Origin of the sequence: Sphaerospermopsis kisseleviana CS-549, assembly GCF_028329225.1 — a bacterium.
Classification (GTDB): Bacteria; Cyanobacteriota; Cyanobacteriia; order Cyanobacteriales; family Nostocaceae; genus Sphaerospermopsis; species Sphaerospermopsis kisseleviana.
The window spans coordinates 115,343-173,013 of the sequence record NZ_JAQMTI010000108.1 but is presented as its reverse complement, the minus strand read 5'-3'; the positions used below and the strand labels follow the sequence as shown (position 1 = coordinate 173,013).

Genomic DNA, 57,671 nt, shown 5'->3' with positions numbered 1-57,671 from the left:
GGGTGGCATTGGTAAAACTGTGATAGCAGCTAAAGTTGCCAAAAAAGTACAGCCAAAATTTGATTATTTGATTTGGCGATCGCTTCGTAATGCACCACCATTAGAGGAAATTCTTAACCAACTTTTACGATTTTTACCTCACGATGCTCAAGATTACTTAACAGTGAGTGAAAATAATAAAATTCTTCTACTAATTGATACTCTCAGAAAACATAGATGCCTAGTTATTTTAGATAATGTGGAATCAGTGCTACGTAGTGGTGAGGGTAAAACTCAAGAATGGGCTGGTGAATATGAAATTGGATATGAAAACTATGGCTACTTGTTTAAAAAAGTTGCAGAAGCATCACATAATAGTTGTTTATTACTCACCAGCCGAGAAAAACCCAAAGAAGTGGCTGCACTAGAAGGTAAAAATCTACCAGTGAAAGTTTTACAATTATCCAGCCTCAATGTAGATGAAGCTAGGGAAATTCTGCGGGATAAAGGATGTGAATTTACTCCTCAACAGTTACAAGAATTAGTCACTAGATATTCTGGCAACCCCTTAGCATTAAAAATAGTTGCCACTACAGTTTATGACTTATTCAGCAATAACATTACAGAATTTTTAACAGAAATTGAAGAAGCCAGTGCTGCTTATGGAGATATTCGCACCCTGCTAGATACCCAGTTTAAACGTTTGTCAGATTTAGAAAAAAAAGTTATGTATTGGCTGGCAATTCATCGGGAATATGTTTCCTTGATAAATTTAAAAAGTGATTTAAGTACCACAGATGCCAGGTCAAACATACTAGAAGTTATAGAATCATTGTTACGGCGATCGCTACTTGAAAAAGAAACAAACACTAGCAGATTTCGCCAGCAGTCTGTAGTAATGGAATATGTGACAGAAAACTATATAGAAGCAGTAACTGATGAAATTTACCAAGGACAAAAACTAGAATTTATTAATGCCTACCCCTTAATTCAAGCGCGATCGCTTGATCATATCCGACTCATACAAGAAAGATTGATCCTAGAATCTGTAAAACAAAAGCTGATCACAGCCTTTGGGACAACAAAAAAACTAGAAACTCATCTGCAACAACTGCTTATAAATTTACAACAGGAATCACCCCCAACTAAAGGTTATGCAGCAGGAAACTTAATCAATTTACTGCGACAACTCCAGATCGATAAATCCCAGCACAATGACCAAATTGATTTAAGTAGATGGGATTTTTCTAATTTGACTATTTGGCAAGCCTACCTGAAAAATGTCAACCTACAAAACACTAGCTTTGCTAATTCCGATTTAACAGGTTCAGTGTTTACAGAAACAATGTCTAGTCTTGTATCTGTGAGATTTAGTCCCGATGGTAAATTCTTTGCCACAGGTTTAATGTCAGGAGAAATAAGATTATGGCGCACTGCTGATACTAAACAAATTCGCATTTATAAAAGTCATACTGCTTGGGTTTGGGCTTTGACCTTTAGCCCAGATAGTAAAATTTTAGCTAGTGGTAGTGCAGACTATAGAGTTAAACTGTGGAATGTGGAAACAGGGGAATGTCTGCACACACTCAAAGAACATACTAATAAAGTTTATTCAGTAGCTTTTAATCCTGATGGTTCTTTATTAGCTAGTGCCAGTGAAGACCAAACTATTAAAATTTGGGATATTGCTACAGGAGTTTGTCAGCAAACCCTTTCTGGTCATCAAGGCTGGGTGTTATCTGTCACCTTCCAACCGTCTAAAAGTACCAACATTCAGCCTTTACTTGCTAGTGGCAGTGCAGACCAGAAAATTAAACTCTGGGATATCAACACAGGTCAATGTGTGAAAACCATCAATGGCCATAATGGTGAAGTTAACTCTGTAGTCTTTAGTCCTGATGGGGAAACACTAGCTAGTGGTAGCGCAGACCGCACTCTCAGACTATGGGATGTAAATACAGGTCAATGTCAGCAAGTATGGAAGGGACACAGTAAAAAGATTTATTCAGTTCGTTTTAGTCCTGATATGAAAACCCTAGCTAGTACTGGTGAAGACAGAACTATCAAACTCTGGGATATTGCACGGGGTGAATGTCTCAAAACCTTAGAAGGTCACTATAGCCAAGTTTGGGCGATCGCCTTTAGTCCTGATGGCAACACTCTCATCAGTTGCAGTGACGACCAAACAGCTAGACTATGGGATGTAAAGACCGGAAATTCCTTGAATGTCTTGGAAGGATATACCCGTGATGTGTATTCTGTACAATTCAGCCCCGATAGTCAAATCTTAGCCAGTGGTCGGGATGACCACAATATTGGGTTATGGAACTTACAAACCAAAGAATGCCACGTTTTTAATCAACATGAAGGCAGGATTCGTTCTGTCGCTTTTCATCCCAATGAAAAAATACTGGCTAGTGGTAGTGCAGACAATACCATTAAACTTTGGGACATCACAGATAGTCGTCACAGCAGATGTATTAACACCCTCAAAGGACATGATAACTGGGTATGGACAGTTGCTTTTAGTCCGGACGGAAATACCTTAGTTAGTAGTAGCGAAGACCACAGCATTCGCATCTGGGAAACTTCTAACGGTGAGTGTGTGCAAAAAATCAAAGCCCATAGCCATTGGGTGTGGACAGTAGCATTTCATCCTCATGGGGAGATTCTGGCCAGTGGTAGCGCAGACAGTCACATTAAACTCTGGGATGTTAGTACAGGTGAATGTTTGCAAACTCTCACAGGCCATCAAGACATGATTTGGTCAGTCGCATTTAGTTCTGATGGGCAATTTTTAGCTAGTGGTAGCGAAGACCAAACTGTAAAGTTGTGGAATGTTAGCACAGGTGAGTGTGTCCAAACCTTGAGAGGGCATAATAAACCAGTCTACTCAGTGGCATTTAGTCCCAAGAAACAGATTTTAGCTAGTGCTGGCGCTGATACCACTGTGAGACTATGGCAAGTGAGTACAGGTGAGTGTATGGAAATTCTCAAGCGGGGACATACAGCCGCAATTCGTTCTTTAGCTTTTAGTAGTGATGGTAAGCTATTAGCTAGTGGCAGCGAAGACGAAAATATTCAATTGTGGGATATGCAAACTTGTAGTAGATTACAGCCACTTAAATCAGACCGCATTTATGAACGTCTGGATATTAGTGGGATTACAGGTTTAACCGATGCTGAAAAAGCTTCTTTAAAAATGTTGGGTGCTGTTGATTAAGGTCTCAGAATTGAATCAGAAACAGTATCCTCAAATGAATACCTGAACAAGCCAATTTGGCTTGTTATCTCATTCGCAGGATACATATAATAAATACATAAATTTGTTTTTCTGTTCATTACCCATCAAAAAACAATTTTAGTTGCTTACCATAATGATAATTCAAAACAATACTGAAAATTTAATTAATTATCAAATATCATGTTATAACAATTCTATCAAAATCGTATTGATTGGCGAATTTATTAAACATCGAAGTTTCAACGGAGCTAATAAAGCATTACCCGTTTTAGCTTCTAGTTTAGTTAATGCTGGATTTAGTCAAGTTATACAACTAGATTTAGAACGTCCTGATTTAAGCATTGATGATGTTTTAAAAGAAATCAGAAATGCTGACTTAATTATCTTTGCTGGTTGTCTAACAAATCAATGGTCAGAAATTGACGAACATAGTAGAAAAATATTTGCAGAATTACAAAAACATAAACGGGAAAATGTGCCGATTTTAGTTGGCGGTTATGCAACTAAAAGTGTTGAAGACATTGCCAGGATTACACCTTGGATTACGGCATTTTGTGATGGTGAAGGTGAAGAATCAATTGTCAAAATTGCTCATGCAGTTGCCAGAGGAACTTTCTATCAAGAAATGAAAGATTTACCCGGCTTATGTTTTATCAATGATGATGGTAAATTTTACCGTACCATTGCCCCAAGAGTGAATAAATTTGATGATATTGATCAAAACTTTGGTTTAATTCATTTACCCCAAGTCCATGATATGGATATTTTTAAATCCTCAGATGGTAGACAATTAAAAACAGCCCAAATTTTTACCCAGAGAGGATGTCCTTGGGGGTGTGGTTTCTGTAATAAAAGTAGTGAAAGTAATAATGTAGTGAGATTGGGTGAAGAATCTTTTCGTCGGCAATTACAGCAATTAAAACAGCGTGGCTATGAAGCAATTTATTTAGATGTTGATACTTTTACAGTTCATGATCAAGCTGCCAAACGAGAAGCTGAAATATTAAAAGCAGAAGGATTTGTTTGGGGTTCAAATACGAGAATTGATAAAATTAACTATGAGCAGATGCGTTATTTGGTAGAAAATAATTGTGTGTATATGTTTTTTGGGGTTGAGCATACCTTACCAGAAGTATCATTAGCAAATCATAAATTTAATGGTTCTATTGCTAGTCAAATTAGGCAAGCATGGGATTATCCATCTAAGATTGAGCAAGTTTTTCAAGATATGAATAAGGCTGGTTTACCCAGTAGTTATTTTTTAATTTTAGGACTACCAAAGGCCAAATTAAATGATCAAAAAACTGATATTATAGGTTACGAACCAACGACTTTTGCGGATGATATTGAAGCAATTAGTTTTGGTATTGAAAGGTGTAAACCCGATTTTTTAAATTTTAATATTCTGCGATTTATGCCTGGGAGTATGGCAGCTGATACAATTGGTGATTGTAGTTACTCCTGTGTGCGTCCTTCAGGAAAACAACCAATTACTGCTGGATACTTTTTACGGCGTGCTGTTAAGCATTATGGCTATCCCCAGTCCCAAGAACACGGTGTTTACCGACTGTGTGAATCAGTTAGCAGATATCAACCTATTACAACGGCTATGAATCCCCAACGGGTTTATGATACCATCTGCTATGCTATGGAGTTGATTAATAGTAAGATTGATCAAGGTGGTAAAGCGACAAAGTTGTTTATTGATAGGGATTTAATAGCTTTAGGTTTAGTGAGTCAAGATGAACAGGGAAAATATGCGATCGCTCCTTTGGAATACTTTTTAAATCTTTGAACATAACAGGATGATATTGGTATCATTACACAGGCACTGGGGCAATTCAACGAGTTTATGAATGATTTAAAACCCACATTCCGCACCCCCCAGTGTCACAATCGGTAATTTCGGATTTTTGAATACCTTTGATGATAATTTTGATACAAAATAGTCTAAATCTTAGGTGGCGATCGCCAATCTCAAATCCCCAAACGACCATTTTTCGTTGTGTGACAGTTTAGGGTGCGGAAGGTGGGTTCATATACAATTCTCGATATCACAACTGATATCGCCATGAATAACAAAACCCCACCCAGCCAAATGATCCGCGTGCCTACTGTACTAATTCCTGTAGTACGTAACCTGTCAAAAATTCACCGTGATGGTCACACAACGGCGTTACTGCAAGGGTTACAGGAATTGATTTCACAGTTTGATATCAACACTAAACTGGAAGCAACCACCGAGTTACAGGAGGTGGAGGAAAAGTTGGGGCAACTGGAAACACACCTTTGCCAGCAAGACGAACAGCTGGCTGTTAAACTAGAAACTATTGCCAAGCACTTGGAAAAGATTGAACGGGCGATAGCTTCGCTCGCCGCAGGCAACGCTTCTGGTAGATACAGTAACTCTAGACCACGGCGTTCAGCGTATCCATACCAGTATCAACAACCAGTAGAAATCAACTCCTTTCCCAACGAAAATTTAGCGCAGAGATTGGGAGTGACAGCGCAGAGTTTAATTAATGAACGGGAAAACAAAACTGAGCAGGAATTCATCAGCTGGTCTAGGAATCGAGATCCAAGTGGGTTAGGCTGGAAATTTCAGGCAGAAGATGGGTTGTATTATCCAGTTCGGCAGTAGGGGGCTTCGCGGAAGTCAAAAGTCAAAAGTAATATAGAGTCTGCTTTTGAAAGATTTCCAATGGTTCATTAACTTATGCCGTGATGTCCTAGTATTTTCCTAACAAAAGCTAACAATAATTATTCACAGCTTATTAATCCTCTGTTATATCTATTTTTACTAATTCCAATAAACCCTGTCTAATCACCTGTTCAACTAACTCACTTCTGGTGATACCTAATTTTTCGGATACCCTATCAAGTTCTGTGGAAGCAGTCTCAGTTAGCATAATCTGATACCTCTGCTTTGGCTCACCATATTTGTCTTTCTCAGCTTTTCTTGGTCTTACCACGGGCTATACACACATCAACACCTCCACACTTTACAAATTTATGGGAGATGCTATATACACACTTACACATCTACATATAAAATAAAAATAAGGCGACACCTACGCTGCACTTCGTGAACCTTGGCAGGTAGGCAAATCGCCTTAACCCTTACAGGTAAATTAATCATGACACAAATTCAAAATTTTCTCGCCGGTGCTAATGACACCACAGTAGTCAAAGAACCCAGTAACAGAGAACCATTAAAGCATTTATTAATTGGCTCAAGGAGAACTGTTATCAGTACAATTCATCATTTACAGGTAATTGGTTATGCAGATGTTGGAGATTGGAGTGAACCTATACCCACTGGTAATGTTGGGGAGTTCATGAGTATTTTAATCAGACAAATCCTGATTAAATAACAAGAAATAACCAGTGATGCCAACTAATTAAGAATTATTTTGACAGGAGGAAGTTAAACCCTTCTGTCAAGAAAATTTTAGGGATTTGTTTCTAGTTTAACTATTTTTGATGCAGATAAATACAGACAAATAATTGTGTATTTTCTTTTTCCATTTCTCCTCAAGAAAATATCTACATTTCCAATGAATAAAATCTAAAATTTTGACAGATCAAATAGAGATAATTGACCAACAGAAACATTACCCTTTCCACCGCGATGATAATTAAGGTGGCATCCACTGCAAAGACAAATTAGGTTCTCTAATCTGTTATCAGATGGGTCTCTATTCCAGTGATGAACCTGGAGATTATAGGCACGGGGGTTAATAATATCATTAGGTTTTTCACCAGGACGTAAGCAAACGCGACCGCATTTTTGACAACGCCAATTAGCTTTTTCTTTAATGTTTTTAGCCAATTCTTTCCAGTGCTTTGGGTACTCCATGATAACTGTTAACACCAAACTTTAGGATTGTGATAATATTATAAAATAAACATGATATTATTATATAACAAAAAACAACATTTTTGGTGATTATAATGTAACTGTAAACATTCAGCAATCAAGGTTCAGTCAAAAGCTGAAAAACTGAAGATTAGACGTAAATTCCTCATCAAAGAAAGAGAATTCAAGATTCAGGAGTCAGAATATCTCATCTTTGTAGTGAATTTTGAGCTTAAAATGAAAATCACAGCCTAGATGCAAGGAAAACTCACCATGACAGTTACTACTGCTAAATGGAGTTTAGACGACTATCATCGCATGATTGAAATTGGCCTTTTAGCTGGTCGCAAGGTTGAACTACTAAATGGAGAAATTATCAACATGGCACCGGAAGGACCAGAACACGCACAAATTAATACTGACTCTGCTGAATACCTGCGGGAATTACTTGGTTCAAAAGCATTGGTAAGAGATGCAAAACCTATTACTATTCCTGAAAGTAATTCAGAACCAGAACCAGATTTAGCAATAGTTGAACCACAGCGTGCTATTTATCGCAGTCACCATCCTTATCCTGAAAATATATTTTGGTTAATCGAATATTCTAAAACGACCCTGAATAAAGATTTAGATATAAAACGCAAAACATACTCTGCTGCATCAATTCCTGAATATTGGGTAGTAGATTTAAATAATCAACAAGTAAAAGTGTTTAGAGAACCAATAAATGGTGATTATTCCCAAGAATTAACTTTGACTTTAGGTGAAATATCTCCGTTAGCATTTCCAGAAATTAAAATTTCTATTCAACGTTTGCTACAAGGGTTTTAAGGAGGCAGGGGGCAGGGGGCAGGGGGATAACGGGAGAACTTTCCCCTCCGCTCCCCGCTCCCTGCCCCTCTGCTTCTTCTGTGAAGCAGAAGCAGCAGAAACTCAAACTTGGCTTACTTTTGCTGTGAAATGTGGTTATTTAGAAGTTGATACAGGTAGAGAACTTTATAGAACCTACAACCAAGTATTAGGCATTCTCGTAACTATAATCAACAATCCATCTCCCTGGCTCATAAAACGCTAATTTCCCATCCCCCTGCTCCCTGCTCCCTGCCCCCTGCTCCCTTTCCTCTTTGTGACCCATTGGATCACATTTTCCTCAAAACCTGGGCAACACCGTACCAGTCCCAGCATCCCTTTTGGGACGAACATAGGTCTTAGTCGTATCACTCTTAGTATGACCCAACTGGTCTTGCACCTCAAACAGCGTTTTTCTATCCACCGCCCTTGATGCGTGAGAATGACGCAACCAGTGACAAGAAAACTTCACCCCTGCCACCTCAGATATATCCTGAATCAATTTTTTAATCGCTCGGTCACTCAATGGCAAACCCCGTTTCTTTGGATCAGGTGAGACATTAGGAAACACAGGCATCTTCTCACCTGCCATCCCCCGGTACTTCTTAAACATCAGCGAAGTTTCATGGTCTAAACCAATTTCCCGGTACTTCCCCCCCTTGCCCCGAAACTTAATCGTGTAATATCCCCGGTGTTTATCTCCGGGTATCGGCTCTGGTTGCCATTTAAAGTTGTGCCAATACAAACCCGGATAATCTTCCTGGGGTTGACCCGGTTCCTGACCAGGAATAGTTACCCGACCTACTTCACCTACCCGCATCCCACTATAAAAAAGCAAACAGAACACCAACCAGTGTTTCTCCCCCAACATCTGGGCAGCATGAGCCAATTGTTCCAACTCCCAATCTTCCAGATAACGCTCTGCTTTCGGTAAATCAGTGAAATTATCGTAACTTATCGTACTAGCAATATTCCGTAAAAAGTAGCCCACATTCTCACTGCTGCCATAACTCCAGAGAGATCGCAACATCAAAACCTGGTTAGATTTAGTATAAGGGGAAACCTCACCCCAAGAAGCGACAAATTCTAGTAACTTTGGTTGCTGAACCAAGCGTAAATCCTCTATCCCCTGCTTCCGTACCCACTCCAGTAATTTTTGACCAAAGCGATAGTATTTTCGCTTAGTCTGTTCCCGATTTTGTGACCCTGCCCAAGCCAAAATCAACTCCTCATCATTTGATACGGCAGGTGTGCGGTAATAATATTGACGAATTACCTCCTCAACTAATTCGGCGGTAACAGGTTGAGAAGTATCACGAGATACAACCTGACTGGGAGCGGGGAGAACTTCTACAGGACTGACCTCAATGTTGTTCACATCCATGAGAGAAATAAGCATCACGTAGTAGACGACATCTAGCTTCCTGGAAGGGCTGTTTCAGGAAGCTTTTTTTATATTCTATCCTCCCGTGAATGTGCAGGGAACTTCAAGTTAACTTGATTTCACGTAATGCGCTTTCCGCTTGATTCAATATTTTCTCTATTCTTGAGCTATCCTGATGCAATCGCTAAATCTTACTCTCATACTTGTCAGGTAAAATGTGTATACTAAAGTAAGGATTCCTTACATTTTCTGGCAAAAGCTAGGAGGATTGTCATGCTGGCCAAGTTAACCTCTAAGAATCAACTCACACTGCCTAAAAGTATTACCCGTGAAATCGGAGAAGTTGAGTATTTTGAAATACAGGTTCAGGATGGGCAAATTATTTTGACTCCAGTAAAGATTCAACGGGCTGATGCAGTTAGAGCTAAACTAGCGGATTTAGGGTTGAGTGAACAGGATGTAGCTGATGCAGTAGCTTGGGCGCGTCAGTCGTGATGGTTAGTCCACGAGTGGTAATTGATACTAATATCGTAGTCTCTGCGTTGATATTTAGGGGTAGAGTATCTAGGCTTCGTTTGGCATGGCAAGACGATCGCTTTACTCCCCTAGTTTCTCAAGCAACGATCACAGAGTTAATCCGAGTGCTTGGTTATCCAAAGTTCAAGCTCACGCCAATAGAGCAAGAATATTTACTATCGGATTACATACTGTTTTGTGAAACTATAGCGATGCCCGATAACTTGCCTGTAATTCCTGAATGTCGTGACCCTTTTGATGTGCCTTTTTTACTTCTAGCTGTGGTTAGCAAGGCAGATTATCTTGTGACAGGCGATTGCGATTTACTCAGTCTACAAGATAATTTTTCTTGCCCGATTATTACTGCTGAAGATTTTCTGAATGTTATTGATGTTCAGTCATCCTGATTTTTCCGGTGACAACATCGTTAAATCAGGGTTTTGCGGAAACACAAATTAAAACATCTTTAATATTCACAAAAAATACTTTATGTCAAGGTCCCGGAGGGAACTAGCGCTCCGTAGGAATCGCTAACGATAGCTTTATTAAACTTTTAAAGTAACAGTGCCTATTGCACTACGATAGGTCTATTCAAAATGCTCATGACCTCATTTGGGTTAGGGCTTGGTAGCAGAGGACTCCAATCTCCAACTTCTGCATAGCCAATCAATGGATGGGGGGTATAAGTAGTTGCAAGTAGTCGTGCAAAATAAATTATTTAGGGCTTGATGAATAAAGATAAAACCGTTTATTAATAGGGGTTTTGCGGATTGTTATCACAAGAAAGTGCAAGGTTTTGACTGATAGTGTCTCAAAACAGGTGCATTTTTCCTGGACGAATCTGGGAAACTGAGGATATGCAGATGGCTGAAACTATTCCCTGTTCCCTATTCCCTGCCCATGACTTGCGTCACGCTGCGCTATCACAGATAACTTTTATGGCTTACGCTTGGCGTTAGCTATCAGCAAACCCTATTTAGGAGGTGGAGCGATCGCTTGGTAGATAAAATATAATCCCATCGAAAGAACTTGGGCTGTCTTAGAAAATAAAAGGAAATAAATTGATATGGTTCAAACAATACAGGCTAAAGACATCACATTGCTGGAACTAGAAACAGAATTTCGCCTTCAATTGGTTGAAGATGAGCAATTTTTTACAGAGTTGTTTGTTGAATTGCCAGAAATTACACAATTAGAAAAACAACAACTTGACAGAGTTAAAGCCAGCTATGCCAATTTGCTTAAGTACCCACCTCTACTTGAAAATACTGTGAAGATGGTGGTGTTGTCTCCCCTGTTAGATTTAGCAGACTTTTACCTATCTCCATTTCATGTTAAATCAGACAAATCTGTAGAAATTACTGCTGAAGATGCTGGTGTAACGGTTAAAGGACAGATGGATGTCTTAGTTTTGTTTGAACAGCTAGTAGTAGTAGTCATTGAATCCAAACAAGCAGCTTTTTCTGTGGAAGTAGGTAAAGCCCAGATTCTTGCTTATATGTTGGCAATTTCTAAACCCGACAAAGCAATATATGGACTAATTACCAATGGTGGTAGTTTTATCTTCGTCAAGTTGATTAATGAAAATATACCAAAGTATGGGTTTTCTCGCTTGTTTTATATTTTCAATCCGGGGAATGAGTTGTATACAGTTTTATCAGTGTTGAAAAGCTTAGGTCAACTAGCAAGAAATATTCATAATACAAAAGTATGATAAAATTTAGCCCTGAATCCGGACCGACGATTCCTTAATGGTACAAGCCCCCGGATTTATCTGTAGAATCAATCCAAAATCTAAAATCTAAAATTTCCAAGCCCCCTGATTTATTCGTGGGGTCAATCCAAAATCCAAAATCTAAAATCCAAAATTGTCTGACAATTCTTCTTTGCCAATCAGCAACTCATGGCAAAAATCTGTTCAGCTGTTAGGGTAATGTTGGGAAACAATCTCGAATCAATTCGATTATTTCCTTGAAACACCTTTGGGGGTAAATACTCACCATCTTCAAGTTGGTAAATTGTAATAGTTGGTTGTTTGGGAGAGCCAATGAAGCGAATGCCACCAAAAGCGGCATAGTCTACGATGATGTACTCTAAAACGCCTAAATCCTCTCTTCGAGACGCTACGCTAACATATTCAGCAAGTTTTGTTAGGTAGTCATCCTTCCAATTGTTACTAACAACCTCAATAATTCCCGGTGGGGGAATATATGCAGCAGCAGAACTAGAGAGAGTTTTCATCCGCTGCCATTCTTCCCTAGCAAATATGACAATATCAGCTTTTCGGCTTTTTTCTTTTTCTCCTGGTGCTGTTTTTATCCTGCTCTGCTTTGACTGGCGCGACACATACGGCAGGTCATTTTCTTGGCAGTGATTTTCAAGGTAGGCACACAGCCTCTGGATTAAATCTTCGTGATTGGCATTTGGTTCTGATAATGGCACAGGAATCCCATCCAATAACTCAAACTCTCTACCTGAACCATCGTCCCAGGCAAGAAACTCTTCAAAAGTCAGTAGTTGTGTGACGGTTGCGTACATCGCACTCGCTCCATAGCTGACGGGTAATTAACTCAATGCTACCAAGATGTACAGCGGGAGCAACGCAATATTGTTCGGTTAAGGAAAAAAAGGGAGTAAGAACAAGAGACTTCCAATTAAAAAAATATTCCACAACCAAGTCATAGGGGGAATTTTAAGACTTCTGTGTACACCGTAGCCTTCAGCACTGGACTCACAACTACACCTCTAGCCTGATAATATATGCTTCAGGTACTAATTGCTCTACATAATCAGAGTGCGTGTCCGGTTGCTGTACCGAGAGTTGCGGCGATTGCGCGAAGCGCAGTGCCGGAGGCGATCGCTTGTAAAAGACTTGTTTTTCCAGCACCGTTCATACCGATGAGAACAATTATATCTCGCGCTAAACCAGTTTCTGGATCTGTGAAATCAAATAATGGGGAAGACCGGAATTTTTTAAAGTATTTTAGCTGTAGGGATTGAATTTTCATGTTTAGATTCTCCAGAAGAGGAGAAATAATAATTTTAAATTTTTAAAATATGGGGTTTCAAGTTATCAGCCAAGATTCAATAAACAATGTTCTTACTTGTTTAATACGTTGAAAATCGCTATCGGTTGAAACGATGGTAAGATTATGCTGTAGAGCAATCGCTGCAATCCACAAGTCATTTTCACCAAAACCTAAATCAGTTATTTTAGTTTTTCTCCGCTTGCTTTTTTCTTTGGGTGCAAATTGATTAAATAAATCAGCTTTGAGTTGCCCGTAAATATTAGCAGTTTCTTTTTCAATGTTATGGATATAGATACCTCTAATAAAAGTTATGATTAGTGCTAAATTACTTTGTTGTCTTTGAGAACGTACAGCCATATCTATCAATTCTCCCTGCACAATCACACAGGTTGACACTAAACTGTTTTCGACCTCAAGCAGACGATTTAGTATATTGATATTTCCTAAAATGGCAAGACTACAGTGATTTGTATCGAGTAAGTACATTATTCAAAAGGATTATTATCATCAAATTTCGCTTGACCACGACTAGCAATGACTAGCCTTAGACACTCTTCTAAATCATCGCCTTCCCAAGTACCTATAGTTTTTAAATGTTCTAGAAGTGACTTTCCGGTAGAATTAACTGTAGGTGGTGTAGTAGATTCTACTTGATTTGATTTAGGTTGTAATTGGGTTTCTTTGGTTTTTAAGAAACGCAAAAAATTAAGTGTTTCAGCTATTAGTTCATCTGGTGCTGATTCAATTTCTTGAAAAAGTTGTTCTTTGATGGTCATAGTTATACCTATTATCTAATTAATGTGTCTGAACTGCAAATCAATCCACATCTAACCATTGATGCTTCTTCTTTAATTTTACAAGAAATAATTTATCGAAAATTTGGGGTTAAACCCCCGTTGTTCAGAGAGTATCATTACTCCACTCCCATTGTATAAGCATTGTAAAACTTCGGCAAATTTGAGGATTGAAAGAATATCAAGTCCGATTGTCAATAAATTATCAATTGATGATAGAAGTCGGGGACTTGGGTATGATGGCAAGATTGTTAATAAAAGTTTTCATCTTGTTTCTGGGAATATACTGTAAAATAAAAATACAAGTTGGGGAGATTTTATAATTATGCAAATTACAATAAATGTACCAGATAATTTAACAGATAAAATCCAGGATAAATTAGGTGATTTATCCGAAAAAATTATGAATAAATTAGCTTTAGAAGCTTTTTTAGAAGGATTGATTAACTTTAATGAATTTAGACAGGTGTTAGGTTTTCAGGATGATAACGCTTTCAAGGCTTTTTTATCAGCAAATTTCCCCCTACATTCTGGGGGGTTATTAAATTTAGCGGGGAGTTGTGCGGATATAGATTTTACCCTTGATGGACAAGGTATTGCTGATGATAGGGATAATGATTTAGTTGGGTTTTGTGATGAGTAATTCTTCACTTATTTATTTACTAGATACTAATGTTTGTATAGTGTATTTAAAGAATAAGGGTTCTGCTATAAATCGCCGTTTTGACAGCATAGAAGCAGACAAGATTGCTGTTTGTTCTGTGGTGAAAGCTGAGTTATTTTATGGCTCAAATCGTAGCAATAATCCTCAAAAAAGGTTAAATATACACAAATATACAACAGTTGTTTTTATATCAATTTGTATCTTTATATTTTGATGATAATTGTGCGGAAATTTATGGACAGATTCGGGCTGATTTAGCTAAAATTGGTACTCCTATTAGTTCCAATGGTTTACAAATTGCTGCTATTGCTTTGGCGAATAATTTAATACTGGTAACTCATAATGTAAGAGAGTTTAGCAGAGTTGATGGATGATCCCCCAATACTAGAAAATTATGAATGCAAAAATTTAGGCTCTTATTGATTTTTAAAAGCCGGGAAATATGGATATATAAGTAAGTCGGCATGAAAAAACCAAAGCAAGTACAAAAATACCTCAGCTAACACCAAACACCAAACACCTAATACCTAACACCTCTCATCCAGTATTTATGTTCAGGAGCAAGATATTCAGATTAGGCGATCGCAAATTCTGTATATTGTCTCATAAGAGGTGGATGAAACCCTAAAACAATTTCCTCTCGTGTGATTCCTTTATGTAACAAATCTGTCGCCACCCCATTTTCTGTCCAATCTTCCTCAATCCAAATTTTGTTATCCTTTAAACGGATATGAATCATCACACTCTTAATCCTCTCATCTTTGTGCCAACCCATCAATAATAAAAGATACTGTTCGTGTACTTCATCAAAAGCTAAAACACTCTCGGTTTGAGAACCAGATTTTTCATTGATTTGATGATATTCTGTTAAGGTTTCTTGGATAATTTGACGATAATGCTTTAATTTATCCATTGCATTATTACCTCACTTTCAGCATCAACGATTAACAACTTAACTTGATTGCGATTAATAATCATCTGGGTTAACTGGCGTTGAAAATAACTTTTATAAGTTCCATAAGTAATCGCTAAATATAATTCAAAATCTAATTCAGTCTCTAACAAAATATCTCGATAAACTACATACTGTCCCACAGCTTGTTCTAAATCATGAATAAAAGACCGACCTAAAAAACTTTTGACTTCTACCAGAATTTTTTGACCCTGTTTTTCTGCTGCAATTGATTTTTCTGCTGCAATATCCACATATAAGCGATCGCCACCATATTCCAAAGTATAATCTTCTGTTAAAATGTTCCAACCATCCTTGACTAATGCAAATCTTACAGCGTTATGGTAAATATCTTTTGCTGGCATCTATATTTTTGAATTACATACCACATCAATGTTATCCTAAAATTGAAAGCAAACGATCATTGATATATAGCACGATGCCTTCCACGTTCTCTCGCAGGACTGAACTTTCAAAAATGCGTTTTAAACTGTAAGCGCGTTAAATTTCGGGGTATAAATCCTTTTGTCTTGGGCGTAGGTTGGGAATTTTACCCGTTTCTGCATCTTGATGGAATTGTCGCCATTTAGAAAGGCGATGGCGCGGAGCGCAGTGCCAGATACCGTTGGCGAATATAATACATCTTTGTATTTTAAAAGATTACATAAGCTCAAGCCTTCAATCTGTGGTTGCTGCTTTTAGTTGTAACACTTTTGTTTATCCGTTTGTAACACTTTCGCCAACAGTATCAGTGCCAAAGGCAATCGCGCAACAGGTCTTCTGTAATTTCTAAGATTCACCTGATCTCAAAAGGGTTGATATTGCAAAGAGAAATAAAATCCATTATCTTGCAAGGAGTCTCCCTTATCCTTCACTCCAAATAAGCGATGTGATTGCCTACGGCACTGGCGTAGCCAATCGCTGCGCTCTCTTCTGTTCGATACGCCGAAGGCATCGCTCTCCCTATTTTTACCAACCAGGCGATTGCGCTCCAGCGCAGCGCCGGAGGCGAATCGCTCGCAAACCCCCAACCCTTAATCCTTCGTTGCTGATTCTCAATAAAATGAGGTTTTTATCAATAAGGATGAGGTGCATTGTGTAAAGAGTAGGTAGATTCTTAGGTCTTGAAACCTTTGCCACATATAAGTTTTAAGATTGTTAAGAAAGATGGGAGTAACGCATAGCAATGGCAATTAAGGTAGTTTTGCCACCTAAAAACATATCAAAATAATTGAGGTGAAAATGAGTTTATCTAATGAATTGTGGACAGCGAATCATGATTTAGCCCTAGCTTGTTTAGAGCATCCTTTTGTACAAGGCATTGGGGATGGTACATTGCAATCTGAAAAATTTGGCTACTATGTAGGACAAGATGCTTTTTTCTTAGAAGCTTTTGCTCGTGCTTACAGTATTGCCGCAGCTAAAGCACCAGATTGGCAAGGTTTTACCATCTTTCATGATTTAGCTAGTGGTGTTTTGGAAGAATTAAAACTACATGAAAATTATGCTCATCAATGGGGTGTGAATCTCCATGATGTAGAACCAGGAACAGCCACCCGTCGGTATACTGATTTTTTGTTGGCCACTGCTTGGACTGGGGAAGTGGGTTTAACTGCTGCTGCAATGTCTCCCTGTATGCGTTTGTATGCTTTTTTGGGAACAAGTTTAGCGGCTGATGGTATTCCTGAACACCGATATACAAATTGGATTCAAACTTATGGTGGTGCAGAATTTCAACCATTAACACAGCAATTAGACAGTTTAGTTGATAATTATGCTGTTGATTCCTCTAAACTTCATTCAACATACCGCTATGCTATGGTCTGTGAATATGACTTTTTTGAAGCTGCTTGGATGAGATAAATTTCACCCAAGAATTTAACCTATAAATCTTAATATTCTGAATTATTGATTACTTTTATTCGCTGGTTATAGTGCTAGTTTGGGATTGTTGTCTGTTAGTAAAATAACTACAAAATACCCAAAAATGTCTGTAAATATTATAGTTGCGTATTTACATTATCTGAGTTTCATGTTGTGTTTTGGTGCTTTGACATTAGAAGCATTTACTTTAAAAAAAGAGTTGAGTTTGCATGAAGCTTGGAGAATAGTAATTGCTGATGCGGTTTATGGTATATCAGCAGTTGGTATTCTTGTTACAGGTATTTTGCGTGTTCTCTATTTTGGTAAAGGTACAGAATATTATTTAAATAATCCATTTTTTTACGTTAAAGTAACAATATTTTTGCTGGTAGGTTTATTATCTATTTATCCTACGGTTTCCTTTATTAATTGGGTAAAAGATTTACTGCAAAATCAATCGCCTAAACTAGATTCAATAAAATTAGATCGTCTGCTGTTGTTAATTAGAGTTGAACTGGTTGGTTTTATTTTGATTCCGTTGTTAGCAACAATTATGGCAAGATATTAACAATTGAGAATTGAAAATGGACAATTGACAATTACAGCAGTTTCTGAAGATATGAAGTACACCTTTGGCGGGCAAGATGCCCGCACCACAAGAGTTTGATGATTTGTTTTTTTACCTCATAACATCGGTAAGTGCTGTATATATATTTTACTAATTATCAATTGTTAATTGTCAATTATCAATTGTTTAAACTCTGCCACAAATACCAACAAGCAATAGTGCGGTAAGGTTGCCATTGTTGGGCGATTTGTTCTAATGTTTTTTTATTGGGCAAATCATCCAAATTATAAAGATTACGAATAGCAGCACGAATACCTAAGTCATCAACAGGTAAAATATCCCAACGATGTAATCTGAAAATCAGCAACATTTGTACAGTCCAGCGTCCTATTCCTTTGACTACAATTAAGGATTTAATGATTGTTTCATCGTCCATTGTTTGCAGTTCATCTATGTTTGGCAGTTCTGTAAAACGTTGTGCTAAGTCTTTGAGATATGTAATTTTAGGACGGGAAATACCCACAGAACGTAAAATATCATCGGGTGTATTGAGAATATCATTAGCTGTTAATGAATTATGATAAAGTTGTAAAAATCTCTGGTGAATAGCTGCTGCTGCTTTTCCTGAAAGTTGCTGATAAATGATAGCGCGAGATAAACAATAAAATAAATCTCCGGTTTGTTGTACCTGGTTTAGTCTGCATTCTCCTATCTGCAATATGACATCTGCTAAAATAGGGTCTTGTTTAAGTGTTTTGATGGCAACGGAGTAATTTATCATTAATTAGCTATTTCCTCAAATTTTAAATGCTGATAGTGAGAAAATTAATAATTTCATCTAAGAGTAATTGGGGTTCATCAACGCGGATCAAATGACCGCTATTTTCAAATATTTTCAAATGGGCGTTAGGAATAGCTTGGGCAATTTCTTCAGAAAATTCTGGGGGACAGATCCAGTCATGTCTTCCGGCAATTACAAGTGTTGGTGAGGTAATTTTAGGTAATTCGTTGAGAATATTATAGTTTCTTAAAAAGCCACTAAAGGCAATGTTAATGGCATCAACTGAGAGGATAGTTTGGTCTGAGTCTGGGGAATTTGTTTTCCGGTTATTGCTTTGGCAATACATTGGATTCATGATTTTAAAAAATTGCCGTAGCTGTTCTTCGTTTTCAAAATTACCTGCCCAAAGTTTTAGAGAGATCGCTTTTTGTTCTGGGTTTCCTCTTTGTGCTAAAATTTCTTGAGCGCGTTGTAAAAAACGAGAACTTGCTGTTGTGGCAATTACTATTAAATGAGAAACATTTTGTGGATATTTGATAGCATAGGAAAGAGCAACCATACCCCCATAGGAAGAACCAATTAAAATAATTTTTTCTAACCCCAAATATTGACGTAATGCTTCCATGTCGTCAACGTTATTTTCTAGGGTATAGGTTTCTTTTAGTCCACGGGCTGACCTTCCCTGACCCCGATGATCAAAATAGACCATTTGTAAATGATGACTGAGGGGAGAAAAGCAGGGTTTATAACTGGTGTGGTCTACTCCAGGTCCACCATGAATGATGAAAGCAACAGGTTTTTCACGTATTCCCTGTTCTTCAACTGCTAAACCACAACCGTCAATATCAAAATAGATTTCTGTATCTCTGATTTTTGCTTTCATTTTTAATTTACTCTTCAAAATAAACAAGATAATATTTAATCATTGTTTGGCGATCGCTAAATCTGACTAATAGGAAGTTACTGAATACCTCTGATTCCAAGATTAATTACCAAATTCTGTTAGTTGACATTTTTAGGGTAAAGTTAGCGATTCAAAATTAGCGATTCAAAATTAGCGATTCAAAATTAGCGATTCAAAATTAGCGATCGCATCGTTCACCGTAGGCATCACCCTACATCAAACTGACACTGGAACTCGCTTTTCTAAGCGATTTTTAAGTTCTAGATTCAGGTTATCACCACTGCGATGAGCTTCCCAGTTTCCAGAACCAAAGATACCTAAATCCCATGTTCCCTGCATGAAATCATCATTTTCGGATACAGTACCCTGATAATTTACTGGTGTTTGTTTGTGGAGCAAATATTTTTTAGTAAATTGCACCCGTCGGCCAATTACTTCACCACTTAACCGGGCTTCTCCCAGATAACTGTCGTCAAGGATATTACCAGTCAATGTATTACCAGATTGAATAAAAGTTGCTTCAAACCGAGTCGGGTTTCCCTCTTGCCAGTAAGTTCCCAACCACATACCACTCAAGTCTGCCATAAGTTAGGTTTTTAAACTGTTAATAAAATATAGCAATCAAACATGAACGTGCAAGCCCAAGAAACCAAAACGAAATTTAATCCATCAGGAGAAGAACACAACCTAAATCAAATCCCATCTTGCTAAACATTGCCGAAAATAGAAGTTGAAGACTCTTATCAAAATTTGAACATCAAGGGGAATTCTGATTATCTTAAACAAAGGTTACAATATATTCAGGGGATTATTCATGCCGTTATAAATTATTGTTCCAAATAATCTATCACTGTCTCCAGGTCTAACATTGCCTGATTGAATCTATTTAACATTGCTTCTGCTACTTCTGGGGGAGCATCAACTTTTGCTAGTTTTTCTCTTACTACAAAGTCCAGGGCTTCTACCCACAATGCTAAATTGGTGTGCTGGGCTGCTTTTAATAATCCCATATTTGTAAGCACTGCTAAATGAAACCCAAGCTGGTTTTGTCCACCGTATCCCATGTATCCGTTACTCAATTCTAATTTTTGGGGCGTGAATTCTACATATTGGTCAAAGGTAATTCCAGTAGGTTCTAATTTTGGTTGAGGTAATGGTGGTTGAGTCATAATGTTAAGCAGCTAGTAATTTTGACATTTGTAACATTCTATTATTCCAGTTCTCTAATTCCTTAGTAAATTGATTTTTAGTTTCTGTGTAACTCCAGGCTTCTACATTAAATAACCAACGAGTTAGAAATCTTCCTAAATTTGCTAACTCAAAAGCATGATCAAATTCTACATCAGGGGCAATCCACTCTATAAAATACATTGTCTCTTTAATCAGAGTTCTGACTACTTCATTATTATCATGATCTTCTGATAATCTCTGAATCTGTTTTAAGTGATTACTTAAATTATTTAACCTGATAGAAACATCATCCTTAATAAAACTTGCTTGGTTATAGGTTAAGTTAGTCATCCTAGAAACCCCATAATACTGCACAGAATGAAGGAAGAAATTTAATTATCCGTATTTATCTGCGGTCATCTGCGTACATCTGCGGTTAATTATTCTTGACATCTTATTCTATGCAACTTCATATTAATTTGGTATTATACTTAATCACTAAATATCCTAGTTTGGAAACAGCCGTTTTTAATACTCATCTTCTATAAGTATACAAATTGTAATTTTTGGTTGTTATATTCTCACCAAATTCATGTATGCTAAATATTAAAGTTTATCTCCATAAATGATGAGAACAAAGCTATGAAAATCCTTCATGGCACCTGGATACCTAACACAGAAACCGACTTTATTCAGTCAGGTTCATTTTATCTGTGGGTAGAAACGCCTGTACTAAAAAACAAACGCAATTCTAAACAACAGATTCATCCTGGACATCTCTCCAAAGATGAATTATTGCAATTTTTAGTTCAGGAATTAGGAATCAAAGAACCATTACCCATATTAAAAGAACGCATATCTGCTAAATATTTTGCGCTGCCAACCGCCGATAATCAACCTTTACCCTCCCCAGAATTAATCAAGTATCTAGAAATAGAAACACCGGAAGAATACACAGAATTTCAATATTGGCAAGTAGATTGTTATCAAACATTAACTTCTCTTAAAAGTAATACACCAGGTATTAATATTATTAGACTGCTTAACGATATTCATTTTTTAGCAATCAATAACCTGAGCGAAATTCAACTCGGTTCTGATTTATTATTTTGGTATCACTATACCCAATCATTCAAGCAAATCATTCTCAAACACCAATATATCCCGACTCTCAAATATCGCCAATTGGAATCCGCTCAAACCAAAAGTAAAAGTAAAACTAAAAAACCGATTCCAACTGCTTTTGAAATTTATACTGGGTGGGAAATTATTTCTGAACAGTATGAAGCTAATATTCAGAAATATATTGAATATATGCCATTGATTTGTGTAGCTGGTTCAGCCACAAAGAATGAAAATATTGATTTTTTTGATGAAGAAACCCTATTACGCCACTTTTCTGAATCTATCCTCAATAACATAGTTAATCATACACCCTCAACCATTGCTTTTGATAAACAAATTACAGATTCCTTAGTTTACTATTGTTTTTATTCGCAACAGCATAATCCCCGCACAACGAATGTAACCTTAGAAGAATACAAACAATGGCAACTTTGGAAAAGTAAAATTACTCGCTCCCAATCAGAATTACCTTTTTATCTGTGTTTTCAATTAAATTCTCCTCCTGCTGAACAAATAGACAACTGGGAAATGCAGTTTTTGGTGTCTAGTAAACAAGACCCTTCTTTAAAGTTAGCTTTGGCAGATTATTGGCCAATGAAAAAAGGGATTGGGGATTGGGGATTGGGGACTGGGAAAGATGGGGAGAATAACAGATACCCAGCAACGAATGTTCAATCTTCAATTCAGAGTCTGTTTGGTGAAAACTTTGAAACTAATTTGTTGTTAAATTTAGGATACGCAGCGCGGATGTATCCTCAATTATGGCAAGGATTAGAAACAGATACTCCTATAGGAATGCAACTTTCATTAGAATCAGCATTTGCATTTTTACAAGAAAGTGCTTGGGTGTTAGAAGATGCAGGTTTTAAAGTTACTGTTCCTGCTTGGTATACTCCTGCTGGTCGTCGTCGTGCTAAACTGCGACTCAAAGCTTCCGGTAACAGTCGTTCTGCAACTAAGGGAGAAAACAAAAGTTATTTTGGTTTAAATTCTTTGGTGCAATATGAATATGAATTAGCAATTGGTGAGGAAGTTGTTACTAAACAAGAATGGGAACAATTAATTAATGCTAAAGCTCCCTTAGTGCATTTTCGCGGTCAATGGATGGAATTAGACCGTGATAAAATGCAGCAATTGTTAGAATTTTGGCAATCTCAAGGTGAAGAAAAACCAGAGATGTCTGTCTTGGAATTTCTACAACGGAATGCGGAAGCTGGGGAAGATTGGGATATTGAACATGATGAAATTTTGTCAGATATGATGGTGAAACTACAAGATAAAAGTAGATTAGAACCAATTTCTGACCAATTAAATTTGCAAGGTAATCTGCGAGAATATCAAAAGCGTGGTGTGGCTTGGTTAGAATATTTGGAACGGTTGGGTTTAAATGGTTGTTTAGCAGATGATATGGGTTTAGGGAAGTCGGTACAGGTAATTGCTAGACTTGTTCAGGAGAGAGAGTCACTTCCTTTTGAGAGGGAGATAGGAACATCGGAAGATGAGAGAAACAAGAAGGATAAAGAAGATAGAGGAAATGGGAGAGATGGAGAGAATGTCAACCGTTCTCAAACATCTGTGTTACCAACATTATTAATTGCACCGACATCTGTAGTTGGTAACTGGCAAAAGGAAATTGCTAAATTTGCACCGCATCTTCAGAGTATGGTACATCATGGGAGCGATCGCCTACAAACTGTTCCTGAATTCAAAACCGCTTGTCAGCAGTATGATGTAATCATTACCTCTTTTACCCTAGCACGCAAAGATGAAAAACTACTGCAAAGTATAGAGTGGCAAAGAATTGTTTTAGATGAAGCACAAAATATCAAAAATCCTAAAGCTGCACAAACCAAAGCTATTCTCAAACTTGCAGCTAAACACCGACTAGCTTTAACAGGAACTCCTGTTGAAAACCGTTTGTTAGATTTATGGTCAATTTTTAATTTTTTGAATCCTGGTTACTTAGGTAAAGAAGCACAGTTTCGCAAATCTTTTGAAGTCCCTATTCAAAAAGATAACGATAGAGTCAAATCAAGCACTCTCAAAAAATTAGTTGAACCTTTAATTTTACGGCGAGTCAAAACTGATAAATCTATTATTAACGATTTACCAGATAAAGTTGAACAAAAACTCTACACCAATCTGACTAAAGAACAAGCTTCATTGTATGAAGTAGTCGTCAAAGATGTAGAAGAGAAATTACAAACAGCAGAAGGAATTCAACGCAAAGGTTTAATCCTTTCAACTTTGATGAAATTAAAGCAGATTTGTAATCATCCTGCTCAATTTTTACAAGATAACAGCGAATTTTCTACAGAACGTTCTCACAAACTCAGTCGCTTAGTAGAAATGGTAGATGAAGCTGTTTCTGAAGGTGAAAGTTTGCTAATATTTAGTCATTTTACGGAAGTTTGCGAACAAATTGAGAAACACATCAAACATAATTTACATTGTAACACTTACTATCTGCATGGTGGCACAAGTAGCCAACGTCGGGAACAGATGATTACTGAATTTCAAGACCCGGATACAGAAGCATCTGTGTTTATTCTATCACTAAAAGCAGGTGGTGTAGGTATCACTTTAACTAAAGCGAATCACATTTTTCATTTTGATAGATGGTGGAATCCAGCAGTTGAAAATCAAGCCACAGATAGAGCTTTTCGGATTGGGCAGAAAAAGAATGTGTTTGTGCATAAATTTGTGGCGATTGGTACTTTAGAAGAGAAAATAGACCAAATGATAGAAGATAAGAAAAAACTGTCTGCTGCGGTGGTTGGCAATGATGAATCTTGGTTAACGGAGTTAGATAACGAGGCATTTAAACAACTGATTGCTTTAAATAAAAGTGCAATTTTGGAGTAAAATAAGTAGTTGTAAATAAATTGTATATTTAGGAGAGGGAACAGGAAACAGATAAGAAGTACAGAGATTTTTGTTTGTTCTGAAAATGTTAAATTAATTTTATTCAGGTACTTGTTATGGTTAAATTCAGTCGGACATGGTGGGGCGATCGCTTTATTCAAGCATTAGAAAATTTTACTGATGATAGTCGCCTGCAAAGAGGTCGTTCCTATGCCAATAATGGGAAAGTTTTAAATTTTGAAATCGAACAAAATCATATAACTGCCAGAGTCAAAGGTTCAATTAATCCTTACTTTAGCGTGTATAAAGAACCGACTTACAATATTTCTATTGAAATTAAAGCGATCGCTAAAAGTAGTTGGAATGAAGCTATTGATCAGCTATCATCTAAAGCGAGTATTGTTTCTAGGTTGTTACTAAATGAAGTTCCAGAGAATATAGAAGATACTTTTCAGGAACTGGGATTACACTTATTACCTCATAGTAGTAAGGATTTTAAAACTAAATGTTCCTGTCCAGATTATGCTAACCCCTGTAAACACATTGCTGGAGTTTATTATTTAGTTGCTTCCCAATTAGATAATAACCCATTTCTATTATTTGAACTACGTGGTTTATCAAAACAGGAACTTCAGACTAAACTAGCTAATTCTAACTTAGGTAAAGCACTAGCACAGGAATTGAACACCCAAGAAATTTGCTTAGAATCTTCTACTTCGTTTTATACCAAGCTAGAAAAACAATATGTTAGTGAAAAGCCAAGTGTACGGGAATTTTGGTTAGGGAAAAAGCGTTTACCTCAAACTATAGAAGTACCAACTTCTAGTGGTGTTTCCGCAATTCTTGTTAAGAAACAAGGAGATTTTCCGGCTTTTTGGCATAAAGATAATTCGTTTATTGACACAATGGAGGAATTTTATCAACGGGTAAAAACGAAAAACCAAAGTTTAATTTAGGGCTTCTTCGGTACTTGTTATGCTAAATCTAGTTTAAAAAACCTATGTATATTTAGTTTTGGAAAAACCTGGCAGTATGAGAAGGGAGCATCCCAAATGTGTAAATTTATTTTTATCTAAGGTCAAAATGATTTAAGACCTTGATATGATTGAACCGCAAAGGGCGCAAAGGACACAAAGGTAAGAGACTTACAAAGGTTTTTTAGTGTTGCTGCGGTTATTTTTTCAAAATTGGGATGCTCCCGTATGAGAAAGCTATTTTCACCTTTTGTTAAAATAAAATATAGCCGTAGACAGAGTAGTTAGGACATCAATTAATCATGAAACTATTACTACAAAAGAGTTTTACTACTGACTCCTGACTCCTGACTTCTGCTATAACTTCCTGCTACCGTATAAATTTATGACTTATAGTCCTCCCAAACTCCTTACTTTCGAGCAATTTTTAGTTGAGTATGGAGACAACCCCCGTTACGAACTTATTGACGGAGAATTACGTGACATGGAACCCACAGGACCCCATGAAGAAGTTGCTGGAAACATTGCTGGTAGAATCTGTACAGAAATTCTTCTTGGTAATTTCAACTGGTTGATTCCCAAAACTTGTTTAATTAAACCACCTGCTGCTCAAGCAACAGCACTCCGTCCAGATGTTATTGTTTTAGATAAAGCAACACTCAGCCAAGAACCACTGTGGCAAAAAGAACCTATTATCTGTAATGGTAATACTATTAAGTTAGTTGCTGAAGTAGTGAGTAGTAATTGGCAAGATGATTATGCTAGAAAAGTAGAAGAATATGCTTTTCTGGAAATACGAGAATATTGGATTGTTGATTTTCGTGGTTTAGGTGGACTGCAATTTATTGGTAGTCCTAAACAACCTACTTTCACAGTCTGTCAATTAGTGAATGGCGTATATCAACAGCAAAAATATCGTTTAGGAGATATAATTGTTTCTGGACTATTTCCCAATTTGCAACTTAAACTTGATGATGTTATGCCATGTTAGAAACCCAGGTGTTGCATAAATGCGAAGGGAAAGATGAATCAGCCAATTTAGGGACTTCCAAATAAAAAAATATCCATTCGTTGAGTCAGCAGGGGAAGCAGGGGGTGCAGGGGAGGCAGGGGAAGAAAAATTCTATACTCATCTTCGCTCTCAAAATTGGATAATTTAATTTCTAGAAGTCCCTTATCCGGGGGGTCGGAGATTTTATAAAAATGTTAATCTCACGCAGGAGAAAGGTTTTGGTCGTTGTAATTTAGCTGGTTCAATGCACTATCCAATCTACAGTTTGTGCTTCAGTAATATCCGGTACTTCTAACCGATTCCTCAATTTATAAAGTACCTTTTCTGGTAATTTAGCAGTGCGATCGCGGTTTCTTTGCAGCAACTCCTCCCAAGAAGTTTCTAAATAAACAATGCGAATTTTCCCTTGATAATTAACAAACTGACGTATCAATGAACTCCGCAATTGACGACTAATATTAGTAGCATTCCAAACAAAAGATTGTCCGGTTCGCAGATAATCTTTAGCTAAAGCCTTCGCCGCATTGATCACCGCACCTTGGTCTTCTTCAGGTGAAATCTTCAGAGTTTTTCTGAGTTCATCTAAAGAAATTACAGTCCAGTCAGAGAGATTTTCTTGAATCCAAGTATCTTTCCCTGCACCCGGTAATCCCGACATCATCACCACTTGCAAGCGGGTATCATCATAAGCTACATAGTCTGGGTGGCCATTTTCCTTTTGAAAATAAATAAACCGACTATGGTCTGAGGGGAAAATACGCGACTGGTGAAAACATTGATTTTCTTGGCAAAATTCCCGAAAAAAAGCGATTCGTTCCAATAATTGGGCTTGGTCATCACAATATCGCCCCCGGACATCAGCTTCAGCTAATAAACTCAACAGATCACAACGGATGATTTGACTGGTTTTAATTACTGCTTTTTCCGGGTTGGGTTTGTCCCAAAACCACAGAGGTAAACTACCGTATTTTACCAAAGCCACCACCGCCTCCCGTTCCCGAAATGGAACTTGCAAATCCCAAAGAATTTGCTGCGCCATCTTTGCACCTTGGAGGACATGACCTTTAGAGGAGATAGCACCATCGCTTTCTATTTGGGTGGCAGCAGGTTTAGCCACATCATGCAGCAAAGCCGCCGCAAATAACACTGAGCGTTCTTTAGCTGGTAATGTCCGCCATTCTGGTAATGCTACCAATGCTTCACAGACTAATTTTGTATGAATGAGTACATTACCTTCCCCATGATAACGGGGATCTTGGGGACATTCAGCCAGCAATTTCAACCAATCAAATTCTGTTTCTAATGCTTGCCAATTTATTGTCCTATTGTTTGCATCTGGACAATAGGGAAAAGTCCAATTCATATCTTTATCCTCCATTTATCTAATAGTGGCTAATATCAATTCGCCACAATTTTGTTGCAGGAGTGAGCGTATACTACCCCCGTTAGATGTTCATATCTTGCACCTCTGGGTACAAACCCAAATGATTTAAAAACGCCATAAGACCACCTTATTTTTATTGGTTTTAAAGAGTAAATTAGGGTGTTTGGGATTATACGGTGCAATGAAATTGCATCAATTTTTATTAGTGCAAGATATCAGTCAATCAATTTTGGATTTTGGATTGACGTTAGCGAAGCATACGCAGCGCAGCGAGTATTTTGGATTATCCTTTCCTTTAAAGAAGAGGATTGAAGGCGAAAAAATTTGTATTTTTCTCCATAAATGGAGAGGACTGAAACCTTATTTTTAGATTTTAGACTTTGATTTCAATCTAAAATCCAAAATCTAAAATCTAAAATTTTTTTGGTCAAATTAACCTCCTGCCTTCTGCCTTCTGCCTTCTACCTTGGTTAAGACATGAACTAACTAAATAAATCCACATTTGGACGCAGCAGATTAGGGATAATAGGACGGTTAAGCCAATGACTTTCAGATTGTAAAATAGTAGTCAAAAAGCTAGAACGCACATATTTATAACGTGCTGTCACCGTATCCCCTGGTTCAACTTTGATGTACAAACCTTCCATCAAACCACTTTGATCAGTTTGTTTGAGGGCAAGTTCTACATTTAATCCTTGTTGTTGACAAGCTTGGGCAAAATTTTCTAAATATGCCGGGGTTTGATAATGAGATTTAGCCAATAACCCCAACATTTGCTGGTAAGATTGCAGTTTGCCTGTAAACAACACAGGAACAGAAACCAGTGGTAATCCTGCTAATAGCTGTTGACGGCGTTTAGTGCTAAGAAATACTTGGGTTTCTAAGTCCAGAAGGTCGTATTCTAAAAAGTAGTGGGGTAAAGCATCATAAAAAACTGTGTGCTTGGCATATAGCCATTCCCCAAAGAGAATAAAACGACTACCCAAAACTTCCCAAAATTCTCTGCTGTGGGTATGCGCCCATTGTTTAAACAGGTTAAAATGCTTTTCTCTGCCTCCACCTGTTAAATAATGTCCCCGGCTTTGCAGTTTGAGTTGTCCATCAGCCGTAAAACTGATAGCTGCATTTGCACCATCAACTTTTTCTTCAATGACTAGATGCTGTTCTTGAATAGTTGCAAAAGGAACATTATCTAGGTCTTCATCCCCAGGTTGCGATCGCGAACCCTGAATATGAGGGGTACGCGGATATTTATAAATTTGTGACATGACTTTTATACCTTGGTGACTACAATCAAAATCATTGCGTAGGGAATCTTCACGAATAGGTATGTTTAAAGGTTGCTACCATTCGCGATAAATGAGAATTTGATTGAGCCAAGGGATTACATAATCGTTACCTGAATTTGTGTAGTGTTTACATTATTATCTAGGACTTCACAAGCTGAAGCTAGGTTTCCAGAATTTTACACACAAACTGGGAAGATATGGGAAGCTTTGGGGTATAAACAAAACCTACGCAAAATCCTATTCCTTGCGATCGCATGAACTTAACGAGTAATACGGAGAATTTTATCCCTCTGTGGAGGACAATTTCCCCTGCCATCACAATTACTGGTAGTGACATATAATTCACCATCTGTCCCCATAATTGCTTCTCGCAGCCGTCCATATTGGCCTTGCAAATACACCTCATGACGTTCAATTTTTTGGGGAGATTGGGGGTTGAAAACAACGCGCTGCAAGTGTTGAGAACGAAGAGTGGCAATTATTAAGCTCCCTTTCCATTCAGGAAGAGAATTGCCTGTATAAATTACTGCACCACCAGGAGGCAAAGCTTCACGCCAAACAATTGACGGAGTAACCATTCCTTTCTGTGATTCACAACGGTAGATGGTAGGCCAGCCCAAGTTGTCTCCTGCTTTTGCTAAACTGAGTTCATCGTGACCCCTTCTTCCCAAATCCCCACTAGGTCCGTGATCTGTCACCCATAGTGTTGATTTATCCAGCCAATCAAACCCTTGAGTGTTGCGAATCCCAGTGATATAGACAGGACTCCCGGCAAACGGATTATCTGGTGGCACTTGTCCGTCAGGTGTCACACGCAAAATTTTACCAGCAAGGCTATTAACATCCTGGGAAATTTGCGGTTCTCTGGCATCACCTGTGCCAATGTAAAGCATTCCATCTGGTCCAAAGCGAATACGACCACCGTTATGAAATTGCGCTACGGGAATATTATCAACAATTACTTGATCCGGGGAAGCAGTAAGTCCGTTCTGAGACAGTCGCCATCGTTCCACACGATTAACTTGTGATCCATTTTTATCAGCTGTGTAATAAATGTAAAAAAATCGGTTTTCGGCAAAGTTGGGATGGGTGGCAATACCGAGCAAACCATCTTCACCGCTTTCTGTAACATTAATAGTAGCTACTGGTTGGGGAATCAGTTGACCATTGCGTACAAGGCGAACTCGTCCCGGTCGTTCGGTAACTAACATATCTTGATTGGGGAGAAAAGCTATTCCCCAGGGAACTTCTAGACCTGTTACTACTTCTTCTACCCGTAGTTTTACCTGTCCTTGTGAACCAAAGCCATTTTCTACTAAGGTACAGGCTTGATTGTTAGTAGCTGTTTGTTGGCTGACTTGTTGGGCTGTTTGTGTTTGTTGATTGTTAGGGTTTGCAGACTCAGTTGTTGCTAAGTTGCAAGCAGAAATTCCTACTACAACCATGCCAAAAAAGAATTTTGCTGCTAGAGTTTTCATCTGTTTCATGATTTATTTTGTCTACAAAATTGTTACCTGTATGGTCTTGGGAATGGCTAAATCAGCTGATGTGCGGCTACATTGGATAATCCAAAAACATCTAGTTATTGCAGTCGCTGCATCTTGCTACTTGGTTTTATCTGAATTAAATACACTACAGTTTAATAAATTTATTTAGTTCTTTCAACAATAGACAATTACCTCTGGCTCATTCGTGAGAGGATTGTGTAATAGGAAATTTTCTCTTTTTTTCTCTTTGAAAGAGGAGACTTTAAACTTGAATGAAAAAATTGTCAATTACAGCAATTTTGGAGTAAATGAGGTACAACAATTTTAGAAGGTAGTTTTAAAACTTGAAGTTCAATCTACTGTACCTTATAAACCTTGAATTTGCTGTATCAATTAACATAGTCAATCAATCCCAAGAGCGGGTTAATGGATCAATGGGTATACTTTGATCAATCTCAATCACGGTGATTTTAGCATTCTCCACCACCGTATTTCCCATAATTGTATTGTGCATTGCCTCAAACTTCGATTCTTCTTCAGCAATGCGTTCGTAGTGCAGAATGACATGATAATGCTTGGAAATTGTTTCTCCAGAGTCTGAACGCTCTACTGTTTCCCAATCTATATTTTGTCTTTCTTCCGCTATTCGGCGATACTCATCAGCTAGTTGTTCTAAGGCAATGGCGATGGCGTGTTCTTTTGTTTGACCATAACATTGCCAATTCTGTCTGGTATCATCCAAAGACGATGACATCTGGCAAATGTACTGTCCATTTTCTTGAGGTTGTACTGTGATTGTAATACTTCCAGTAATGTCGTTGTTTACTTCCGTCATAATATTAAATGTACTTGAAAGGCGAGGTTTTAAATCCTGAATGAAACGAAACAATTGTCAATTAATCAAAAATTTCTGGTCTTTCAATAATGAACCATTCATGATACAAAATTGCTAGAAGGAAGTTTTCATTTTTCAGGCGGTCACACACTGCCATAAAGCCAGAAAAGAAGGGATCATCTTCATAGGTGGTATCCGATAAAAATAGTGTGAGTGATTTTTTATCTTCAGCCCAAATGGAACGGATTATGGAAATATTGGGGTGATGAGATTTATCTACAGGTAATAATACTGGATCTCCATCAATTTCCATAAATTCCGGTTCTTCATATTGCAAAACCGATGACCAATCTTCTGGACCTTCGTGTTTTTCAATAATTCTATCCCACCTAACCAGTCTGATTTTTTCTAATGTTTCTGGTGATAAATCTGATAATTTCATATCTTTTACCAAATCAAAAACTGAAAGTGATTGCTGTTCTACCAAATTCTAAATTAATGTTACAAATTCTCCTTCAGCTTACTTATCATAACTTTTGCCAAGCCTGTACAAATGCAATACTACTTTCCCAATTGACTGTTTGGTTGAGCAAACGCTGGGTGAATATATCCTTTATAGCTTTTAATTCCTGTGGTGTCAGAGTCAAAGCTAAACGATCTAAATAACTTGGTCGGTTTGCATTGGAAGTGAACAATCTATTGAGAAAAGCTGATGTAATGTGCATTAAAGTTGAACTCTGCTCCAGCACCACTTCCACTTTCAAACCTGCTACTTCAAAAGACGTTCGCAAATCCTCAGCGTTCCAATTCAGCATTGGGTCGGAAGAATTAGTATAAATTGCTTCCTCTGCCGCTACTAAGCGAGCGTATAACTTAGCACCTAGCTTTTGCTCGTCTAGCAAACGATAAAGTCTTTGTGTATGCCTTGGTACAGTCTCTGCCAGTACAATTTTTCCTGTCTGGGGTAGGATTTGAGCTAAAATTTGAGCAGCAGTGTTTTTATCAGGCTCGTTTACTAACGCATTTCGACCAATTATATAATCAAAATTTACACCTAACGCTTGAGAAGCTAATACAGCAGGTAACTCTGTTATCTTTGCAGTAACTACTATTGGTCGTCTGATTTCTTCCAACGTCGCAGCTTGTTCACGTAAAGCTTGGGCATCGCTTTCACTGCGAACACAAGCATAAACTCCACCTTCTGGGACATGGCGGACTGCTTCCCAGGTCAGTAAACCAGTACCTGCATTGATGTCTAAAACGACATGATGACGCTGTAATTGAGCGATGGTGAAAATGCGCTCTCTGACATTTGCTAACTGTGTGCCTATTTGTGTGCGTTGCAACCATCGTTCTGAAGCTGCATCTATATTGCTGTAGGTGAGGATTTCTATTGGCTCAATACCTAAGCCGGACACCATAGCTGCAAGTTGAGCTTCACGGCGACGTGCTACCTGTACGTTAATTTCTCCCTCAAAACCTTGGGTTGATGGTTGGTAAAATACCTGTCCTTGCAAACTGGCTGGCAGATATTGTTGCGCTACCCAATGGTCACGATAAGCGTGAGGATAAAGATAGCCCGCTCCATGCCCAAAACCTTTTTGATCTCGATTGGCATCTTTAAGGTGGGTGGGAACTTCTGCTTCTCGTTCCTGCTCAACTGCTGCTAAAGCGTCGAAGAAGCCCATGATACTGTTGGACTTAGGCGCAGTTGCTAAATAAAGGGCTGCTTGAGCTAAATGATAACGTCCTTCTGGCATTCCTACACGGTCAAATGCTTCTGCACAAGAATTGACGACAACTACAGCCTGGGGGTCAGCTAGTCCCACATCTTCACTGGCTAAAATCAACATCCGCCGGAAGATAAAACGTGGGTCTTCGCCGGCGTAAACCATTTTTGCTAACCAGTATAATGCTGCATCTGGGTCAGAACCACGTAAGCTTTTAATGAAGGCACTGATAGTATCGAAATGAACATCACCTTCTTTGTCGTATAAAACGGCTCGTTGTTGAATGGATTCTTCTGCAACTGCTAATGTGATATGAATAACACCTGTGGTATTGGCTGATGTTGACTGTTGAGTTTTCGGGGTGAATGGTGACTCTTCAACAGTTAATGGTGTTGTTGATTGTTGAGTTTTAGCGGTGAATGGTAAATCTTCAACGGTTAATGGTGTTGTTGAATGTTGAGTTTTCGGGGTGAATGGTAAATCTTCAACAGTTAATGGTGTTATTGACTGTTGAGTTTTAGCGGTGAATGGTGAATCTTCAATGGTTAATGGTGTTGTTTCTACTGCTAATTCCAAAGCGTTTAATAATGAACGAGCATCGCCGTTAGCAACATTAATCAGATGAGCCAAAGCATCAGGGTCTATTTTGATTGCTAAGTTTCCATAACCACGCTGTTTATCATTTAATGTTTGTTCAACTACACGATATAAGTCTTGCTCGTTGAGTGGTTTTAGTTGAAAAATACGTGAACGACTAACGAGTGCTTTATTAACTTCAAAGTAAGGATTTTCTGTTGTTGCTCCGATTAAGATGACTGTACCATTTTCTACCCAAGGTAGTAGGGCATCTTGTTGGGATTTATTAAAACGATGAACTTCATCTACAAACAGAATTGTTTTTTGGTTGTGGTATTTGCGCTGTTCTTGGGCTGTTTCAATGGCTGCACGAATTTCTTTTACTCCAGAAAGTACGGCGTTAATGGCAATAAAATCAGCGCGGGTGGTGTTAGCAATTACACGGGCAAGTGTTGTTTTACCAGTTCCTGGTGGACCGTAAAAAATTAATGATGATAGTTGGTCTAAACTAATAGCACGTCGCAGGAGTCGTCCTGGCCCGATGATATGGTCTTGACCAATAAATTCGTCTAGAGTTCGGGGACGCATTCGTGCTGCTAGTGGTGCTTCTGTTTCTGTTATTTGAATCAAATGTTGGTCAAATAAATCCATAAATTATGTGAAAATTTGGTCAAATAGGATCGCTATATCAAGAACCTAACTATGTTCCGATACGTGATAATCCTATAGTTTTATCTGTAGGTAATACAGGATGGCAGAGCAAAATTAATTGCACATAGTTATTGAAAACAAAAATCTCTGTATTCCTTACTTCCTGATCCTTCATGTTCCCTCTTTTAAATATGAAATTTATTTGGCACAACTACTTAATACCGATCTAACCGGAATTGATATGACTCCCGCTGTAGCAGCATAATAATTATTACTCTATTAAAGCAAAAAAATGTTTGATGTGGAAAACCTACATTTTATTCTCATAAATTTAAACTTGTTCTATCCAGAAATTCTCAAAATACTGATTTTTATCTCTACTACTTTATATCAAATAATTGCTTGTTGGTTAGAAGACCGCACACCCCCACCAGGTCAAAGGGTGGATGTGGGAGGCTACTATTTACATTATGTTACTGCTGGTGAAGGTTCTCCAACTATTGTGGTAGACCACAGTTTAGGAGGAGTTGAAGGTTATTTATTACTGGAAGAATTAGCCAAAATTTCACGGGTTTGTATTTATGATCGGGCTGGTTTTGGTTGGAGTGATATTAGTCCTTATCCCCGTACCAGTAAGCAAATTGTAGCTGAACTTGAGCAAATGTTAACTTGTGCAGGACTAGAACCGCCCTATATTTTGGTTGGTAATTCTTTTGGTAGTTATAATATGCGTCTTTATGCCCATCTTTTTCCCGAAAAAGTGATGGGAATGGTATTAACTGATGGTTTACATGAATCTGGGATGCTGCAAATGTCCTTTGCTCTTAAAGGACTACAATTATTTTTTATTTCTGGGTTTTTAATGTCTATTTTTGGTTCTAGTTTCGGGTTAATTAGAGTGATGAATAAAATCGGGGTGTTTGAATTGATTAAGCCAGAATTACGTAATTGTTCAGGTTCATCTTTGCAATTAGTTAAACGCTCCTTTTGTCGTCCTAAACATTGGCTGACTATGACCCAGGAAATTATGGGTTTGGCTGCTAGTGGTCGTCAATTACGCTGTGCTAATGATTTCAAAAATTTGCCTATTGTTAGTATTAAAGCTCAGTCATTTTTTAAACCTTCTCTCCTTACTGCTTTTCTACCTTTGAAAGCAGCGAATAAATTACGCGAACGCATTCATTTAGAATTACTCAATTTATCAAATAACTGCATTCAAATTAATGCAGAAAAAAGCGGTCATTTTGTTTGGATTGATCAACCAGAAGTAATCATCAGCGCAGTGAAATTATTGTTGAAATAGTTATATCATTTGCAAAAATGCTTGCTGTTGAGGAAAGTGTTGATTAAAAACTGCCACTGCTTGCTTCACACCATTTTCTAAGCGAATTTGTTCACCAATAAATTTAGCCTGTGGTCGCATTTGAGTATGATTAACTGCGGTAGTAATTGCCTGGGCTAATTTATCCACAGTTAAAGCAGCTTTAGGAATGGGTTCAGAACTAACACCCAACTGCCAAAGGCGATGTCCCCAAAAGGGTTGATCCCCAAAAAAGGGTATGATAATAGAAGGGACACCAGCCCGCAAAGCCGCCGCACTTGTTCCCGCACCTCCATGATGTACAATTGCAGCCATCCGGGGAAATAACCAATCATGGGGAACAGATTCTATTTTGAATACGGTTTCTGGTAAGTCAGTTGCAGCAATTCCACCCCAACCAGTTAATAAAATTCCCCGTTGTTTTGTCTTTTTTAAGGCTGCTAGGGCAATTTCGGTCATTTGTTGGGGGTCGCGCCCTGTCATGCTCCCAAATCCAATATATACCGGAGGTGATCCGGCGGCGATAAACTCTTGTAAATCTTGGGGTGGTGTCCAATTTGCAGGATGTTCTAAAAACCAATAGCCTGTAATATGTAATCTTTCTGACCAGTTGCCAGGTTTAGGCACTACCACTGGACTAAAACCGTAAAGATAAGGTACATTTACCTTTTGTAACCGCCCATATAATCCTTGCCAATTTGATAAAGGTGTTAGTTGCAAAGTCTTTTCTCGAAACTGGTTTACACCTTTACGGAACACCAAACCAAACCCTTCCAATAATATTGGATAGGTGAGGGAATTTAACCAACCACCTAATTTTAAGGTTTGGGGAAGGGAGGGAAAGGGAAAATCAAAGTTAGGACTTTGAGGCATTAACGCCGCTAATATAAAGGGAATTTGCAATTTTTGGGCAATATCAAATCCCCAAATAGTGTAAGCAGTACCAATAATTACATCACTATCCTGGCAATTCTGCCAAGAATCAGCCATTGCTTCTGCTAATAATGGCGCAACCATCTGAGCATATTTCTGAATCAATTTTACAGGATTACTGGCTTCGAGCATTTGCTGTCCGGCTTCTTGTGCCATTAATGCTTGCACATCCCCACCCATTGCGGCAAAGTCTAATCCGTAGCTTTGCACCATTGTTTGAAAGGGGTGATGGGTGACTAATTTTACACTATGTCCGGCTTGTTGCAATCCCAATCCTAAAGCAATCAATGGTTGCACGTCGCCGCGAGAACCTGTAGTTAAAATTGTGATTCGCATATTTTTTCTATATTTTTCAAACGAACTAGACTGTTCGGTTCGGTTGATAATGCTAATTTAGACCGTACAGTTTGGTTTGTCAAGAGATTTTAGACTAGACTGTTCGGTAAAAATGTTAAACTTATCTGAAAGCCTTCTGCTCACATCTTGCACCACTCCGTACAAACCCAGGTAATCTAAAAAGATTCGCCATAAGACTACCTTGTTTTTATTGGTTTTAAACGGTAAATCAAGGGTTTTGGAATTATACGGTGAAATAAAAATACATCAATTTGTGTTGGTGCAAGATGTTAGTTTATTAACCATTTTCTAAATAATGCCAAAACAACCAGATCAAACCTCTGCCAAAGCTGAACAAATCCTGCAAGGGGCAATGCAAGAGTTTCTTAAAGGTGGTTATGCCGATACAAGTATGGCGCGGATTGCCAGTACAGCAAAGGTATCTAAGGAAACTCTTTATAACTATTTTGAAAATAAGGAAGCATTGTTTGCAGCTATTGTGGAAAGAATTGCCAAGCAACAATTTGAGGATGTATTTGCTTCAGAACCTTTACCAGCAGATCCAGCAGAATGTTTGCGTAAACTAGCACCTAAAAGTTTAACTGCGGAAAATCTCGATCCCACAAGGATGAATTTTTACCGTTTAATTGTGGCAGAGTCGGGACGGTTTCCCGATTTAGCGCGATTGTATATCAAAGAGTTTGAAAAACCGAATTTAGCAGCTTCTACAGAATATCTGCAAAATTGCCAGGGGTTGCGAAGTTCTGACCCGGAAGCAGTGGCTTGGATTATTGCTGGTACAATTAATTTTTATTATTTGATGATGGAACTATTACATGGTAAACATGAATTGACGATGACTAGCGATCGCCTAACTGAAGCTTTAATTGAGTTACTTTTTCCTGAAGCTGATAGACAATAAATCACAGTTCTAGTTATCAACCATGATTCATGAATAACACAGAAGTAATTGTAATTGGTAGCGGTATAGGCGGTTTGAGTTGTGCTGCACTGTTGGCACATTATGGAATTGATGTCACAGTAGTGGAAAGTCACTCCATCGCCGGTGGTGCTGCTCATGCTTTTGAACGCAACGGTTACAAGTTTGAGTCTGGACCATCTTTATATTCTGGTTTATCTTATACCCCTTCCCCTAACCCCCTACGTCAAGTTTTAGATGTTATTGGGGAAGATTTACCTTGTGTTAATTACGATACTTGGGGTTGTTATTTACCAGAAGGAATTTTTGATACTCAAGTGGGTGCTGATCAGTTTTGTCAGGTGTTACAAAAACTACGGGGAGATAAAGCGGTAAGTGAATGGCGCAAACTCCAGGAAATTATGACACCTTTGGGTAAAAGTGCGATCGCCTTACCTCCTGCTGCTTTACGTTATGATTTAGGAGCAGTGTTAACAGTGGGTAAATTTGCCCCAGCTTTACTCCAACAGGCTGCTAATGTAATTAAATTAACAGGGTCTTTTTCTAGCATCATTGATGGTGTGATCACAGATCCGTTTATTCGTAACTGGTTAGATTTACTTTGTTTTTTGTTATCAGGATTACCCGCCAATGGGACAATAGCCGCAGAAGTAGCGTTTATGTTTGCAGACTGGTATCGTCCTGGTGTGCAGTTAGATTATCCTCTAGGTGGTAGTGGTGCATTAGTTGATGCTTTAGTCAGAGGTTTGACTAAAAATGGTGGTAAATTAATTTTAAACGCCCATGTCGAGCAGGTTTTAGTAGAAAATAACCGTGCTGTGGGTGTACGTCTGCGAAATGGTCAGGAAATTAAAGCCAGTAAAGCAGTTGTTTCTAATGCTTCAGTGTGGGATACACTCAAACTTATTCCCCCTGGTGCTTTACCTAAATGGTATGTAGAAAAACAAGAAAAAACACCTGAATGTGATAGTTTTATGCACTTACATTTAGGAATTGATGCCACAGGATTATCGGAAAATTTAGGTATTCATTATATAGTAGTTAATGATTGGCAAAAAGGCGTAACTGCACCACAAAATGTAGTTTTAATATCTATTCCTTCCGTTTTAGATTCATCTTTAGCACCACCAGGAAAGCACGTTATTCATGTTTATACACCAGGAAATGAACCTTATAAAATTTGGCAAGGTTTAGAAAGAAATAGCAAAGAATATAAGTTATTAAAACAAGAACGTGCGGAAGTAATGTGGCAAGCTTTAGAAAGAATTATTCCTGATATTCGTTCTCGTTGTGAAATTAGTTTAGTGGGTACTCCCCTTACTCATGGGCGTTTTTTACGTCGTCATCATGGTAGTTATGGACCTGGGATAGTTGCAGGAAAGGGTTTATTTCCTGGTGCGACTACTCCTTTATCGGGGTTGTTGTGTTGTGGAGATTCGACTTTTCCTGGAATAGGTTTACCTGCTGTAGCAGCAAGTGGGATGATGGCTGCAAATACTATTGTTCCGGTGCAGCAACATTTACAATTACTTAATGATATTGGGTAATTGGTAATTGGTGATTGGTGATTGGTGATTGGGTAAAATTGTTAACTTGTTCCCTGTTCCTTCTCAATGTGGGAGAATGGATCAGGCTTGTGCTTATGGTAATCAACCTATTGCGATGATTTTTGATGGTGATGATACCGAAATCATTGAGTTAAAAGTTCCGCAAGATTTATATTTTGTGATTGTGGATCTTGCTGCTGCTAAAAATACTCAGGTGATTTTGAGTAAATTAAATGAATGTTATCCTTTTGCTGAGAATGAATTACAAAAGAATGTGCAACAGTTTTTGGGTAAAATTAGTTATGAAATTACCCAAGCTGCAATTGAGGCTTTACAAACAGGTGATGCTGAAAAAATTGGTATGCTGATGAAACAAGCACAGGCAGATTTTGATCAATATCTCATTCCTGCTTGTAGGGAAGAGTTAACTGCTCCTGTTCTTCATCAACTGTTGAATAATTCACCAATTCAAGAGTATATTTATGGTGGTAAGGGTGTAGGTTCTCAAGGAGATGGAACAGCGCAGTTTATTGTGAAAAATAAGGAATGTCAAGATAAAATTATAGATATAATTAATCGTGACTTTCCACAAATGCAATGTTTAAAATTAACGATTTATAGAAGGGAATAGGAAATAGGGAACAGGGAACAGAAAAGCTAAAGTTCTCTTAGTATATGACTATGATGTGAAAATTTGTATTTCATTTACTCTAAAAATACTGTATACTAAGAGAGCAGACCTATTTTGAAAAAAATAACCGCAGCAACCATAAAAAATCTCTTGAATTCTCTTACCTTTGTGTCCTTTGCGCCCTTTGCGGTTCAATCATATTAATCCTTGTGGTATATTATTTCCATAGATATAGATAAAAATGAATTTACACATTTGGGATACTCCCGTATGTTAACAAATAAAATTAAAAAAGCTGTAATTCCTGCTGCTGGATTTGGTACTAGATTATTTCCCGCTACAAAAGTTGTAAAAAAAGAACTTTTCCCAATTATTGACAAAGATGGAAGGGCTAAACCTGTAATTTTGGCAATTGTGGAAGAAGCGATAAATGCGGGAATTTCTGAAGTCGGGATAATGGTTCAACCAGATGATAGAGAAATATTTACGGAGTTGTTTAAATCTACACCAAAACCGGAATTATTCGCTAAACTTTCACCAGAAAATCAAGCATATAGTCAATATTTGCAAGAGTTAGGAAGTAAAATTACAATCTTAATTCAAACAGAACAAGAAGGTTATGGTCATGCTGTTTTTTGTGCTAAAGATTGGGTAGGAAATGAGCCTTTTTTGTTGATGTTAGGGGATCATGTTTATAGGTCAGATATAGAAATATCTTGTGCTAGACAAATATTAGATATTTATGCTCAAGTTAATCATAGTGTGATGGGTTTGACGACAATGCCAGCAGAAATTATTCATAAAGCTGGGTGTGTAGCTGGTGTTTGGAATGATGATCAATCTCTGCTTTCTTTAAGTCAAATTTATGAAAAACCCAGTGTTGAATATGCACGGGAGAATTTGCGGGTTGAGGGGATGGGAGATGATGAGTTTTTATGTGTGTTTGGGCTATATTTACTGACACCGCAGATATTTGATTTTTTGGCAGAAAGTATCAATCAAAACTTACGAGAACGGGGTGAATTTCAGTTAACTTCTTGTTTGGAGAAATTGCGTAAAAAAGAGGGAATGACTGGGTATGTTGTGAAGGGTAAATGTTTTGATACGGGTTTACCTGATGCTTATCGTCAGACTATGATTGATTTTAGATTATAATTGTTAGTGTGAGGGTGGCGATCGCTTCCTGAACACTTTAGCGGAGAAAACGAATCTGATGAATTCAATTTATAATTCTGCTATATTGAGTAGTGAGATTTCGTTTAAAAAATATGTGCTAAAAGTAGAATGAGCAAACCCTATCTATAAACCTAAGATATGACTTATATACCTAACAATATGGAAATTAAGGCTTTCCCTATTCGCATAGAAAATGAGGGAAAAATTACAATTCCAGAAGATTTAAAGACCCATCTTAGCTTAGTCACAGGTGATATGTTGACATTATTACAAATTGGAGATGTTGTTTTACTAACTCCTAGACAACCTCAAGTTCCTCAAATTGCAGACCAAATTACAGCTATGATGGAAGATGCAGATTTAGAACTTAGTGATTTACTCCAAGGTTTGGTAGCAGAACGAGAAGCAATTTGGCAAGAAGAAAATAAAAATGCGTAAGGTTTTTGCTGATTCTAGCATTCTGATTGCTGGTGCGGCTTCACGGACAGGAGCTAGTCGCGCTGTGTTAACAATGGCGGAAATTGGTTTGTTTCAGTTAGTGATATCAGAGCAAGTTTTATTAGAGTGTGAGCGAAATCTTAGTAAAAAATTACCTGATGCTTTACCAATTTTCTCGCAGTTAATAGCTGCTATTAATCCAGACATTCTACCTAATCCAACTGCGGAAGAAAGTAATCGTTGGATTGGGATTATTGAAGCTAAAGATGCACCTATTTTAGCTGCGGCTGTGTTAGCAAAAGTTGATCGGTTATTAAGTCTGAATACAAAGGATTTTACTGTGGAAGTTGGTATTGAAAGCGGATTAATTATTCAAACTCCTGCTGAGTTTATGAAAGAGATTCGAGAGATTGTACAGAGGGGTTTGTAATTTAGATATGTAGCGATCGCTTATTGAGAGAGAAAAGAAAGGGCGATCGCACAGTATTTGTATTAAAATAGTGGTTTGTAGTTATTGAATATTGTTAACATAAAACCGTTCATAAAAACTAACGGGATCATTCTGACAATTCAAGACTTGATGTGAACCAGATCGATAATCTATAAGGGCAGCATAAATTTCTTCCTCATCCATAAAATTTGTGTCTTCAGTTAGCCTAATGAGTGCAAATGGGTGTTCATATAAAATTAACAAAACTGTTGGTATTTTATCTCTACTAGCCAGTATCACAGTGTGATAACCAGGCACTGCAAAATTCTGTTTTTGTGAAATAGTATTATCATTTCTATTTATCTTCCAGATATGTTGAACAAATCTCTCTCCCTCCTCTTGAGTATCACCAAGAATAAATGATTTAATTGGATCAAGTACACTATTTCGAGCGCGTTGAGATCCTAAAAATGCACAGACAGAGTTTACTGCTGATTTAGCTATTGCACGATTAATCAGATTCGGTTTTAATACCAAATTTGCTTGGATTTCACTTTTTAAAGATCCGCTAAGATGTTCTGATTCTTTACCAAATTGCCTCAGTAGTTCACCATTATTTATTTGCGACTTGAGCAACCTAACTTTTTCAATAGAGGAGGCACGTAATACATAGTTCATACCCCTACCCCCAGTTTTGATAACTGCTGGCTGAATCGGAGGAAGTAATTTATCTTCTTGTGAAAACACTAAGTCCTTAAGAGAAAGCTTATCAGGCTGAACAAGGTCTTGCTTAATCTGCTCAAACAACTGTTGATAGTTTTGGTTAGAATTACAATAAAAATTAATTCTATTCTTATCTACAAAAACAAGTTGCGGAAACATAATTGGTTTAATATTAGTTTCTATTCGTATACTTAGCCATATTCCAGTTTTTTGCTCAAATTGAACATAGTGACCTGCTTGAAACAAAGTACGATTTTTAGAAATATCTGGATGGTTTGGATAAACGTATGTGCGAACAAAATCAATCAGTTTTTTATCAAGTGGCGAGAAAATATCAGTATTACAATGACAACAAACATCCGTGTCCAAAACCCATCGGGAATTTTTGAAGCCGTGTTGAATAATATGTTCTTCTGTCCGGGGTCTGGTGTTATCACCGCAAAATAAGCATGGATAGGTATATCTATTATTGGTGTTCATCTTTTTTCAAAACTAATTACAATGTCAATCAGGGAAGTTCTTTACCTAAATCTTCATACATTTCAAAAACTGCTTCTAAGGCATCTGTAACATTAGTTAAAACTTCATCCATAGAATCCCCTTCAGTAATCAATTCTGGCAAGAGTGGAGAAGTTACAGTGAACCCCCCTTCTGATTGAGGTGTAAATAGTAGTGGAATTTTGTAGAACATATTGTAATAGTATAGTCGAGTTTATTCTATATTAGTCAAGGTTGGATTTGGTGATTCCTTTACCCACAATAGATATTGATTGACTTGTCAGAATATCAATATCTTAAAAAAATGGTGTACTATATTTTCGTTAATACAATTTATAAAAATTATAAAAATTATAAGAATTTAGTAGGTGGTCTACAACTTCTATAAGTAATTTACTCAATAAGTATAGAAGTATTGATGATTATTTGTTCTGCTACAAAGCGTAGCAAAGGTATTTCTTTAACAAGAACTCGATCATCTTTAAATGGCATATAACGAGCTTTATCCGACTCTTTACTATGCACAATAGAATTACGGGTTTTATAAATTCTGGCTGCAAGCTTCTTGAAGATATTTGTTGTATTACTATCGTCTATATTTATCTCATCAGCCATAGCAAAAGTAACTTTTGAAGTTTTATAATAATTGATAAGGGTCGAATCGTAACTATTAAGTTTGTCACGCAAATCATCAATATTTACGTATCTCTCAATTGTTAATCTCAGTCCTTCTTGCTCACTGAAGGTAATCTCTTCATTACGAATTTGTAATGAACGACTTATATCCTTGATAAGTTTACTGATATCTTTCTTGCGTTTATAAGAAAAATCAGGATGAGTGATTTTATTTTTAATTTTTTCAATTAAATCTTCATTAAATACTTCTTCAAAGAAATGCTCTATGACATGATAATAGGATAAGTATTCGAGAAATGGGTTATCAGCAGCTACAGCTAACTGATAATGATAAATGAGATCAGGAATGTAGTGCCGCCTCGGTGGATCGATATCGCTAAGACTTGGTCTTCTAACTTGAGATATCTTACCTGTTCTCAAAATTTCATCAAGATGCTTTTGAGGAACTAAAGCAGCATCAAGATTGTAACTTAGCTGAAACAAAAAAGCACTACTAAATTTTTCAAATTCTGCTGGTGGTCTATTTCGGGCTGACTCAAGACGCAATGTAATAAATCTAGAAAAAACTGTACGTTTCAAAAACTCAAATATATCTTCTATATCATTCGCTCTACGCATAATCTCTGCTCTGGGTATAGGATTAGCTAAAGCACGAGGATTTGTAATAGACGCTACTGTATAAAGCAAAAATAATAGATACTCATTACTTGGACTAGATAGACAATATGTTATTGAGTTATCGCTATCTTCTAGCATTAGAGAATCGTCACGAACTCTAATGCGAACTCTTGGAAAAAGCGATTCTTCTCTGAGAAGTACCTCATAATATTTTCCATTTGCAAGAATAGTTTCTTCAACTGAATTCATTGCTTGTAAATTTTGAATACAGTTACTTAGATTATCTTTGCTGAGTTCTATTTCATGACTGATTCCATGATTGTTGAGAGCAAACAAGAATCGATCATCTGTTTCCTCTAGGTCATAACGCAATACTTCTTTTATCCATCCTGCAAAATCTTGCAGTGTAGCATTAATTTCCATATATTTGGATTTAGATATATTACAGATAAATCTTATGCCACAGGTATATTATCATACTTTTTAAATTAACACTTTAATTTTAAAATTTTTGTATAAAGTATCGTGATTGTATATTGTGGTTAAACATTTTGATTCTTTGCTTCTTTGCGCCTTTGCGTGAGATATATTCATATTTTCAATCAGTACCACCAATTTACGTATTGTATATTTAACTTTTATTAATTATACCCAATCAAAAGTCCTACTAACCGCCTTCTTCCAAAGTCGATAACAACCTTCCCTCTCCACAGTATCCATCTTCGCTTCCCAAGTCTGATCTAAAAGCCAATTCTCAGACAACTCCTCCAAACTCCCCCAGAAACCAGTCGCCAACCCAGCCGCATAAGCTGCCCCTAACGCTGTAGTTTCTGCTACCTGGGGACGAATCACAGGCACACCTAACACATCACTTTGAAACTGCATCAGCAGGTTGTTGTACACCATCCCCCCATCTACCTTCAAAGCAGTTAAATTTCCCTGCGCGTCTTCTCTCATCGCATCTAAAACTTCACGAGTCTGCCATGCTGTAGCTTCCAACACCGCACGGGCAATATGACCTTTATTTGTGTAGCGAGTCATCCCCACAATTACACCCCTAGCATCATTGCGCCAATAGGGAGCAAATAACCCAGAAAAAGCCGGGACAAAATAAACACCACCGTTATCTGTAACTGTACTGGCTAATACTTCTACCTCTGCACTGGTTTGAATTAATCCCAAATTGTCACGCAACCATTGAACCAAAGCACCGGCGATCGCAATACTCCCCTCTAAAGCATAAACCGCCGCAGCATCTCCCAATTTGTAAGCTACGGTTGTCAATAAACCATGTTGGGAAAATACGGGTTGTTCACCTGTATTCAATAACATAAAACAACCAGTACCATAGGTATTTTTAGCATCACCTACCTGAAAACAAGTTTGTCCCATTAATGCAGCTTGTTGATCTCCTAAGTCAGCAGCTATGGGAACTCCTGCCAAAATACCCGTAGCTTGACCATAAATAGCTGAGGAAGGGCGAATTTCTGGTAACATTTGCCGGGGAATACCCATAATTTCTAATATTTCCCCTTCCCAGTCCAGAGTTTTCAAGTTCATCAACAAGGTACGACTAGCATTTGTGACATCGGTGATATGTAAACCCCCTGCTGTACCACCTGTTAAATGCCAAATCAAAAAAGTGTCAATTGTGCCAAAAATAGCATCACCATTTGCGGCTGCGGCTTTTAATTATGGTATATTTTCTAGCAACCATTTTATTCTCGGTGCGCTGAAGTAGGTAGCAATTGGTAAACCAGTGATAGGGCGAAAATAGTCTATTCCCAAATCTTTGACTAATTGATTACAGATATAGTCAGTTCTGGTATCTTGCCAAACAATGGCGTTATAGTAAGGTTTGCCTGTGTGTTTATTCCAAACTACGATAGTTTCCCGTTGATTGGTAATGCCAACGGCTGTGATTTCAGCCACAGTAATATTACTTTTATTTAAGGCATCTTTAATTACAGTTTGAGTACATGACCAAATTTCCAGAGGATCATGTTCTACCCAACCCGGTTGGGGGTAAATTTGCTGATGTTCTTTTTGGGCGCAGTCAACAATTTTACCTTGTTTATCAAAAATCATGAAGCGGGTGCTAGTTGTTCCTTGATCAATGGCTGCTACGTATTTGGTCATGTTGTTTGTTGCTGGACTGAGGTTTTCAACCTTGCATGAAACTATTATCAATTGAGATTTTCTCAAGGGGTGATTTTTCCCACACCCTATACCAAGTTTCTACTTTAGGTTAAGTAAGTCGGCTTGAAAAAACTGAGGTATGTTACAAAATGTAAATTCCCTAAAAGTCTCTTCCCTCTTGCCTTTTTTGCCATAACGATAAATTTTAACGCCTAACTACTTATATCTATCAGGTTATCTTTCACAATATCAGACTCAATCGCTGTAATCCTTATCTGGCAAGGTGTTTAGTCGGTTATTTGACTGGAATTAGTCGTTTATCTGTGAAGGTTTGTTGTCTGATATTTTTGATATGGCAACTTGATATTATTTTGATATAAAAGTAGTATTAAAATGGGTTATAAATACACCCACTTACACATAAGTTAATTTGATATAAAAGTGATATCAGACTGGTATTAAATACTGTTATAGTGGTAGGGATAACCTACTATAAAGATATTGATAATGACTACAGCTTATATGCCACGACAGAAACGACCTACAACAGCAAGGTCAATCAGACTTATAGAAGAAATAGCCACAGCAGTTGATAATTATGCCGACGATCAACTTATTAGTTCTAATGCTGCTGTAAATAAATTATTGCGAGATAGGTTAGCCGACTTGGGTTATATGCCAGAAACAGATAAAGCCAGTTAGTTAACAAGAAAGGCAGAGGGCAGGAGGCAGAGGGAGCAACGCGAAAATGTGAGATCGGGGTTAAATTCGCAATTACATAACTCCATTCTCAATAAAATCCAGTTTTTCCGTTGCGATGCCTTGGGAGCATCCCAATTTTACAAAAATAACCACAGCAACACCAAAAACTCTCTTCTTCTTTCTTACCTTTGTGTCCTTCGCGTCTATGCCTTCGGCACGCTTTGCGAACGTGGTTCGTTCATTTGAGGTCTTAACCTCAGAGAAAAAATAAACTTACACATTTGGGATGCTCCCGATACCTTCGGCGGGCGTAGCCATCGCATCTTAAAATAGGCTATTTACGTACCTGGTTTCTGCACATCACTTTCATCGCGTTGCTCCCGACGACAGTTGTTGCAAAATGGGGAAACAGTACCAAGTATGTTGCTTATGTCAGATATATATGATATAATAGACATCATACAAACAATAAGCGACATACATAACATATAAGGACAAAATACAAAAAAAGATGCAAAATAGGTTAAGCAGCGTATCTATATCAGCTATGTCAGAAAACCTAGATGAAAAAATGGTTAGCTACCGTGTATTTTTACCGGAACAGTTAAGAACAGAATTTAAAGTGTGTTGCGCTAGAGACAATACAAATATGAGTGAAAAAACACGGGAACTTGTCGAGAAATACATTCAAGAACGTCAACAAAAGGGAGGCTAACCCATATCGGGCGCAATGCGATTGGCTACGCCAGTGTCGTAGGCGATTGGCTACGCCAGTGCCGGAGGCAATCGCCCAACTAACCACCAATCCCAAAAACTAAAACAGAGGCGTTATGACCACACCACAGCCAGTGGATACAGACACCAGGCTCAACCAGCTTGAGGATGAATTTGAGACAGTTAAGCAGCTTTTGATATCAGCCGCTTCCTATGCTGAATCAGCTGATAAACGGATTGACAGATTATCTGAAAGGCAAGATATTACCCAACGACAGCTTGATGGTTTAGCCGTAACTGTTCAAGTCATGGGTGAAACAGTTCAATCTATGGGTGAAAAAGTTGATAATTTTGTCACCAAGGTAGATGACTCTTTAGACCGCTTAACCCGCAAAATTGATGATTTTGTGGAAACCACCACAGCACGTAACGCTGTAGTAAATAATGTTGTCCTTGAATTACGGGACTCTCAGCAGTCTATTAATGCGTCGTTGGTAAGAATGGAGTCCATGATCTTGCAGCTGCACAAACCAAATAACAGTAACGAAGCTGGTAGTTAGGGATGGGATTGCAAGATAGGTTACGCCAAACTGCGCTATCGCCAGTGTTTGAAGCGCGATAGCGTATCCCTTACTTGACTGAAGGAAAGAGATAGCGCGACCTAGTAATCGCAAATTGAGCAAATTAGTGTAAAATAATTTCAATAGCAAAACCCGGTTAGCCGTGGAAAGTGAACCGGGAGTTGCATTTAAATAATTCACTCACCATTTAGGGCGAGTCGTTTTGTTTCAACCCCATTGAAAAAGGTCGCTATCTATAACTCCATTCGCAAAAGTAGCTATCCATAACTCTATAACTCTATTTGCAAAGGCTGCTATCTATAACTCTATTCACAAAGGTTGCTATCTATGACTACATTAACAGCTCTCGACCCAATTGATCAACAAATTTGTGACCAAATTCAGAAACAAGCGCAAGAAATGACTCGCGTCTTCATCCAGTTGTGTCAAACCGTCTACTTTGCGAAACTGACGTGCAAGCGTACTGAGTTGAAGACCATTCAAGAATCATTAGAGTGGACAGGAACTACGGCAACCTCCTATGCTAAGGTAGGCGAGTTCATAGCGGACATCGAACCTAGCAATCTAGATTTACTCGATTGCAACACAATCAAAGCTTTGTGCTACGAGAAGTTTCAACCAATATTAGAACGCCTAAAATCAGAACGTCTCACAGTAGCAGAAGTTCGCCAGGAAATGACGCAAATAAATAAGTCGCTGAAAAAAGAGAAGCCACCGCAGCGATTATTGGAGTGGAAGAGAGAGAAGACTGGTGAGGGAACGTTAATTATTCGTTTGCAAGATGTGGAAGCAGGTTTAGAATTTGAAAGCAGGTTCAAAGCCTCCTGTCTCCCGTTGCCATTGTTCATTAGGAATTTACTCAGACAACAGCCAGTGCAACCGGATATTGCTTGGCAAGCAGCCCCAGAAGAATCAACCGCACAGATGGAAGAAAAATCAGTAAAAGCAGAGGAAATCGCAGAAATCGAGAATAATATCTATGGGGAGAGTCCCTTTCACAAACAGGGTAACAATCAGGATGGGATGGCTACGCCCAACGTAAGTCCTGCGGACAGGCTACGCCAACGCGTAGCGTCTAGCAGAGAAGGCATCGCACCGAAAATAAGCTGTTAAACCTTTAAGAAAGCATATTGACGCTTTTTCCCAACAATCAAAAATATGCAAGTTAAATTTCCTTCAGCTTACCTAGGGCTTGCTGATAGCGGAGTGTGGTGTAATACCGTTTCTTTATAGCTAATAATAGCAAAAGCGAAGATTGAGAATTATTAATTTTAGAAAAGTGACACAATCGAGTTACACACTGCTGATTTTTTCACCTTTCTTTTTATTTCAATCTTTAAAGCGGATGGCTGATAGCTGACGGCTGAATACTTACGGTAGTTTTAAAACTTAAACTTCAATCGTTTACTGTACCTCATAAACATTGAATATGCTGTATATACTTCTAATTATTCGCTTAATTTGCTTCTAGTTGTTGCCTAACCCATGCACGGAATAGTCTCATCGTCGCATTTCTACCATTAGTTTTACTTAACATCAAATATTGAGGTATTACTTGAGAAATCGCTAAGTTAGGAAAAATAGAACTGGTAGTTGATTCTACATACTTACCATTTACCAGCACATTAATTTCTAATTTTCTTCCATTCCATCGCCATAGTTCTGGTACTTTCAAAGCTTGATAATTATTGAAACGAGTACGGGAAGTAATATCAACTTCAATTGCTAAATCTGGAGGTGGAGCAATTTCTAAATATATTCCATCTTTCCCTCTGACTCTAGCTTCATTCTCGATGTAGAAACAATCATCAGGTTCTACCCCTGCGTCCATGCTCTCCTGATCAAAAGTCGTAGACCCCAAACTCCAGAATTCCCAATTAATTTCCTCTAATAAAGCTTTTACTAAGTCCCCAATAATTACTTTAGCTACTTCATGCGCTGGTAATGGAGCCATTATTTCTAGCACCCCTTGACAGTACCCTATTTTATAATTGCGGTTGTCTCCTAATTCTGCTAAAATACGTTTGTATGTAGACCAGGAGATATTTTTAATTAACAACTGATGACCGGGTTTAACAATTAGTTGGTTGAGTTCAAGCAACATACTCATTTTTTACCTCTTTTTCACCTAACTTAGCCCAATCAGTATTTTTTTATTATATTTCATTATCGAATTTTTGTAGTATTTGACTAAAACCTCTGGTCAAATAATAGGTTGTAATTTAACAGAACAGGATCTACGCATAGCCTACGAAAAATAAAAAATATGGGTTTGAGATTGCTTAATATCGCTCGCGATGACGAAAGAAAATACGTTAATTTTTGATGAGTCCTAAAAATCCTCATAACACACGCGCTATTGAGGGGGCTACGTCATTGAGGGAACAAACTGCCATAATAATTTGTATATAATGAGAGTTAAATATTGAAATATTGCGGATCACTACCAATCACCAAATTATGACACAAACACTCCAAGCAAGAGATATTGATTTACGCTACTTAATTGATAATTTTGGCATTGAATTAGTTTTACATGGACAATTCTTCCCAGAATGGCAAGAGGAATTACCAGAAATTACGGATTTAGATAAACAACTTTTAGACAAAGTAAAAGCTGGTTATTTGAATCTTCTCAATTATCCCCCATTGCTAGAAGATGTTGTCCGCATGGCAATTGTAGATCCGATACTTTTTATCGGTGATTTTTACTTATCTCCCTTTTACGTAAAATCAGAAGAATCTATAGATATTGCCGTACCAGATGAAGACGTAATCATCAAAGGTAGAATGGATATTTTAGTTTTAAAAGAGCAATTCTGGGTGATGATTATTGAATCGAAAAAATCTTCTTTTTCTATTGAAGAAGGACTTGCACAAATTCTTTATTATATGTTAGGTAATCCCTATCCTGATAAACCCAGTTTTGGGATGATTGCCACAGGTAGCGAGTTTATTTTTGTGAAATTAGTAAAAGGAAACCCACCCCGTTATGCTTTATCAAAAGGGTTTTTAATGCGTAATCCTGGAAATGAATTATATGATGTGCTGCGTATTTTCAAGCATTTAACTCAATTGGTGAATGCTTGAATTTTTCCGTATTTTCTTTGTTCCTCTCTTTCTTTATTCCTCTTAGATTATTCACAAAAATACAATATTTCTAAATCAAGATTGTAAATACGCCAGTGATACGATACTGTTGGCGAATATAATACATATTTGTATTTTTAAGTATTACGTAAGCTCAAACTTTTAATCTGTGGTTGCGACTTTTATTTGTAACACATTTGTTTGTGAGTTTGTAACACTTTTGCCAACAGTATCCGCCAGTGCCGGAGGCGATCGCTCTCTCCAATCTCTATGAAAATTTCCCTCAAGAAAATTTAGTTTCCGCCTAGTGGTTTTCATTATTCTACCAGCTTGATTAAAAATAGCAATAATTTTAGTCACAATTTTTCTTAAATTCTTGGTTTAAAGGTTACGATAATAGTTACAGCAGTTTCCAATGTGATGAAGTACAAATTAAAATCACAAAGCCTTACAATAAAAGGATTTACAAGTTGATAGCTGACTGCTGAAAACTGAAAGCTGCTGTAAAAGTAAATAATTTCCAGGTGTTATTTTTTAGTAAAATCCTAGATTCTATTATAGCATTTTTTGTAAAGCATTTTTAGGTCACAAAAGCTCTATCTCTAGTTATTTTTTACCAATAAAATTATGAAAAATTTTACCATTGCTGGCAATATAGTAGACGTTCTCCACCGTCGCATTTTTCCGGGTACTGTTCACATTCAAGATGGATACATTCAAACCATAATCCCAGACCAGGGGCAATATTCACAGTACATTCTTCCTGGTTTTGTGGATGCCCATATTCATATTGAAAGTTCCATGCTTGTACCGACTGAGTTCGCAAGACTAGCAACGGTACATGGTACAGTCGCTACTGTTTCTGACCCCCACGAAATTGCTAATGTTCTGGGTTTAGAGGGTATCCGCTTCATGGTGAATAATGCCCTACAAACTCCCCTAAAAATCGCTTTTGGTTTTCCTGCTTGTGTCCCTGCTACTACTTTTGAAACTGCCGGGGCAACCCTGACGGTAAACGATTTCCATCAACTGGTTAAACATGGTGTTTCCTATTTAAGTGAGGTGATGAATGTACCGGGGGTGTTGGCTGATAGTCCAGAAATAATGGACAAAATTCATTTAGCGCAAAGTTTGGGAATCCCCATTGATGGTCATGCACCGGGGTTAGTGGGTATGGGGTTACGTAAATATGCAGAAGCCAAAATCACTACAGACCATGAATGTTCTTCCTTGAGTGAGGCTTTGGAGAAAATAGCATTGGGGATGAAGATTCAGATTCGGGAGGGTTCAGCAGCTAAAAATTTTGATGCCCTGCACAGTTTAATTGATGTCTACCCAGAACGTTGTATGTTTTGCAGTGATGATAAACACCCTGATGATTTAGTTACTGGACACATTAATCTCTTGGTCAAACGGGCAGTGGCATTAGGTCACGATGTTATGAATGTGTTGCAAGTTGCCTGTGTCAACCCTGTCAAACATTACAATCTTGATGTGGGACTGCTGCAAGTGGGGGACAGTGCAGATTTGATTGTTGTTGATAATTTACAAGATTTTACGGTGTTGGCTACCTATTGTCAGGGTGTGTTAACAGCCAAGTCAGGGTCAACTTTGTTACCGTTTGTTCCAGTTAAACCCATTAATAATTTTAATACTACTGCAAAAACACCGGGGGATTTTGAAATAACTGCCAAGGGTGCAACAGTAAGAGTGATTACCGTTACTGATGGTCAGTTGACCACAGGGGAAAAGTGTGTACCCGCAAAGATTGAAAATGGTAAAGTCACAGTTGATCTAGAGCAAGATATCTTGAAAATTACGGTGGTAAATCGCTATCAAAATACACCGCCATCAGTGGCATTAGTGCAGAATTTTGGATTGAAACGAGGGGCGATAGCATCAAGTGTAGCCCATGATTCCCATAACATTGTGGCAGTGGGGACAACGGACTTAGAAATCTGTACTGCGGTAAATGCCATCATTCAACATCAAGGTGGTATTGCGGTAGTCGAAGGTAATAAGGTTGACGTATTACCCTTATCGGTGGCGGGTTTGATGAGTGATGGTGATGGTAATGAAGTTGCCAAAAAATACGCAGAACTCGATGCCTGGGCAAAACGATTAGGGTCAACACTATCTGCACCATTCATGACTCTTTCTTTTATGGCGTTGCTGGTGATACCCGATTTAAAACTTAGTGATCAAGGATTATTTGATGGGAGAAAATTTCAGTTTATACCACTGTTTGTTGATGAATTATAGCATTTACCAAGAGTCGTTTGCTGTTAAAATTAAAGAGGTTTGAGAGGGCATAAAGCTATGACTATTGCAGCAATTCAACCGACAAATATAGAAGAATTTTTGCAATTGCCAGAAACAGAACCAGCTTCTGAATTTATTCATGGACAAATTATACAGAAACCAATGCCTCAAGGGGAACATAGCCAACTTCAAATTGATCTATGCGAAACTATTAATCAAATTACTAAACCTCAGAAAATTGCCAAAGCTTTTCCAGAACTACGCTGTATTTTTGGTGGATTAGCAATTGTCCCAGATATAGCGGTATTTCGTTGGGAGCGAATCCCTCGGTTGCCATCAGGACGCATCGCCAATCGGTTTGAAATTCATCCAGATTGGGTAATTGAAATTCTCTCTCCCGAACAGAAATATAAACAAGTTCTCAGCAAATTACTACACTGTGCTGAGTATGGTACTGAGTTAGGTTGGTTGGTTGATAGTGACGATGAAAGTATTTTGGTGGTAGATAGCGATCGCCGAGTTAAGGAACTTAAAAATAGCGATTACTTGCCAGTTCTCACAGGGATTGAATTAAATATTACTGTTCAAGAAGTCTTTAGCTGGTTGAGTTTATAACCCACATTTCGCACCCTCCGATGTCACAATCTTGTGCTGTAAAACACCCTACATCAAGTAATACTTAAATTTTGCAAAGGTAAAAAATGGCTTTCAGTAATTTCAAAACTATTGGGGAAGTCCTCACAACTTTTCAAGTTATCTACACCGAAGACAATTTTATCAGTGAAATTGCCTTTAATATTACCGACTACTTCCGCGAAGATTTAGAATTAATGATGCGGGATGCTGTTGTTGATAACTCAGAATTTGCCATTTGCGAAAACTTAATTTATCCCGTTCTCAAAGAAGTTTGGAAAATCTACCGCCAACATTTTATTTTATGGAGTCATCAATCCTTAAACTACGATGAAAAATTATCAGGATTTCCTGAATATATTTTAGCTAAACGTTCCCCATTAGGTAAAGTTGTTTTTGATAAACCATACTTTATTTTAGTAGAAGCCAAACAAGACAACTTTGAAGCAGGTTGGGCGCAATGTTTAGCGGAAATGATTGCTGCTCAAAGATTAAATGGAGAATATCAAATCATTATTTGGGGGATTGTTTCTAATGGCGCGACATGGCAATTTGGTAAACTAGAAAATAACAAATTTACCAGAAATATGACTCCTTTTACCATTTATGAACTAGATAAATTATTTGCTGCTGTTAATTTTATATTTAAACAATCTGAATTACAGCTAAATAATTTAGTTCGATCTGCTGTTTAACTTTAGGGACTTCAAAAAATAAAACAGATTTGGAGTAAATGAGGTATAAATTTTAGGAACAAAACCTGATGTTAACAGACTTTCAAGCCTGTTCCCTGTTCCCTGCTGTAAAACATACCGTGACCGAAAAAATTTTAGATTTTAGATTAAAATCAAAGTCTAAAATCTAAAAACAAAGTTTCAAGCCTCTCCATCCATTTATGGAGAAAAATACAAATTTTTTTCCGCCTTCAAGCCTCTTCTTTAAAGGAGAAGATAATCCAAAATACTCGCTGCGCTGCGTACGCTTCGCTAACGTCAATCCAAAATCCAAAATTGATTGACGGCTTATGCTAGTGTGTTAATTCTGAAACCTTTATTCCATAAGATTTCATGCACAAAATCTGTCGCGTATTTTTACAAAAAATCATCTGTTCCAGTAGCTTTCGGTGTAAACTATAAACTACAGTAATACCCATAATTTTCGAGACAGTCCTTCCAAAACACACAAAATTAACATACTAGGCTTCTGCTGTTTAAGCTAAAGTATCTGCTTTAAAATTATTAATCTTTTTTATGTCTATTCAAATCTACGGAATACCAAACTGCGGAACTTGTAAAAAAGCCTTCAAGTGGCTTCAAGAAAATGGTGTTGATTATGAGTTCATTAACACCAAAGAAACTCCTCCAACTCGTGAGATGATTAAAAACTGGGTCAAGTCTTTAGGTTCTGCACCTATGCGAAACACATCCGGTCAGTCTTACCGGGCTTTAGGTGATGAAAAGAAAACTTGGACAGATGAGCAATGGATTGAAGCATTCACTAAGGATGCAATGCTGCTTAAACGCCCCCTTTTCCTCAAAGATGGAACGGCTGTGCTGGTAGGTTTTAAAGATAAAGATGAGGTAGTAAGGCAAAAGTTGGGGCTTTAATTTTGCTGGGTTTTACTTTACAAAGAAGGTAGGAGGCAGAGGGCAGGAGGCAGGAGGAAATAAGTATAAATAAAAACTTTAGTTGGGAGCAACGCGAAAACGTGAGGTGGCGAAATCGGGTACGTAAATAGCCTATTTCGGGATGCGATCGCAACGAAAACACCTAATTTTGTTGAGAATTTAGTGGTGTAATTGAGAATCGCACCCGATCTCACAAAATCGCGTTGCTCCCACTTTAGTTCTGGGTTTAAAGCCCAGTTCAAAAAAAGAATTGTATCGAGTGAGAGTGCCACTTTAACGAAGCGGCACGGAGTGCAATACAAAGCGTATTTGCTTCAATCCTACGTTTTTAAACGTGGATTTCTCCTGCCTCCTTAATTTACTTAATTCTGAAAACTTGACCCTTGGGTACAAAAGGTAAATACCGACCCACAGGAATTAAAAAAGCGTGTTCTCGACGAATATGTAAATTATCGCAATAGCCATCAGTAATAATTAGCAATGGTCCATTTTTGGGAAAATCATCCGCTTTTTCCAGTAAATCAATACCGGGTTGTAAAACAGTACCCCCTCTACCCTTGACTTGAACTCTATCTGCTAAAGATTCTGGGGTCAAATAACCTTGATCATAAGCAAAAGCATCACAGAAAACAACCCGCACCAAAGAAACATCATGGGAAATACTATAACTAGCGATCGCCCCTAATGCCTTTCCCAATAATTCCCGCTCCATTGAACCAGAAGTATCTAAAACCACCCCAAATGTCCGACCTTCTTCATGATTGCTATCAGGTACATAACAAGGACGAGGAATATCAGGAGTTGCTGACTGACGACGACTAGGACGGCCATAAGACCTAACTTTAATTAAAGGAGAAAAATAATTATCAAACCACTTAGCTAATTCCACATCCCAAGGAATTGGTGGATAACTCAAAGCGCGAATTTCTTCAATTAAACCTGCGGGTAAAAAACCGCGATTTTGTTCTTGGTGATATGCAAGTCCTTGACTTAAACAACGACGATAAAATTCATCCAGTGCCACACCATCACCATAAGTCCACCAATCTGCTCTTTGTGGTTCTAAAATGTCACATTGTCCAATTCCCCGGAGAGTAGCTAGTTTACGATAAAGGCGTAAATCTTTCACAATTCTGTCATAAATTGACTCAGCAGATAAATTTTTCAAATCAGGATCATACAATGCTCCCACATGAGGTAATTCACCTACC

At 37.8% G+C, this 57,671-nt stretch carries 57 protein-coding genes and 4 pseudogenes (2 of these 61 running past the window's edge); 33 read left to right on the top strand and 28 right to left on the bottom strand.

Annotated features, from left to right (window positions below; all coding sequences use genetic code 11):
- The 3 genes from PN497_RS09425 to PN497_RS09415 form a co-directional block, all read left to right on the top strand.
- A protein-coding gene (locus PN497_RS09425) for a WD40 domain-containing protein (RefSeq protein ID WP_096572947.1) crosses the window boundary here: on the top strand, positions 1-3,202 show its 3' portion. 419 nt of this gene lie to the left of the window's left edge; only the last 3,202 of its 3,621 coding nucleotides appear in the window; its start codon lies off the left edge, out of view; it ends in the stop codon at positions 3,200-3,202.
- A 154-nt stretch (positions 3,203-3,356) separates the two neighbouring features.
- Positions 3,357-5,018, top strand: a complete 1,662-nt coding sequence (locus PN497_RS09420; RefSeq protein WP_096572948.1) for a B12-binding domain-containing radical SAM protein — start codon at positions 3,357-3,359, stop codon at positions 5,016-5,018.
- Between the two features lie 276 nt (positions 5,019-5,294).
- Positions 5,295-5,864 carry a cyclic nucleotide-binding domain-containing protein gene (locus tag PN497_RS09415; protein WP_096572949.1) on the top strand — a complete coding sequence of 190 codons (570 nt, stop codon included), beginning with the start codon at positions 5,295-5,297 and terminating at the stop codon, positions 5,862-5,864.
- 133 nt (positions 5,865-5,997) lie between these two features.
- On the opposite strand, the gene PN497_RS09410 is transcribed toward PN497_RS09415, so the two are convergent.
- Positions 5,998-6,195: a ribbon-helix-helix domain-containing protein gene (locus PN497_RS09410; protein ID WP_071191986.1), complete on the bottom strand. Its 198-nt coding sequence runs from the start codon at positions 6,193-6,195 to the stop codon at positions 5,998-6,000.
- Between the two features lie 165 nt (positions 6,196-6,360).
- Between PN497_RS09410 and PN497_RS09405 the strand changes: the two genes are divergently transcribed.
- Positions 6,361-6,597 carry a hypothetical protein gene (locus PN497_RS09405; RefSeq protein ID WP_096572950.1) on the top strand — a complete coding sequence of 79 codons (237 nt, stop codon included), beginning with the start codon at positions 6,361-6,363 and terminating at the stop codon, positions 6,595-6,597.
- Positions 6,598-6,791: 194 nt separating this feature from the next.
- On the opposite strand, the gene PN497_RS09400 is transcribed toward PN497_RS09405, so the two are convergent.
- Positions 6,792-7,082, bottom strand: a complete 291-nt coding sequence (locus PN497_RS09400) for an HNH endonuclease (protein ID WP_096572951.1) — start codon at positions 7,080-7,082, stop codon at positions 6,792-6,794.
- A 273-nt stretch (positions 7,083-7,355) separates the two neighbouring features.
- Here PN497_RS09400 and PN497_RS09395 point away from each other — a divergent pair, with 273 nt between their 5' ends.
- Entirely contained in the window at positions 7,356-7,913 is a 558-nt protein-coding gene (locus PN497_RS09395) for a Uma2 family endonuclease (protein WP_096573100.1), read from the top strand.
- An 82-nt stretch (positions 7,914-7,995) separates the two neighbouring features.
- Positions 7,996-8,157, top strand: a pseudogene (locus PN497_RS09390) (four helix bundle protein); the annotation flags it as partial.
- Between the two features lie 75 nt (positions 8,158-8,232).
- Here PN497_RS09390 and PN497_RS09385 read toward each other — a convergent pair.
- On the bottom strand, positions 8,233-9,330 hold the full coding sequence (locus PN497_RS09385) for a tyrosine-type recombinase/integrase (protein WP_272109993.1): 1,098 nt from the start codon (positions 9,328-9,330) through the stop codon (positions 8,233-8,235).
- Positions 9,331-9,588: 258 nt separating this feature from the next.
- Here PN497_RS09385 and PN497_RS09380 point away from each other — a divergent pair, with 258 nt between their 5' ends.
- The 3 genes from PN497_RS09380 to PN497_RS09370 all read left to right on the top strand — a co-directional run bounded on the left by PN497_RS09380 (position 9,589) and on the right by PN497_RS09370 (position 11,545).
- Positions 9,589-9,810 carry an AbrB/MazE/SpoVT family DNA-binding domain-containing protein gene (locus tag PN497_RS09380; protein ID WP_096572953.1) on the top strand — a complete coding sequence of 74 codons (222 nt, stop codon included), beginning with the start codon at positions 9,589-9,591 and terminating at the stop codon, positions 9,808-9,810.
- Positions 9,810-10,238 (top strand): putative toxin-antitoxin system toxin component, PIN family, encoded by a 429-nt coding sequence (locus PN497_RS09375; RefSeq protein WP_096572954.1) that lies wholly within the window; start codon positions 9,810-9,812, stop codon positions 10,236-10,238. The genes PN497_RS09380 and PN497_RS09375 overlap by 1 nt, the downstream gene beginning before the upstream one ends.
- A 659-nt stretch (positions 10,239-10,897) precedes the next feature.
- Positions 10,898-11,545: a restriction endonuclease subunit R gene (locus tag PN497_RS09370; protein WP_096572955.1), complete on the top strand. Its 648-nt coding sequence runs from the start codon at positions 10,898-10,900 to the stop codon at positions 11,543-11,545.
- Between the two features lie 179 nt (positions 11,546-11,724).
- On the opposite strand, the gene PN497_RS09365 is transcribed toward PN497_RS09370, so the two are convergent.
- From PN497_RS09365 to PN497_RS09350, 4 genes and pseudogenes are all read right to left on the bottom strand, one after another.
- Complete coding sequence (locus PN497_RS09365) at positions 11,725-12,369, bottom strand: Uma2 family endonuclease (protein WP_096572956.1); 645 nt, start codon at positions 12,367-12,369, stop codon at positions 11,725-11,727.
- A 263-nt stretch (positions 12,370-12,632) separates the two neighbouring features.
- Positions 12,633-12,839: pseudogene (locus tag PN497_RS09360) on the bottom strand (AAA family ATPase); the annotation flags it as partial.
- A 57-nt stretch (positions 12,840-12,896) separates the two neighbouring features.
- On the bottom strand, positions 12,897-13,346 hold the full coding sequence (locus PN497_RS09355; protein WP_096572957.1) for a type II toxin-antitoxin system VapC family toxin: 450 nt from the start codon (positions 13,344-13,346) through the stop codon (positions 12,897-12,899).
- Positions 13,346-13,636 carry a DUF2281 domain-containing protein gene (locus PN497_RS09350; RefSeq protein WP_096572958.1) on the bottom strand — a complete coding sequence of 97 codons (291 nt, stop codon included), beginning with the start codon at positions 13,634-13,636 and terminating at the stop codon, positions 13,346-13,348. Before PN497_RS09350 ends, PN497_RS09355 begins: the two co-directional genes overlap by 1 nt.
- Before the next feature lie 343 nt (positions 13,637-13,979).
- Between PN497_RS09350 and PN497_RS09345 the strand changes: the two genes are divergently transcribed.
- From PN497_RS09345 to PN497_RS25755, 3 genes are read left to right on the top strand one after another with little or no spacing between them, the layout of a single operon-like run.
- Positions 13,980-14,297 carry a hypothetical protein gene (locus PN497_RS09345; RefSeq protein WP_096572959.1) on the top strand — a complete coding sequence of 106 codons (318 nt, stop codon included), beginning with the start codon at positions 13,980-13,982 and terminating at the stop codon, positions 14,295-14,297.
- Positions 14,290-14,532 carry a PIN domain-containing protein gene (locus PN497_RS25760; RefSeq protein ID WP_307722498.1) on the top strand — a complete coding sequence of 81 codons (243 nt, stop codon included), beginning with the start codon at positions 14,290-14,292 and terminating at the stop codon, positions 14,530-14,532. The genes PN497_RS09345 and PN497_RS25760 overlap by 8 nt, the downstream gene beginning before the upstream one ends.
- On the top strand, positions 14,498-14,692 hold the full coding sequence (locus tag PN497_RS25755; RefSeq protein ID WP_307722497.1) for a type II toxin-antitoxin system VapC family toxin: 195 nt from the start codon (positions 14,498-14,500) through the stop codon (positions 14,690-14,692). The genes PN497_RS25760 and PN497_RS25755 overlap by 35 nt, the downstream gene beginning before the upstream one ends.
- A gap of 200 nt (positions 14,693-14,892) precedes the next feature.
- Here the strand turns inward: PN497_RS25755 and PN497_RS09335 are convergent, their stop codons facing one another.
- Entirely contained in the window at positions 14,893-15,231 is a 339-nt protein-coding gene (locus PN497_RS09335; protein WP_096572960.1) for a XisI protein, read from the bottom strand.
- Positions 15,219-15,635, bottom strand: coding sequence for a XisH family protein (locus tag PN497_RS09330; RefSeq protein WP_096572961.1), 417 nt, complete (start codon positions 15,633-15,635; stop codon positions 15,219-15,221). Before PN497_RS09330 ends, PN497_RS09335 begins: the two co-directional genes overlap by 13 nt.
- 877 nt (positions 15,636-16,512) lie before the next feature.
- Here PN497_RS09330 and PN497_RS09325 point away from each other — a divergent pair.
- Positions 16,513-17,133, top strand: a complete 621-nt coding sequence (locus PN497_RS09325) for a TenA family protein (RefSeq protein WP_096572962.1) — start codon at positions 16,513-16,515, stop codon at positions 17,131-17,133.
- Positions 17,134-17,257: 124 nt separating this feature from the next.
- Complete coding sequence (locus PN497_RS09320; RefSeq protein ID WP_096572963.1) at positions 17,258-17,701, top strand: DUF2214 family protein; 444 nt, start codon at positions 17,258-17,260, stop codon at positions 17,699-17,701.
- A gap of 178 nt (positions 17,702-17,879) precedes the next feature.
- On the opposite strand, the gene PN497_RS09315 is transcribed toward PN497_RS09320, so the two are convergent.
- The 5 genes from PN497_RS09315 to PN497_RS09295 all read right to left on the bottom strand — a co-directional run bounded on the left by PN497_RS09315 (position 17,880) and on the right by PN497_RS09295 (position 20,907).
- The gene (locus PN497_RS09315; protein ID WP_236103961.1) at positions 17,880-18,482 is read right to left on the bottom strand and encodes a DNA-3-methyladenine glycosylase family protein; all 603 of its coding nucleotides are present in this window, start codon (positions 18,480-18,482) and stop codon (positions 17,880-17,882) included.
- 22 nt (positions 18,483-18,504) lie between these two features.
- Positions 18,505-19,365 carry an alpha/beta fold hydrolase gene (locus PN497_RS09310; protein WP_096572964.1) on the bottom strand — a complete coding sequence of 287 codons (861 nt, stop codon included), beginning with the start codon at positions 19,363-19,365 and terminating at the stop codon, positions 18,505-18,507.
- A 237-nt stretch (positions 19,366-19,602) separates the two neighbouring features.
- A complete protein-coding gene (locus PN497_RS09305; protein WP_096572965.1) occupies positions 19,603-19,971 on the bottom strand; it encodes a hypothetical protein in 369 nt (122 codons plus the stop codon).
- 242 nt (positions 19,972-20,213) lie between these two features.
- Positions 20,214-20,555 (bottom strand): hypothetical protein, encoded by a 342-nt coding sequence (locus PN497_RS09300; RefSeq protein ID WP_096572966.1) that lies wholly within the window; start codon positions 20,553-20,555, stop codon positions 20,214-20,216.
- Between the two features lie 4 nt (positions 20,556-20,559).
- On the bottom strand, positions 20,560-20,907 hold the full coding sequence (locus PN497_RS09295; RefSeq protein ID WP_096572967.1) for a hypothetical protein: 348 nt from the start codon (positions 20,905-20,907) through the stop codon (positions 20,560-20,562).
- 291 nt (positions 20,908-21,198) lie between these two features.
- Here PN497_RS09295 and PN497_RS09290 point away from each other — a divergent pair, with 291 nt between their 5' ends.
- The 3 genes from PN497_RS09290 (at position 21,199) to PN497_RS09280 (ending at position 26,511) form a co-directional block, all read left to right on the top strand.
- On the top strand, positions 21,199-24,546 hold the full coding sequence (locus PN497_RS09290; protein WP_096572968.1) for a DEAD/DEAH box helicase: 3,348 nt from the start codon (positions 21,199-21,201) through the stop codon (positions 24,544-24,546).
- A gap of 116 nt (positions 24,547-24,662) precedes the next feature.
- Positions 24,663-25,502 (top strand): SWIM zinc finger family protein, encoded by an 840-nt coding sequence (locus tag PN497_RS09285; RefSeq protein ID WP_096572969.1) that lies wholly within the window; start codon positions 24,663-24,665, stop codon positions 25,500-25,502.
- A 403-nt stretch (positions 25,503-25,905) separates the two neighbouring features.
- Positions 25,906-26,511, top strand: coding sequence for a Uma2 family endonuclease (locus tag PN497_RS09280; RefSeq protein WP_096572970.1), 606 nt, complete (start codon positions 25,906-25,908; stop codon positions 26,509-26,511).
- A 262-nt stretch (positions 26,512-26,773) separates the two neighbouring features.
- Here the strand turns inward: PN497_RS09280 and PN497_RS09275 are convergent, their stop codons facing one another.
- The 6 genes from PN497_RS09275 to PN497_RS09250 form a co-directional block, all read right to left on the bottom strand.
- Positions 26,774-27,895, bottom strand: coding sequence for an AAA family ATPase (locus PN497_RS09275; protein ID WP_272109978.1), 1,122 nt, complete (start codon positions 27,893-27,895; stop codon positions 26,774-26,776).
- A 503-nt stretch (positions 27,896-28,398) separates the two neighbouring features.
- Positions 28,399-29,184: an RNA ligase family protein gene (locus PN497_RS09270; RefSeq protein WP_096572972.1), complete on the bottom strand. Its 786-nt coding sequence runs from the start codon at positions 29,182-29,184 to the stop codon at positions 28,399-28,401.
- A 281-nt stretch (positions 29,185-29,465) separates the two neighbouring features.
- Positions 29,466-30,692, bottom strand: a complete 1,227-nt coding sequence (locus PN497_RS09265) for a PQQ-dependent sugar dehydrogenase (RefSeq protein WP_096572973.1) — start codon at positions 30,690-30,692, stop codon at positions 29,466-29,468.
- A 406-nt stretch (positions 30,693-31,098) separates the two neighbouring features.
- Positions 31,099-31,527, bottom strand: a complete 429-nt coding sequence (locus PN497_RS09260; protein ID WP_096572974.1) for a hypothetical protein — start codon at positions 31,525-31,527, stop codon at positions 31,099-31,101.
- Positions 31,528-31,588: 61 nt separating this feature from the next.
- Positions 31,589-31,969, bottom strand: a complete 381-nt coding sequence (locus PN497_RS09255; RefSeq protein WP_096573103.1) for a hypothetical protein — start codon at positions 31,967-31,969, stop codon at positions 31,589-31,591.
- Positions 31,970-32,054: 85 nt separating this feature from the next.
- Positions 32,055-34,484, bottom strand: a complete 2,430-nt coding sequence (locus tag PN497_RS09250) for an AAA family ATPase (protein WP_096572975.1) — start codon at positions 34,482-34,484, stop codon at positions 32,055-32,057.
- A 301-nt stretch (positions 34,485-34,785) separates the two neighbouring features.
- On the opposite strand from PN497_RS09250, the gene PN497_RS09245 reads away from it, so the two are divergent.
- Entirely contained in the window at positions 34,786-35,787 is a 1,002-nt protein-coding gene (locus tag PN497_RS09245) for an alpha/beta fold hydrolase (protein ID WP_272109974.1), read from the top strand.
- Here PN497_RS09245 and PN497_RS09240 read toward each other — a convergent pair whose 3' ends face one another.
- Positions 35,788-37,074: a glycosyltransferase gene (locus PN497_RS09240; protein WP_096572977.1), complete on the bottom strand. Its 1,287-nt coding sequence runs from the start codon at positions 37,072-37,074 to the stop codon at positions 35,788-35,790.
- Positions 37,075-37,390: 316 nt separating this feature from the next.
- Here PN497_RS09240 and PN497_RS09235 point away from each other — a divergent pair, with 316 nt between their 5' ends.
- The 6 genes and pseudogenes from PN497_RS09235 (at position 37,391) to PN497_RS09210 (ending at position 42,236) form a co-directional block, all read left to right on the top strand.
- Entirely contained in the window at positions 37,391-37,996 is a 606-nt protein-coding gene (locus PN497_RS09235; protein WP_096572978.1) for a TetR/AcrR family transcriptional regulator, read from the top strand.
- A gap of 29 nt (positions 37,997-38,025) precedes the next feature.
- A complete protein-coding gene (locus PN497_RS09230) occupies positions 38,026-39,561 on the top strand; it encodes a phytoene desaturase family protein (protein WP_096572979.1) in 1,536 nt (511 codons plus the stop codon).
- 58 nt (positions 39,562-39,619) lie between these two features.
- Positions 39,620-40,192 (top strand): annotated as a pseudogene (locus tag PN497_RS09225) (GHMP kinase); the annotation flags it as partial.
- Between the two features lie 270 nt (positions 40,193-40,462).
- Positions 40,463-41,347, top strand: coding sequence for a UTP--glucose-1-phosphate uridylyltransferase (locus tag PN497_RS09220; protein ID WP_096572980.1), 885 nt, complete (start codon positions 40,463-40,465; stop codon positions 41,345-41,347).
- Positions 41,348-41,506: 159 nt separating this feature from the next.
- Positions 41,507-41,806, top strand: coding sequence for a hypothetical protein (locus PN497_RS09215; RefSeq protein WP_272109969.1), 300 nt, complete (start codon positions 41,507-41,509; stop codon positions 41,804-41,806).
- Positions 41,799-42,236, top strand: coding sequence for a PIN domain-containing protein (locus tag PN497_RS09210; RefSeq protein ID WP_096572982.1), 438 nt, complete (start codon positions 41,799-41,801; stop codon positions 42,234-42,236). The genes PN497_RS09215 and PN497_RS09210 overlap by 8 nt, the downstream gene beginning before the upstream one ends.
- Positions 42,237-42,317: 81 nt before the next feature.
- Here PN497_RS09210 and PN497_RS09205 read toward each other — a convergent pair whose 3' ends face one another.
- The 4 genes and pseudogenes from PN497_RS09205 to glpK all read right to left on the bottom strand — a co-directional run bounded on the left by PN497_RS09205 (position 42,318) and on the right by glpK (position 46,850).
- Positions 42,318-43,439 (bottom strand): hypothetical protein, encoded by a 1,122-nt coding sequence (locus tag PN497_RS09205; protein WP_096572983.1) that lies wholly within the window; start codon positions 43,437-43,439, stop codon positions 42,318-42,320.
- A 28-nt stretch (positions 43,440-43,467) separates the two neighbouring features.
- Positions 43,468-43,650 (bottom strand): type II toxin-antitoxin system HicB family antitoxin, encoded by a 183-nt coding sequence (locus PN497_RS09200; protein ID WP_096572984.1) that lies wholly within the window; start codon positions 43,648-43,650, stop codon positions 43,468-43,470.
- A 200-nt stretch (positions 43,651-43,850) separates the two neighbouring features.
- A complete protein-coding gene (locus PN497_RS09195) occupies positions 43,851-45,134 on the bottom strand; it encodes a hypothetical protein (RefSeq protein WP_096572985.1) in 1,284 nt (427 codons plus the stop codon).
- A gap of 222 nt (positions 45,135-45,356) precedes the next feature.
- A pseudogene (gene glpK, locus PN497_RS09190) lies at positions 45,357-46,850 on the bottom strand (glycerol kinase GlpK).
- Positions 46,851-47,357: 507 nt separating this feature from the next.
- On the opposite strand from glpK, the gene PN497_RS09185 reads away from it, so the two are divergent.
- The 4 genes from PN497_RS09185 to PN497_RS09170 all read left to right on the top strand — a co-directional run bounded on the left by PN497_RS09185 (position 47,358) and on the right by PN497_RS09170 (position 49,960).
- The gene (locus PN497_RS09185; protein WP_096572986.1) at positions 47,358-47,552 is read left to right on the top strand and encodes a hypothetical protein; all 195 of its coding nucleotides are present in this window, start codon (positions 47,358-47,360) and stop codon (positions 47,550-47,552) included.
- Positions 47,553-48,063: 511 nt separating this feature from the next.
- Entirely contained in the window at positions 48,064-48,267 is a 204-nt protein-coding gene (locus PN497_RS09180; RefSeq protein ID WP_137666047.1) for a copy number control protein, read from the top strand.
- Between the two features lie 115 nt (positions 48,268-48,382).
- Entirely contained in the window at positions 48,383-48,826 is a 444-nt protein-coding gene (locus tag PN497_RS09175) for a hypothetical protein (RefSeq protein ID WP_096572988.1), read from the top strand.
- Positions 48,827-49,174: 348 nt separating this feature from the next.
- Positions 49,175-49,960 (top strand): hypothetical protein, encoded by a 786-nt coding sequence (locus PN497_RS09170; RefSeq protein WP_096572989.1) that lies wholly within the window; start codon positions 49,175-49,177, stop codon positions 49,958-49,960.
- 343 nt (positions 49,961-50,303) lie between these two features.
- Here the strand turns inward: PN497_RS09170 and PN497_RS09165 are convergent, their stop codons facing one another.
- Entirely contained in the window at positions 50,304-50,951 is a 648-nt protein-coding gene (locus PN497_RS09165) for a Uma2 family endonuclease (RefSeq protein ID WP_096572990.1), read from the bottom strand.
- Between the two features lie 356 nt (positions 50,952-51,307).
- Between PN497_RS09165 and PN497_RS09160 the strand changes: the two genes are divergently transcribed.
- Positions 51,308-51,937, top strand: coding sequence for a restriction endonuclease subunit R (locus PN497_RS09160; RefSeq protein ID WP_096572991.1), 630 nt, complete (start codon positions 51,308-51,310; stop codon positions 51,935-51,937).
- Between the two features lie 162 nt (positions 51,938-52,099).
- Here PN497_RS09160 and PN497_RS09155 read toward each other — a convergent pair whose 3' ends face one another.
- On the bottom strand, positions 52,100-52,297 hold the full coding sequence (locus PN497_RS09155; protein ID WP_096572992.1) for a hypothetical protein: 198 nt from the start codon (positions 52,295-52,297) through the stop codon (positions 52,100-52,102).
- 267 nt (positions 52,298-52,564) lie between these two features.
- Here PN497_RS09155 and ade point away from each other — a divergent pair, with 267 nt between their 5' ends.
- The 4 genes from ade to PN497_RS09135 all read left to right on the top strand — a co-directional run bounded on the left by ade (position 52,565) and on the right by PN497_RS09135 (position 56,439).
- Positions 52,565-54,199, top strand: a complete 1,635-nt coding sequence (gene ade, locus PN497_RS09150) for an adenine deaminase (RefSeq protein ID WP_096572993.1) — start codon at positions 52,565-52,567, stop codon at positions 54,197-54,199.
- A 57-nt stretch (positions 54,200-54,256) separates the two neighbouring features.
- Complete coding sequence (locus PN497_RS09145; RefSeq protein WP_096572994.1) at positions 54,257-54,814, top strand: Uma2 family endonuclease; 558 nt, start codon at positions 54,257-54,259, stop codon at positions 54,812-54,814.
- Positions 54,815-54,900: 86 nt separating this feature from the next.
- Positions 54,901-55,527 (top strand): hypothetical protein, encoded by a 627-nt coding sequence (locus PN497_RS09140; protein ID WP_096572995.1) that lies wholly within the window; start codon positions 54,901-54,903, stop codon positions 55,525-55,527.
- Between the two features lie 555 nt (positions 55,528-56,082).
- Positions 56,083-56,439 (top strand): Spx/MgsR family RNA polymerase-binding regulatory protein, encoded by a 357-nt coding sequence (locus PN497_RS09135; RefSeq protein ID WP_096572996.1) that lies wholly within the window; start codon positions 56,083-56,085, stop codon positions 56,437-56,439.
- Between the two features lie 379 nt (positions 56,440-56,818).
- Here PN497_RS09135 and PN497_RS09130 read toward each other — a convergent pair whose 3' ends face one another.
- Positions 56,819-57,671: the 3' portion of a vWA domain-containing protein gene (locus PN497_RS09130; protein WP_096572997.1), read on the bottom strand. Its footprint extends 920 nt past the window's final position; the window shows 853 of its 1,773 coding nt (coding positions 921-1,773); its start codon lies off the right edge, out of view; it ends in the stop codon at positions 56,819-56,821.

Excerpts from the sequence above, each read along its gene's own strand:
- PN497_RS09420 (WP_096572948.1), top strand. The coding sequence starts at position 3,357 with ATGATAATTCAAAACAATACTGAAAATTTAATTAATTATCAAATATCA.
- PN497_RS09415 (WP_096572949.1), top strand. The coding sequence starts at position 5,295 with ATGAATAACAAAACCCCACCCAGCCAAATGATCCGCGTGCCTACTGTA.
- PN497_RS09405 (WP_096572950.1), top strand. The coding sequence starts at position 6,361 with ATGACACAAATTCAAAATTTTCTCGCCGGTGCTAATGACACCACAGTA.
- PN497_RS09400 (WP_096572951.1), bottom strand. The coding sequence starts at position 7,082 with ATGGAGTACCCAAAGCACTGGAAAGAATTGGCTAAAAACATTAAAGAA.
- PN497_RS09395 (WP_096573100.1), top strand. The coding sequence starts at position 7,356 with ATGACAGTTACTACTGCTAAATGGAGTTTAGACGACTATCATCGCATG.
- PN497_RS09385 (WP_272109993.1), bottom strand. The coding sequence starts at position 9,330 with ATGCTTATTTCTCTCATGGATGTGAACAACATTGAGGTCAGTCCTGTA.
- PN497_RS09380 (WP_096572953.1), top strand. The coding sequence starts at position 9,589 with ATGCTGGCCAAGTTAACCTCTAAGAATCAACTCACACTGCCTAAAAGT.
- PN497_RS09375 (WP_096572954.1), top strand. The coding sequence starts at position 9,810 with ATGGTTAGTCCACGAGTGGTAATTGATACTAATATCGTAGTCTCTGCG.
- PN497_RS09370 (WP_096572955.1), top strand. The coding sequence starts at position 10,898 with ATGGTTCAAACAATACAGGCTAAAGACATCACATTGCTGGAACTAGAA.
- PN497_RS09365 (WP_096572956.1), bottom strand. The coding sequence starts at position 12,369 with ATGTACGCAACCGTCACACAACTACTGACTTTTGAAGAGTTTCTTGCC.
- PN497_RS09355 (WP_096572957.1), bottom strand. The coding sequence starts at position 13,346 with ATGTACTTACTCGATACAAATCACTGTAGTCTTGCCATTTTAGGAAAT.
- PN497_RS09350 (WP_096572958.1), bottom strand. The coding sequence starts at position 13,636 with ATGACCATCAAAGAACAACTTTTTCAAGAAATTGAATCAGCACCAGAT.
- PN497_RS09345 (WP_096572959.1), top strand. The coding sequence starts at position 13,980 with ATGCAAATTACAATAAATGTACCAGATAATTTAACAGATAAAATCCAG.
- PN497_RS25760 (WP_307722498.1), top strand. The coding sequence starts at position 14,290 with ATGAGTAATTCTTCACTTATTTATTTACTAGATACTAATGTTTGTATA.
- PN497_RS09335 (WP_096572960.1), bottom strand. The coding sequence starts at position 15,231 with ATGGATAAATTAAAGCATTATCGTCAAATTATCCAAGAAACCTTAACA.
- PN497_RS09330 (WP_096572961.1), bottom strand. The coding sequence starts at position 15,635 with ATGCCAGCAAAAGATATTTACCATAACGCTGTAAGATTTGCATTAGTC.
- PN497_RS09325 (WP_096572962.1), top strand. The coding sequence starts at position 16,513 with ATGAGTTTATCTAATGAATTGTGGACAGCGAATCATGATTTAGCCCTA.
- PN497_RS09320 (WP_096572963.1), top strand. The coding sequence starts at position 17,258 with ATGTCTGTAAATATTATAGTTGCGTATTTACATTATCTGAGTTTCATG.
- PN497_RS09315 (WP_236103961.1), bottom strand. The coding sequence starts at position 18,482 with ATGATAAATTACTCCGTTGCCATCAAAACACTTAAACAAGACCCTATT.
- PN497_RS09310 (WP_096572964.1), bottom strand. The coding sequence starts at position 19,365 with ATGAAAGCAAAAATCAGAGATACAGAAATCTATTTTGATATTGACGGT.
- PN497_RS09305 (WP_096572965.1), bottom strand. The coding sequence starts at position 19,971 with ATGGCAGACTTGAGTGGTATGTGGTTGGGAACTTACTGGCAAGAGGGA.
- PN497_RS09300 (WP_096572966.1), bottom strand. The coding sequence starts at position 20,555 with ATGACTCAACCACCATTACCTCAACCAAAATTAGAACCTACTGGAATT.
- PN497_RS09295 (WP_096572967.1), bottom strand. The coding sequence starts at position 20,907 with ATGACTAACTTAACCTATAACCAAGCAAGTTTTATTAAGGATGATGTT.
- PN497_RS09290 (WP_096572968.1), top strand. The coding sequence starts at position 21,199 with ATGAAAATCCTTCATGGCACCTGGATACCTAACACAGAAACCGACTTT.
- PN497_RS09285 (WP_096572969.1), top strand. The coding sequence starts at position 24,663 with ATGGTTAAATTCAGTCGGACATGGTGGGGCGATCGCTTTATTCAAGCA.
- PN497_RS09280 (WP_096572970.1), top strand. The coding sequence starts at position 25,906 with ATGACTTATAGTCCTCCCAAACTCCTTACTTTCGAGCAATTTTTAGTT.
- PN497_RS09275 (WP_272109978.1), bottom strand. The coding sequence starts at position 27,895 with ATGAATTGGACTTTTCCCTATTGTCCAGATGCAAACAATAGGACAATA.
- PN497_RS09270 (WP_096572972.1), bottom strand. The coding sequence starts at position 29,184 with ATGTCACAAATTTATAAATATCCGCGTACCCCTCATATTCAGGGTTCG.
- PN497_RS09265 (WP_096572973.1), bottom strand. The coding sequence starts at position 30,692 with ATGAAACAGATGAAAACTCTAGCAGCAAAATTCTTTTTTGGCATGGTT.
- PN497_RS09260 (WP_096572974.1), bottom strand. The coding sequence starts at position 31,527 with ATGACGGAAGTAAACAACGACATTACTGGAAGTATTACAATCACAGTA.
- PN497_RS09255 (WP_096573103.1), bottom strand. The coding sequence starts at position 31,969 with ATGAAATTATCAGATTTATCACCAGAAACATTAGAAAAAATCAGACTG.
- PN497_RS09250 (WP_096572975.1), bottom strand. The coding sequence starts at position 34,484 with ATGGATTTATTTGACCAACATTTGATTCAAATAACAGAAACAGAAGCA.
- PN497_RS09240 (WP_096572977.1), bottom strand. The coding sequence starts at position 37,074 with ATGCGAATCACAATTTTAACTACAGGTTCTCGCGGCGACGTGCAACCA.
- PN497_RS09235 (WP_096572978.1), top strand. The coding sequence starts at position 37,391 with ATGCCAAAACAACCAGATCAAACCTCTGCCAAAGCTGAACAAATCCTG.
- PN497_RS09230 (WP_096572979.1), top strand. The coding sequence starts at position 38,026 with ATGAATAACACAGAAGTAATTGTAATTGGTAGCGGTATAGGCGGTTTG.
- PN497_RS09220 (WP_096572980.1), top strand. The coding sequence starts at position 40,463 with ATGTTAACAAATAAAATTAAAAAAGCTGTAATTCCTGCTGCTGGATTT.
- PN497_RS09215 (WP_272109969.1), top strand. The coding sequence starts at position 41,507 with ATGACTTATATACCTAACAATATGGAAATTAAGGCTTTCCCTATTCGC.
- PN497_RS09210 (WP_096572982.1), top strand. The coding sequence starts at position 41,799 with ATGCGTAAGGTTTTTGCTGATTCTAGCATTCTGATTGCTGGTGCGGCT.
- PN497_RS09205 (WP_096572983.1), bottom strand. The coding sequence starts at position 43,439 with ATGAACACCAATAATAGATATACCTATCCATGCTTATTTTGCGGTGAT.
- PN497_RS09200 (WP_096572984.1), bottom strand. The coding sequence starts at position 43,650 with ATGTTCTACAAAATTCCACTACTATTTACACCTCAATCAGAAGGGGGG.
- PN497_RS09195 (WP_096572985.1), bottom strand. The coding sequence starts at position 45,134 with ATGGAAATTAATGCTACACTGCAAGATTTTGCAGGATGGATAAAAGAA.
- PN497_RS09185 (WP_096572986.1), top strand. The coding sequence starts at position 47,358 with ATGACTACAGCTTATATGCCACGACAGAAACGACCTACAACAGCAAGG.
- PN497_RS09180 (WP_137666047.1), top strand. The coding sequence starts at position 48,064 with ATGCAAAATAGGTTAAGCAGCGTATCTATATCAGCTATGTCAGAAAAC.
- PN497_RS09175 (WP_096572988.1), top strand. The coding sequence starts at position 48,383 with ATGACCACACCACAGCCAGTGGATACAGACACCAGGCTCAACCAGCTT.
- PN497_RS09170 (WP_096572989.1), top strand. The coding sequence starts at position 49,175 with ATGACTACATTAACAGCTCTCGACCCAATTGATCAACAAATTTGTGAC.
- PN497_RS09165 (WP_096572990.1), bottom strand. The coding sequence starts at position 50,951 with ATGTTGCTTGAACTCAACCAACTAATTGTTAAACCCGGTCATCAGTTG.
- PN497_RS09160 (WP_096572991.1), top strand. The coding sequence starts at position 51,308 with ATGACACAAACACTCCAAGCAAGAGATATTGATTTACGCTACTTAATT.
- ade (WP_096572993.1), top strand. The coding sequence starts at position 52,565 with ATGAAAAATTTTACCATTGCTGGCAATATAGTAGACGTTCTCCACCGT.
- PN497_RS09145 (WP_096572994.1), top strand. The coding sequence starts at position 54,257 with ATGACTATTGCAGCAATTCAACCGACAAATATAGAAGAATTTTTGCAA.
- PN497_RS09140 (WP_096572995.1), top strand. The coding sequence starts at position 54,901 with ATGGCTTTCAGTAATTTCAAAACTATTGGGGAAGTCCTCACAACTTTT.
- PN497_RS09135 (WP_096572996.1), top strand. The coding sequence starts at position 56,083 with ATGTCTATTCAAATCTACGGAATACCAAACTGCGGAACTTGTAAAAAA.